Raw genomic sequence first — 57671 nt, 5'->3', positions numbered from 1 at the left:
GGTGATTCTCTTTGATGATAGACATATATTCTTCACGTTCTCTAGGGCTAAAAAAATCTCCAATAATATGAAAATACACTTTGTATTGGGGAGAATGAATGTAGTAATTAGCAAGCCCCTTCAACAAGCGGTCAAATCCGTGCCAATAGTGAATCTCGGCGACCCCGATTAAATGAATTTCTTGTGAAGTGTCGTTTGCTTCTTGTTTTACGGGGATGTCCTTGAAATCAATCCCATTAGAGATTTGGAGTGTTGGGATTCCGAATATCGTTTTGTAATTGGAAAAGGTGATAATTCGGTCTAAGTATTTAGCAAGTTGTTTCCTAAAACATTTGTCAATAAGTAGTTGTATTTTCCTTTTGGATAAAACGTATTCTTGATCGTACGGATACGTGGGAATTTCCATAACCACGTGGATTCCGGCTTTTTTTATTTTACGTACTAGCCTAATCGTAAATGGATTGGCATTGTGATCAGAGCGAATATATACCAGATCAATTTGGTTTTTTATAATGTAGCGGAAGACCGAATTGAATTCAAAACGTTTGTATAGTTTTCCTTTTATACCATCTCCGTAATCTGCCAAAATCTCTTGATCTAGCATACGGTATTTTATTCCTTGTTTTTCCGATAAATAACAAAGATGGGTCTCCACCCCGTTAGCTTCGAGTGCTCGTACTTGATAGTGGATCTTTTTGCTAATTCCATTGGTGGCGTGAAAGCCATGGAACGTGAGAAATAATGCTTTCATGCTTTGAATTTAAGTAGTTTCACCAAATTGTATTCTTTTGTGATATGAATATAGGTTAGATCTATCCCTATAAAGACAACTGATTTTATGATCAAATTGATAAATAACGAATATGGAGTTATGAAAGGGGTAATTAAAAATAGTGTTAGAAATACGATACTACCGAGTAAGATAGGGGAGAGAAATTGTTTCCCTAAATGAATGATAGAACGACGAAAGGTGATGTAATACATTTGGTAATAGCATTGAAGGAAACTGATTGAAAATGTGATCGTGATACACCAGGCTATGGCATCCAGTGTTTTGAAAATAAATAATCCGACGCATATACCTGCCACGTTGATGATTGATGAGAATAACCCACATAAAAATAGGCTCTTTGTGTCGTTGGATGCTTGGAAAATGGAGCCGGAGGTAGACATGATGATTTGTATCCCGACAGAAATAGATAATATTTGAAATATTGATACAGAGGGCATCCATTGTTCTCCGAATACGATCAAGGTGATTTCACGTGCCGAAAACCAAAGGAAAACAGATAATGGCAACCCGATGAAAGCTAGTAAACGGATGATTTTTTCATATGCACCTGCCAGATGATTTAAATCATGCTGATAGTCTGAAAAGATGGGGTGCATCACGGGAGTGATGATATGGGTGATATTTTGTAAAGGAAGCATCATCAGCCGATATGATTTTTCGTAATATCCCAAGGGTGACATTCCCATATATTTCCCGATAAGGAGCTTATCGAGATTTCGACTAAAATAGTTGATGATATTGAACATGAACTGATAAGCCGAGAATTTGAATATTTTCCGGATAGAAGGGATGCCCCAGGTCATTTCCAGTGTTTGAGGATATTTTTGATAAGATATGATAAATAATAGGATACTGGAAAGAATGGGATTTATAATTAAAGCATAAAGTCCTGCCCCACCAAGAGCTGCCAGAATAGCGATTATACCTCCGCTTACTTGCACACCAAGACTTCTCCATGCGAGAAATTTGAAAGCTTTCGCTTTATACAATAGGGCATTCGGGACAATGTTTGCTGATGCGAAGAAAAGATTTATAGCTAATAGCTGGGTGATCGTCTTCATGCTCGGTTCTTTGTAGAAAAAGGAAATCGGCCATGAGCAAAGGAAAAATAATAGTGTTAAGATACACCCGCTCCATACCGTGAATGAAAATAATTGGTTAAGATCTTTTTGTTGAAGTTCCTTGTTTTGTATGATAGCCGCTCCTATTCCGAGGTCGCTGAATATGCTGAAAAAAAAGGTGATAACCGTTACTACGGCCACGATACCGAATTTATCCGGGGATATTAATCTGGCAAGTACTCCTGTAATAATCAATGATATGAGAATACCCGAATATTTAGCAATGGCTGTATAAAAAACACCGGAGAGTAGCTCTTTTTTAATCGAACCCATAGAATTATCTTTTTAGTAGAGATTTGAAAAGTAACACGCAAATTGTTTTACAATTCACATATTTAGAGTAGTCCATTAGGGCGCATTTCGCAATGTAAAGACGTTGTTTTGCAGGTAGTTTGAACGCATTTCGTATGGCAGCGTTGAGCATTTTAGATAAGTGATTATGAATGATTTCTCTTACTGCAGCTTGTGAATTCGTGTAGTTTTTTAATTCATTTGCCACGGTAAAGTATCCTTGGATATTCTTCATTGAAAATGGACGGGTGGTGATAGAGTTTTTTCTTACTCGTCTTTTGAAAAAAGTTCGTTGAATATATTTTACTCGTGTAGCATTTAAATATAACAGAGCCGTGTATAATTCATCTTCATGGATAATGTGGGGATAAAACCGAATGGCTTTTTTTTGTAGGAAACTTAAACGGGTAAAACAGAGACAAACAGATGTTCGAAAGTTACCTGTGTCATCTTGTATTTTTAATAGTTCGATTCCAGTCCAAATTTTGTCCTCACCTTGTAGATTACGTTGATATTGATATTTTCTGAGAGTAGTATCCTCATCACAGAAGGCCTCTGCATCGAAAAAGACAAAATCTAACTGTTCGTCGAGGCATTTTTGATAACATATTTCTAACGTATCTTTTTCCAAAAGATCGTCACTATCCATAAAGTAAATAAATTCTCCCGATGCTTGCTCAAGTCCGATATTCCGGGCTACAGAGACACCCTGATTCTTGTGGGCGAATATTTTTATCCGATGATCTTGCTCGGCTAATTCCGAGAGAATGGATAGACTATTATCCGTTGAGCCATCATCAACGGTAATAATTTCTATATCGTGTAGCGTTTGTCCTAGTATAGATTGAATCGTTTGCCTTACATATAATTCTGTATTATACACGGGGATGATCACGCTTACTTTAACTGGTTTCATTGCATTTTGTTGTTTGTGTGGGTACTTCTCGAATTCCTTTGTGGAAGAGTGTTGTTCGATTGTAAATGCTCTTCCAATGTTTGAAGTTTCCTGTTTTTGTGTAATGATTCGAGTAATTTTATCTTTATAATGTGGCTTATGGCATCGCATGTTACTTTTAGTTCGTGATAAACACTGCGAGGTGGAAATAACTTTTCGACCATATTTCGATTCCATTTTTGCGTGAAAAAAGGAAGATAATAATCATCTTGAGGATTCACGATAATATTGATTTCTTCTTGCCATTCGTAGCGATTGATCATCAGATCCCCTTCCGTTAGTTTTAATATTTTATATGGTAATGATTGATAGGGTAAATAATTAAGAAATAATTCTCCGTAATTATTTATATAGTTTCCGGGCATGAGTTCTTTCTTGTATAAAACCAGTTTATCATTGATGTCAAGGATAACCCATTGGTGTGATTCTTTAGGAAATAGAAATTCTCCAATGAGACTGGGAGTTTCTATGTATCCGCGTTTACCTACTCTACAAATCTCTTGGATGAATAGTTGAGGGTTGTCTACATGCTCCAAAACTTGATTACAGATCACGTAGTCAAATTCTTTGTCTTTGAAGGGCAAGTGTTCTCCATCTGCATGTACGAAATGTTGATGAGGAAAGATTTTTATATCTCCGCATCGATGTGCATTATTGTCTATGTATTTATCAACAATCACATTAGAACGATAGAGGGGATTATGCCCGGAACCGATTTCTAATACCCAGTCATGTTTGCAGATGGATAGATCCCATCTGTCTTTGGGTGTACTCGTTCTCATAAGTTCATAGTTTTATTTCTTGTATTTTCCCATACTCTTTTCTGGAAATTGTATTGTTTAATAATCTTGGCCGGGTTACCCACGGCAACAGAATAATCCGGGATATTCTTAGTAACAACACTTCCGGCTCCGATCTGACATCTTTTACCGATGTGAACTCCTGCAACAATGACTGCATTGGCTCCGATATGAGATTCATCTTCGATGAAAACCTCTTTTTTTACTAATGGCTGTTCATTAGAGTCTCGCTCCCCATCTTCATACCCGTGGTTGAAACCGGAAATAAAAACATGTTGACCTAATCCGACTTTATTTCCCAGACGTACAGGACCTATAATGACAGAACCAATTCCGACACGGGCGTTATCCCCGATAATGACATGCCCAGCTCCATTGTTTATGGTTGTAAAGTCTTCGATAAGACTGTTTTTGCCTACAATAAACTGATTCCATGGAAATACATCAATGCGTGATCTTCTTCTTCGAATGATAGCTCTTTGCCCTTTTTGGTGTATAAAAGGGTTTATAAACCATTTGACCCAAAAGCGGGGACGAGGATTATTGGTAGGTGTAATGGACCACAGGATGAATTTTCTAATGTGGTCGTTTCCTTTTATCATTGTTTTAAGTCTATCAATCATTATTTGGATATTTATCAATTTAATCTTTCGAGAATTGATCTCAATTTTCACTCCTTACTTTGCTCTAAAATTCTAATGATTTGTTGTTCTGCATTTGTTTTTATTTTGAATTCAACCCGTCGGGAACGTTCTTTGTTTTCTGTTTGATTTGGATTATAGATTAGATGACTGGAAGATAAACCGTTGGCGGTAAGTTTACTTTTAGTCCAGTGGAGTAGTTGTTCATCTTTTATCTGCGAAAGGATATACTCTAAAACTTTGCGAGTCCTGTCCTGTGAAAGTTCCATGTTATTGAAATAAGCTTGATAGGGTGAGGATTCTCCGGCCCATTCGCTGGACGTGTGGCCTTCTATACGAATCTCTTCAATATCGTTCTTGTATTTGGGATCGGTTAGAATCTGTATGAATCGGGGAAAGAAACTATCCAGAATACTTTTGAAATGATCGTTTAACTCGGCACTTCCGACCTTAAATAAGATTTCGGGATTTTCAAAACGGATGGAAAGCGTTAAGGAATCCAATACGGCATTCCAGATTTGCAGATTCTTTGTAAATTCCTTTTTTAAATCGTTCGTGATTTCAACCTGTGTGGTTTCATAGGTTTGGGCAATGGAAGTTATTTTATTATTTTCGAGATTCACACTTCTCATATACACGATAGAAATGAAAAGAAAGATCATCATAAGTACAGACATCAAGTCTGAGATTGACATCCATTGGTTTTCTTCTTTCGATGATTTGAATATTCTCATAATACACAATTAGATGGTCATTCCACGTCATTTGTTTTTTTGTACAGCGTATCGTGGTCTTGTGATAATTTTTTGATAATCGTCATTAACGTCTTGGTAAACTTTTCCAGTTCGGTTAATTCCCTTTCATACTTTTCTTCCATACGGTTTAATTGAGAACTCATTTGTTGTTCCGAGCCTTTGATAAATTCACCGAATGAGGTCACTTGCTCCATGAAAACATGATTTTGTTTCATGTTTAGATTATTGGATTTTCCCAAAAAGGTTTCGATGTTCTGTATTGTTTCTTGTAATTTAGAAAGAGTGTCTTGAAGTTGTTCCTGTATTGTCTGGTTAAATTCTTGGGAATGTATGATATGCTGTAATTGTTGTTCCAGTATATCGTATATCTTTAAAATGGTTTGATTAATTTGTTCTGAAATCCTATTGTCTAAATTGGATATAACCGTTTGGAGAGAACTAGCAAGTGCTTCCGTGTTGAAATGTAATTCTCTGGCAACCATATTTTGTAGATTGTCGTTCAGGGATTGAAAATTATTCTTGAGTTGTTCGTTTGAAAATTTAACTTCCTGAACCAATGCCAGTGTGGCTGTCGGTTGTGTATTTTTCTCGATATTTTCAAGTACTAGGAGTAATTGTTTGTCTGTGATCTCTTCTTCCTGTTCCTCTTCTTTTCTAATCCCGTAAAAACCGGGTACAAGCTTGAGTATTAACGAGGCTAACATACCTGCGATAGAAGTTAAAAAGGCTGTTTTTAATCCTTCCAATAATTGCGGAATGGATGAGTCGATTTGCTCGACACTGAAAACCCACAGGCCGTACATGATACCTCCAAAAGTTCCTAGTAATCCGAGACTGACCACAGTTGAACTTAATAGTTGAGGATTAAACCATTTGCGTCCCAAGTATGGAAATAGAAATATGATCAACGAGCTGATAATAGATATATAATCATTCATAATCTTCTTTTTTAGTGTATAGATTCATATATTTTCAGTAATTGTTCTGCCGTGTGTTGCCAAGAGAATAGCTTACTTCTTTCCAAACCGTATGCAATTTGTTGATCCCGATAGGGAACGTCTGTTTCCAGTCGGAGTAATTCCTTGGCGATGGCATTAACGTCTAGCGGATTAACCAATATCGCCCCCTCTCCTGCGATTTCCGGAATGGCAGAGGTGTTGGAAGTAATAACCGGAGTGCCACACGCCATGGCTTCCAAAAGAGGAATTCCAAAACTTTCCCGTAGGGAAGTGTAGAGGAAAGTCCGGGCACCATTATATATGGCGGGTAAATCAGAATGGGTGATATAGCCCGGAGAATAGAGCATATTTTTAATATTTTCGATACCCTCTTGTTTTAATATTTGATGGATGACTTCTTCTTTCAAGTCTGCAATTAACAGGGGTAATGGGTGGGTAGAATGTTGTACATACACGCTATACGCCTTTAACGTGCGTGGTGTATTTTTTTTAGGATCGGTATTTCCCAGAAAAAATAAATATTCTTTGGCAGGGATATATTTTTTCGTGGTGTCATAAACCGACTCTAGCGGATGAAAACGTTTACTGAAACCATTGTGAATGGCGATAATTTGTTCTTCTGGTAGATGTAATGTTTCCCGAATCCGATGACATTCGAATTGGGATACGGTAATAATCTGTTTACACTTTTTCAGTATCCGGGGAACAACAAAACGACGATAGTACCATCCCATGTTTTGGTACATGGACTTATTATTGTGTACCCGTTTTTCTAAAAATATAATATCATGTAATGTGAGGATTAGTCGTGCCGGACAGAATAATGGAGCTGTGTTACTCGTGCAATGTACAATCTCCGGTTTTATCTTGCGAATGGCTAGTGGTAAGGCAACTTGTTCCCATAGCGGATAGGTCGGGCATTTTATTTCTATAATATGGAAGTTGGCTGATTCTTCCAGACAATGATCTTCTCCGGGGGCAACCAATATGTAATATTCATGAATATGATCTAGCTTTTGTAATTCCCGGATTGTTTCGAGAGCGACAAAATCCATCCCGTGTTTATTCGTGCGAAAAATGCGTTGTGCTTCAATGGCTATTTTCATAGGGTTCATTTTTATAAAGTTGAGGAACCATTCTTTTCCGTGTTCACGAACTTTTTGTTCATTCCCTTCATCCGGAATAAATTGACTACCATCATGATAAATAACAAGGGTAGTTTGTTGATTGATTTTTTGAACCGATCATCCACTAGTTTGTCCGGTATGGCGAGACACAACGTGACTCCCATGATAAGAAATAAAGCCCACCATTTCAAGGCAAGCGGCCAATCAATGATTTGCATGATACTTCCCATCACGATGATTCCTCCGAATAGGATAAGACGAGGTGGTAACATCCATTGGATCAGTTTATCACTGTAATCAATATTCCCGGACAAGATTGCTTGGGGAAGATCCTTGAAGACGCGTCCCCATTGAGCGAATTGTGTTGCCAACCAACGGCGGCGTTGGTTGTAAAATCCTTTTTCTCCTTGTGTCTTTTCATCGTATACGTACACTTCGTCCAGAAATTCAATAAATATTCTCTGTTTGAGTAATAAAACTTCTAATTCTTTATCTTCCCCTGTGGTGACGAGGTGTTTTACGTTGTCATGGAACCATTGATAGTTGAATATCATTCCCGAACCTATCAGGGCGGAGGATATGCCTAGTCTTACATGTCCACGTCGGAAAATGGAGTTGTTAACTTCTTCACTAAGACCATCAAGAACCGCAATGTCCGTGTTCCGATTCTTTGCCGTCCGGTGTGCTTGGATAGCCTGCACTCCGGCATCAAAGACTTTATTAATCTCTAATAAAAAATTTGTATCAACAATATTATCGGCATCCAGAATAACAACAGCATCAAATTCATCCCGTCCGAAGTGGTCCATGGCGAAATTCAGGGCTTTCGCTTTCGAACTATTTTCATAGTTTGCTTTAAGTAGCGTGATTGGGAGTTGGGCCAACCGTTCGTTCGTGGTTTCCTGCATGTGATCCGAGATGACAATTACTTTGTACAGCTCTTGTGGATAGTGTTGTTGTAGGAAAGACTCCACGACCGGAAGGATAACCCTATCCTCTTTATAAGCGGGGAACAGGATGGCGAATTTATGTTGTTTATTAGCTGTCGGGTAATATGATTTTCTTGTTCCTAGGGAGGCAAGTGAATAAATTAGTGGGTATGCAACGGCAATACTTGCAAGAATCCAACAAATATACTCGAATATGTATAATACTTCTTGAATATTCATATATTTTCTCTTTTATGTTTTAATAGAAAAAAATCCTTACTCCCGTCAAAAATGGCCTTTGCTTGCAATAATCTGCCGTGTAGTAGATACATCATTATATTTTTAGGATTGGCCATTAAAAGCTGATATAGTATAGATATATAGAGTGTCCTTCCTTGTCGATTGCGCCATGCGTATAACAAGCGATTCCGGGTGAGGTAATATGTTTTTAAAGGAGAATCTTTACCGGTACTGCGACTTTCTTTGTGGTATATGGTGCAACGAGGTTCGTACCATAACTGATATCCTTGTCTTGACATTTGTGTACACCAGTCTATTTCTTCGTAATAGAGGAAATAGATTTCCGGCATCCTCCCGACTTGTTCGACTACTTCTCGTTTTACCATCATGGCGGCTCCATGTAAATAACTCGTTTCTTGTGGTATGTCGAATTGTCCTTCATCCGTTTCGTTATACCCGATAGTCCGATTACGTAACGTGTATTTGCTTAAAGGAGTGAACCCTGCGAATTGTATATGCTGGGGTGGAAAAGCAAATTTGATTTTTGGACTTACGGCACCTATTACCGGGGAGCTATACAATCTTTCGTATAGATACTTTAGATCGTTGGCCGTGACCAATGTATCATTATTTAGTAAGAATATCCCTTTTCCTTTGGCAGTCTGAATCCCCAAATTATTTCCTCCCGAAAAACCTACATTTTGTTCACTGCGAATGACGTGAACTTCCGGATATTTTTTTTGAAGAAGTAACGCTTCATTCTGAATAGAACCATTATCGACAACAATAAACTCGTACGAGCAATCTTGTGGGTATTGTTGTAGAGATTCTATTAGTTGGCAGGTTTCTTCCAAACCGTTATAATTAATAGTAATAATGGATATATCAGGTTGTTGGTTCATTCTGTGTTAACTCTTTATCGTAATAGGGTGCAATGAATAGGAATACAAATAGAATACAAATGAGGATACCGTTCGGGTAAGTCGTGATGTCATTGGCATAGGCCGCAACAAATACACCTGCCAGACCGGCTATAATGGAAAATAGAATATTCTTCAATCGTTTGTCCTTGATGATGAACATGGCAATATAGGAGGCCCGTGTAAAAATGAGGACCAGCAAAGAAAGATAGAGAGATAATCCCACGATTCCAGTCTCCAGCCAATACATCGTAAGTAGGGAGTCCGGGGGCAATTCGGATAATTTACTATTTATAGCAAAACGTTCCATGCGTCCTCCGCTTAGTCCCAATCCGACCCCGAAAGGCTTATCCCTCATTAGAGGAATCATTTTTTCCTTGTTGATCCCTCTGACTTTAAAAGAGGCATCTTCTTTATTGAAAGCGGAACGCATCCTGCGGATAATGGAGTTACTATTGCCTATATTGGTTTGGGTGAGAAATAAGATAATGACTATTAATATTCCTCCGGCAATGAATAGATTCTTGAAACTTCGACATAGTACTGCGTATGCGCATAACCCGACTAAAGGAACAGCAATGGCGCTACGGGTTCCGGAGATTAATAATCCGTAGGTAGAGGTAAGGGCAGTAAGCCAAAATAGATATTTTATCCAACGTGTTTTAACGAAAAAGCCTGAAATCCCGAATACGACTAGGGAAAGTCCCATTGTGATTCCAAAGTTTGCCGCATCCGATAGGAAGGAAAAGTAACGAACTCCGTAATGGATAATATGGGTTCTTGCCCCGCCTTCTACAAACAACCAGTATAATTCGGCAGAGTCAAATCCATGACTTTTTTGCCAATATCCTTTTAAGGCTGCCAATATGGATAAGATAGCCCACAGGACTAATAGCCAATGAAAATGTTTGAATTGAGTAAAGAGGACGGGTATAATTATAGCACTTATCAACGGGAAAAGAGCATATCCGTTTATGGCGATAAACCATGCGTCAGCCACCGCTAACGGGTTGAAAAGTTCAAATAAACAATAAAAGAACCATATACCCCATAAAGCGGTTAGCGCATTAAAGCCACGTCTCCATTCATATACTTGGAAGATGTTTTTCAAAAGAAGAAGACATCCGATCCCTAAAGTTAAACCGAGCATAATCATTCCGAATTTCAATGGAATATATCGGTCAATTCCAGTGATGACGTAGTTTATGACAAAAAAGACGTAAAAGTAATACTGTTTCTGGCAAAATTTGGCTGTAACCATGGCTATTGCCGGTAAACAGGCAAAAAGGAGGGCCGGGATAATTCCTCCTTTTAGTGTTAATAGGTATATAGCACTCAGACCGATGAAAAATGCGATCGCTGTAATATAGGACGAGCCATTTTTAATCATTACGGTGTTTATCTTTAGAGATTTGTGTTGTCTTGTCGTTTGCAGTTAGTCCTAATTGTGAAAGTTGATACAATAATTTGCGTAAAAAAGAGTAAGGTGGCATTAAACCATTCACGTCTTCCGCCGCATCCCGTTTCGTGTAATTTAATACCAAAAACAGGGGTGCTTTATGACACATTTCTTTTGTCCGTTCAAATCGTTGTTGATCTGTATTTTTCCATGTACGTCTAGAATCTACAACTTGTAAATTTAGGCTGACATTTTGTAAGATATTGGCTGTTAATGCGGCTTCTTTTAACGAAGGATACTCTACGATAACGATTTTTTCCTTTAGGCTGTTCTTTTCCAAATCATCCGGGTCATTCATGTTCAAGGATTGAATAAAAGCTTGAGCATCTGTCTGTGGTTCATTTTGCCAGGATAATTGTGTTACGTCATATCCTCGTTCCATAAATTGTTGAGCCATTTGCTCCATGATATAGCTCTTTCCTTCTCCGGGTTCGTTACTGATTAAATTTATAATATTACTTTGATCAGGCTTAAAATAAGTCGTTGCGGAATTGCACAAGTTTTGTGCGGAAAGCGTGGCGTAAACTTTATTATATCTTCTGGCTGCAAGAGATAATTGCCGGGTAAAAGCTCCCAGAACCTTACATCCGGTTAATTGTTCGGCTTTGAAGAGATTGTGTAATGTATGATCCAGTATCTCAATAATCAAGAAGAAAAATATTGTGAATATTAATGTTGCTAAATAAGCTCCGATTGTTAGTAATTTGTGTTTACCAAGTGCGGAGGGAACTAAGGGGTAGTAGGGGGCGTTCATTAGTTTCAAACTGGCAGAATTCATTTGAATACTCTTCTGTTTTAATAAAGCTGTATTCAAGGCGTCAAGAATCGCTAAATATCTTCTTTCATTGATGTTTACCATACGTTCTTTACGTGTTAGGGTCGAACCGATAGGGGCAAAATGAATGTATTTTTGAGCCATATGAATCTTTCGTTTATTTAAAACGATTAATTCTGCCTGAGCCTTTTTATAGGCGAGAACTTGTTTCAACCACTCTTCGATCATGTTCTCGTTGGAAATTCCCTCTTTACTATATTTCAGATACCCTATTTTATGAACGGCTTCAGTTAAAGTCGTCTCGTTTTTGTCTAATTCACGCTGGAGAGAATCAATGGTTATTTTCGAAACAGCATCACTCGTGTAGTATTTTGCCATGGCCAGCTTTTCATTGATCTCGCTGATTTTGCTATTTAAAAGGATAAACGAATTATTGTTTTGAATAATTTCCGTGTATAATTGCATCCTTTTTTCGAGTTCCCGTTTTAAACTATCAGTTGAATTATAATTATTTAGTGTTTCCCAGTATTGTAATTCGTAATCCCGATTCAATGCTGCCACATGCTTTGTCTCTTCGTCATAATTGATCACTTGTTTTTCCACTCGATATTTGGTAAGGGAATCTTCTGAAATCTTGAGTTCTTTTCCAATGCTATCCAGTTCGTGGCGAAAATGTTTGATAACATTATTAGTTTCGCCGAAACGTAGCTCTTGATATTGTTTATTAAATTCATCAATCAAAATCAGTACTGTTTGATATGCGATACCGGGATCGTTTGTTGTATATGAAACTTCAAGCACATCACTATTACCAAGGCGTTTGACATATATTTTTTTCAAAGTTTCCCGATTTACATAAGGGAGGTTCCATTGATATATTCCGTAGACATAGTTTGTCGGATCGTTTGTTTCATAAGCAAGTAACTTTTCGTAGGTACGTTGCTCGTTGATCGAATCATTATCAGATTTTTTATCTATTAAATTATGAATAGGTATTCCATGATTGTAGAGATTTCTATAATTACTGGCTTTTGTATAGATATTGTCTTTATGGGGATCACCGTATACCATAATGCGAGCATATAGGCGTAATGAAACCTGTTTTAAGGTTTGGTCCGCAGTGATGATATTTAACAGGTTATCCATCATACTACCTTGAGTATAAGATGTCGTGGTAACCCCGCTTTCGGATAAAATATTGACACCCGTGATAATTCCGGTATATATGGAGCAAGTCGTCGTGTAATCGCGAGGGGTATTATTGGTTTTCCAGTAGACGAGAGAAGCAACAATAATCGGTGCTATGATCAACCAAAATCTAATGCGGTAGAAAAACTTGATAAAGTAGGTAATATATTTCATGGCTATTGGTTTCTAAAATGAATATTACTGATGAGTTCAAGCTTTAAGAACATGATGTTTAATTCATTTATGATTTTCTCATATTCAATTTTTGCCACTTTCTGTGAATGTTTTAAGTCACTTAGCGACCTGTCCTTGTTGTTTTTGTTATTGATATAGTCAAGCTCCGCTACCTGATATTCTGCGTTGTATAGGGTGATGGACTCTGTTGCTAACTTTAGTAATTTCAATTGGTATTGAATGTTGCAATACAACTCGATAATTTCGTTTTTGATTTCATCGAATTTGATCTGTTGCGTGTACTCTGCATTCTTGACAAGTTCTTTTTGTTTTTTCACGTTTACCCGATGACTGAAGAACCTGTTGAAAGGAATGATGATATTGGCTCCTACGGACCAGCTATTTTGAGTTGCCCCGGAATATACGGTTGTTAAGGGTGTATACTGGCTTTCTTGATCGGTATATGTTCCGAGAATTCCATATGTGTATCCAGCCCGTACGGAAAAGTATTGCAACCAATCTCGTTTGGTTGCTTTTAAGTCATTACGGGCAGCCTCGATAGATGCACCTATTGCTTTCAGCCGGGGATTTGTTTTAGCTCCTTCAAAAAGCGAGTCCAGTGGAGGTAATTGATAGTTAATATATTCATTGGTTGTTAATGTTTGCGGAACGAAACTTTCATAAGGAAGAATAGAATCCCTTTTCTGTTTCTCTTGAGCAAGGCAAACAAAATCAGCACATAATAAACAGGCTATAATAATATATTTAGCACCCATATTTTAAAATATTGTTAATCACACATTCTCTTTTTGCACAAACGCCGTGAATGTTTTGCAAATGATCTTTATATCGTTCCCGAACGAAAAGTTGCGGGCATATTTTATATCTAGTTGTTTTCTTTCTTCTGCGGAAAGGGCTCCTTGGTCACCTCTTTTTTCTACTTGCCATAAACCGGTAAGTCCGGCGGGTGCCATGAAACGCTCGATGTATTCGTCCGTGGTTAGTAATTCCGCCTCGTATAAGGGGAGGGGGCGGTTGCCGACGATGGACATATCTCCTTTCAGTATATTAACCAGTTGAGGAAGTTCATCAATGCTATATTTACGGATGATACGTCCGACTTTGGTAATTCGGGGATCGTTCTCGAATTTGACGAAAGCATTTTTCTGTTGTTTCCGTCTGTTCTTTAATAATTGTTTTTCTGTCGTGATGAAATCATCGGCCACGAGAAGAGTCTCGTTGGTTTGATTGGAGGTTGGGGAAGTTTCGGTATGAGCCTGTTGATCTTGTGTTTCTTCCCGGTATTGATTCAAGGCCTCGAATTCCTTTAGGCGTTTGTCCGCATCCACGTACATGGAACGGAATTTGAGGAAATCAAATATGTCGTAATTACTTCCGACTCGTTTGGATTTATATATAATAGGACCTTTACTTTCGATCCGGATGGCAAGTGCCGTTACAATCAGAAACGGGGAGAGGCAAATAATTGCCGTCCCGGAAAAGAGAATGTCAAATGTTCTTTTCCACCAAGGGAGCTTGAATCTCCGGGGATTATTTTGAACATGAACTGTCGTGTGCTGTTTTATTTTAGGCAGGAAAGCCAATGTCGTTTGTAAATCTTCCGGGGTTGTGTTGATATTGACGATTTCGCTAGTGCCAGCATGAAGATAGTCCACAATATCTTCTTTTGCAATCTTCTCTGAAAGCAGTAGTAGATACGTGTTCTTCAGATCGCCTTGAGCGATGGCATTCAACCATTGTAAATCCCTTTTTTTATTGTATGATTCGACGAAGATATAGGTAGGGGATATATCTTTCTTCGATTGTTCATTGATGCACAAAATCGTTTTAATCGGGTTATTGAAAGTAATAACTTGACAATTCAGACAATGTGATATTTTGTTTATCCAGTCCGTGTTTTCCCCGATATAGTACGTGTACATATCTTTACCGCAATAAATTACGTACTCTGATCTTCAGCTCCTGCGGGTTGAAAGGTTTTAGCACGAAGTCAGAGGCTCCTGCCTCCAGCAATTCAATTCGGTCGTTACTGCTCTCCAGGCTGGATAAAATAATAACGGGTATAAAATTGAACGTGGAGCTTGCTTTTAGCTGCTTGAGGAATGTTCTTCCGTCCATTTCCGGCATATTTACGTCCGATATAATAAGATCGGGAATGTTTCCTGCGTGCATCCATGCAAGAGCTTCAATCGGATTTCCTTCCGAATGTACATTATAATCCTTGGATAGTTGGATCGTGATGACTTTCGCTATTTCAGGCTTATCATCCACTATCAGAATGTTTTTACTCATATATCACCTTCTTTTAACAGTACAAAGATACAACATTGTTACAAAATAGCCTTATTTTTGTTTGTGTAAATGTGAGAAATGTTCATTTTTTTTGTACATTTCGTCGATTTTAATCGAAATATGGAATGGGTGTATATGAAAGCCTTACGAGAGAAGAACTCGTTAGAAAGTTGTTGGCGCAAGAAAATTTGTGTCATGAGCTGCAAGGAAAAGTCGGGAAATTGCAAGAAGAGATTTTCCAACAAGCAAAGAACGGGGAGTGCGAGGGGGAAAATGAAGGTGATGTATGTGAGAATGTGGTAGTGAAACGAACAGAAAAGTTCTTGGCGGATAACGTGGTCAGGTTATCGTTAATGTTAGAGGCCGGTAACGTTTTCCCCTGGTTTGCAGATATTGTCAGCGGGAAAATCGAAATCGGGGATGAATTATTCAAGGCGTACGGCGTTGATCGAAAGGAATTTCAGGATGACTTTTTTCGTATGACCACTTTTATTGCCAGTATTTATCCGGATGATCGGGGAATTTTTGAGGCTATTTATAATAGTCTTTTGGCGGGTGAGTCGTGTAAGATTGGCCTGGAACTCCGGTTAGATTTATTAAATACCGGGGAGTATAAATGGGTGGATTTAAAAGGGGTGGCTCAGGAATTTGACGAACGAGGAAAAGTTACGAAAATTCTGGGTTTTATTGCTGATATTCAAAAAAGAAGAGATGATGAACAGGCTTTAATCGAGGCCAAGCAACGGGCAGAAGAATCGGATCGTTTGAAATCGGCCTTTTTGGCCAATGTTAGTCACGAAATTCGGACTCCGTTGAACGCTATTGTCGGTTTTTCCGAGGTGATTGCTCACACGGAAAGTGAATGTGAACGGGAAGAATATTTGGATATTGTCAAGGCGAATAGTAATTTATTGCTGCATCTGATTAATGATATTCTTGATTTATCTCGCATCGAATCCGGTAAAATGGAATTTATAGATGAGAATATACAGATGGACGAGTTGTGCGAGGAGTTACGGCAAATGCATCAGATGCGGATAAAGAATGACGTGAAGGTAATTTTCGAGCGACCCGTGGCATCTCTGACGATTGTTTCCGATTCTCACCGTTTGAGACAACTCTATTCAAATTTGATTTCCAATGCTATAAAATATACAGAAAAAGGGTCAATCACTCTCGGGTACAAGTTGAAGGGAGATATGATGGAAGGATATGTGCGAGATACCGGGAGCGGGATTCCGGCAGAAAAATTGAATAATGTATTCGGGCGTTTTGAAAAGCTGGATTTGTTGAAACAGGGCTTCGGGTTAGGGTTGTCTATCTGTAAATCCATTCTGGACAAAATGGGTGGAGAAATCTGGGTAGAATCCGAGCTTGGTGTCGGGTCTTGTTTCTATTTTTCAATACCTTATAATGGTACGTTCCCGGTTGCAGGAGAACAGAATAAACCGTTAATATTGGTAGCGGAAGATATGGATTGTAACTACGAGTTGGTCAAGGCTATACTGGAAGAGCGCTATTCCGTGCTAAGAGCGAATGACGGGATTGACGTGGTGACAAAATACGAATCGAGTAAACCGGATTTAATTTTAATGGATGTCCGGATGCCGGGATTGGATGGCCTGTCTGCGGCTGGGATTATCCGGGAATTGAATCCAACCATTCCAATTATAGTTACCACGGCCTTTGCTTTTGAAACGGATCGTGAAATGGCTCTTGCTGCCGGATGTAACGAATATATGCCCAAACCGTTAGAGGCTGAAAAGTTGAAAACTATGATTGAAAGATGTCTCGAAAATAAATTATAGTTTGTACATTTGTAACAGCGTTTACGTGCGTTAATTAAAAAATGAAGTGTATGAAAATAAATCCTGCTGAATATAAAATATTAGTGGTGGATGATGTTCAGTCAAATGTGCTGTTGTTAAAAGCTTTGCTCGGGCGAGAGGGGTTTGGTATCGTGTATGCGATGAACGGGACGGAAGCTTTGGAAAAAGTGAAAAGTGAACATCCGGATTTGATTTTGTTGGATGTTATGATGCCCGATATGGACGGGTTTGAGGTGGCAGGACGTTTGAAGGTGGAGCCGGAACAAGCTGAAATTCCGATTATATTTTTGACCGCGTTGAATGACTCGGCAAGTGTTGTGAAGGGGTTCCAACTCGGGGCGAATGATTTTATATCGAAACCTTTTCGTCGGGAAGAGCTGTTGATCCGGGTGGAACATCAACTTTCTCTGGTGGATGCCAGACGAATTATTCTACGTCAGACCGAGGAATTAAGAAAGACAATAGCCGGTAGGGATAAACTTTATTCCGTGATTGCTCATGATCTGCGCTCCCCGATGGCCTCCATCAAGATGTTGTGTAACACGATTATGATGAGTATCGACCCGCAAACCGTTCCGGGGGACGTGTTCGAGATGTTGGAAATGACCAATAAAACGGCAGAGGAAGTATTTTCTTTATTAGATAATCTGTTAAAATGGACCAAGAGTCAGTTGGGTAAGTTATCCAATGTTCCGCAACCGATAGATATGGTCGGTTTGGTTGATGGGGTTATTGAGGTGTTTAAGCCAATAGCGGAGAGCAAGTCAATTTCCTTGGAATTGAATTCAGAAGTCGAGTTTATCAATGTTATCGTCGACATCGAGATGATAAAATCCGTCGTGCGTAATTTGATTTCGAATGCGATTAAATTTAGTCATAAAGATACCGTTGTTATGGTACACGTGAAGATTCAAGATGTTGCCGATGAGAACAAGACGGGAGAGGGGAATGGTAAAGAAGTACTTGTCACCGTGTCTGATAGAGGCTGTGGGATCAAAAAAGAAGATCAAGGAAAACTGTTAAATGAGGCCACGCATTTCACGACCTTTGGTACGAATAGCGAGGAAGGCTCCGGTTTGGGCCTATTATTGTGTAAAGATTTCGTAAGCAAAAATCACGGGCGACTGTGGTTTACCTCTGAAGAAGGTATAGGTTCAAATTTTAATTTTACAATTCCAATAAAGTGATTTTGTCTGGGACAAGATCAGTTGCAGGTTACAGGTTAGCAAGTTACGGTTGATATTGTATGAACTTGTAACCTATTAACTTGTAACTTGCAACTAACATAAAAGGCGGTCAATCGACCGCCTTTTATGTTTCTTATTCAAATTCCTTTAGAATTTTCTCTACTTCTCCGGGGGTAACCCGTCCGTAAACTTTTTCACCGATCAGTACAACCGGGGCAAGTCCGCAGGCGCCCACACACCGCAAGCTGGTTAGAGAGAACTTCCCGTCTGGGGTAGTCTCTCCGACATTTACTTTTAGGATACGTTTGAATTCATCCAGAACTTTCTCTGCACCCCGAACGTAGCAAGCGGTTCCCATGCACACGGAGATCGGGTGTTCCCCTTTCGGGGTCATTGAGAAGAAAGAATAGAAGGTCACCACCCCGTACACTTTGGATACGGGTATATCTAGTTGACGGGCGATCACTTCCTGCACCTCTCTGGGCAGGTAGCCGATCAAGCCTTGTGCTTTGTGCAAGATGTTAATTAACTCTCCCGGTTGGTTCCCGAATTCTTCACACAGTTTTACCAGTTGGTCAACTTTGCACTTCGCTAATGTTATTTGTGTCATAATGATAACTTCGAATATTATTGTTCAATAATCTCTTTTCCTCTGTTAAAGTAGCACGTATGCAGCAAATGATGGGCTCTTTCGCTCATGGGTTTGCCCAAGAACTCTTCGTACAACGAGATGATGTACGGGTTCTGGTGGGATTTCCGGAGCGATTTTTCGCTGTCTTCCGTGTAAAGAGCCCGTGTACGTGCTTTCAACAAAGAAGAATCTCCATGGTGCAAGGGCTGACCTCCACCACCGATACATCCACCGGGGCAGGCCATAATCTCGATAGCATGGTATTGGGATTTACCGGCTCTGATTTCGTTCATGAGCTTGCGGGCATTTCCTAAACCGTGTGCCACGGCTACTTTCAATTCGAATCCGTCGACATCAATCGTGGCTTCTTTCAGATTCTCGATACCTCTGACACCTTCAAAGTTCACGTTATCCAAGGTTTTACCCGTGTGGATTTCGTAAGCCGTACGTAAGGCGGCCTCCATCACGCCCCCGGTTGCCCCGAAGATTACGGCAGCACCCGTGGATTCTCCCAGCGGTGCGTCGAAGTCTTCGTCTTCCAGTTGCATGAAATTGATATTGGTCTGTTTGATCAACGCGGCCAACTCTCGGGTAGAGATGGAGTAATTTACATCCGGGTCCCCGTTTGTCTTGAACTCGTCTCTTTCACACTCGAATTTCTTGGCCAGACAAGGCATCACGGATACCACGATGAGGTTTTCACGTTTGATACCCATTTTTTCGGCCCAGTATGTTTTGGCGATAGACCCGAACATCTGTTGCGGTGAACGGGCGCTTGACGGCATATCCAGTAAATCCGGGAATTGTTTCTCGAAGAAATTCACCCAACCCGGGCAGCAAGAGGTGATGATTGGTAATTTCACCGATTTGTCGCCATTCAGGAATGCTCCCAGACGACCCAGTAATTCGGTGCCTTCCTCCATGATGGTCAAGTCGGCCGCGAAGTCTGTGTCGAATACCTTGGCAAAGCCCAGTTTACGTAAAGCGGCCACCATTTTCCCGGTAACAGAAGTTCCTGCTGGAAGGGCGAACTCTTCACCCAGGGCGGCACGAACGGCCGGGGCGGTTTGCACGATCACGGTCTTGTCCGGATCGGCTAAATCTTTGATCAGGCGGTTCGTGTGATCCAGTTCCGTCAAGGCTCCCACGGGACATACTGCAACGCACTGTCCGCAGAAAGTACATTCGGAATCTTGCAGTGACTGGTCGAACGCGGGCATCACGACGGAGCTGAATCCCCGGTTAACGGCACCCAGCGCACCCACGGTCTGCACTTCATTACACATCATTTCGCAACGACGGCAATAAATACATTTCGTGGCATCCCGGCGGATAGAAGGGGACAGGTCAACTCTGAATTCCGTTTTCTCTCCCTCGAAAGGAATTTCCCGGATACCCAATTTAATAGCTACGGATTGCAATTCGCAATTACCGGATTTGGCACACACCAGACAGTCTGACGGGTGGTCGGACAACATGAGTTCTAGCACGGTCCTGCGGGCGTTCAGTACCCGGATCGTGTTCGTGTGTACGTTCATGCCGTTCTCGCAGCGAGTGGCACACGAGGGAGCCAGGTTCTTTCTGCCTTCAACCTCAACCACGCAGAGACGGCAGGATGCCGGGGCGTTTTTGATGCACAAATCCTTCAGGTTCATGTAGCAAAGGGTAGGTATGTCGATACCCATGTCCCGGGCTGCTTCAAGGATCGTGGTTCCCTTGGGAACACTGATCTCTCGGTTATCTATTTTTAGTGTAATATTCTCGTTCATAATAAAAACTTCCTCAACTGCCGAAGCAATTCTAAATTTTAAATTCTAAATTTTAAATTATCTCGTGCTTACTGCTTTGAACTTACATTTCTCCATACAAGCTCCACACTTGATACATTTTGCCGTGTTGATGAAATGCGGTTCTTTACGTTCTCCGACGATAGCGTCTACCGGGCAGTTGCGGGCGCAGAGTCCGCATCCGATACAGAGTTCCGGATCAATGTGGTACATCAGTAATGCCTTACATTTTCCTGCCGGGCATTTCTTGTCCTTAATGTGTGCCAGGTACTCGTCGTAGAAGTTGTCTATCGTTGATAATATCGGGTTAGGGGAAGTTTGTCCTAAACCACAAAGAGCGGTATCCTTGATCACGCGACCCAGGTTTTTCAACATATCCAGGTCTTCCATGGTTCCCTTACCTTGGGTAATTTTTTCCAGAATGTCATGCAGGCGTTTGTTACCGATACGACAGGGGGTACATTTACCGCAGGATTCTTCCACCGTGAATTCGAGATAGAATTTAGCAACAGATACCATACAGTCGTCCTCGTCCATCACGATCATACCACCGGAACCCATCATGGAACCGGATGCCAGAAGGTTGTCGAAATCGATCGGTACATCCAAGTGTTTCTCGGTCAAGCAACCGCCGGAGGGACCTCCGGTTTGTACGGCTTTGAATTTTTTACCGTTTTTGATACCGCCACCGATCTCGTAAATCACTTCACGAAGGGTAGTTCCCATGGGAACCTCGATCAATCCCACGTTATTGATTTTTCCGGCAAGGGCGAATACCTTGGTTCCCTTGGAACGTTCCGTTCCGATTTTATTGAACCAGTTAGCTCCCTTCATGATGATCGCCGGGATATTAGCCAAAGTTTCTACGTTGTTCACGTTGGTCGGGCGGTTCAGGTAACCTGATTCAGCCGGGAAGGGTGGTTTCATCGTGGGTTCTCCACGGTGTCCTTCCATGGAGTGGATCAATGCTGTTTCCTCACCGCAAACGAAAGCTCCTGCCCCGTAGCGTAGTTCGATATTGAACGAGAAATCACTTCCGAAAATGTTTTCACCCAGTAAACCGAATTCTTCGGCTTGGTGGATGGCTGTTTTCAGGCGTTGAATGGCAAGCGGGTATTCGGCGCGGATGTAAACTAATCCTTTGGTAGCCCCGATGCTGTATCCGCAGATGGCCATGGCCTCAATCACTGAATGCGGGTCGCCTTCCATGATGGAGCGGTCCATGAATGCTCCCGGGTCTCCCTCGTCGGCATTACAAACCACGTATTTCTGGTCTGCCTGGTATTTGCTCGCGAATTCCCATTTCAATCCGGTAGGGAACCCACCACCTCCACGACCGCGAAGTCCGGATAATTTGATCTCGTTGATCACTTCTTCCGGTTTCATCTCGGTGATACATTTCGCTAGCGCGGAATATCCTTCGCGGGCGATGTATTCTTCAATATTTTCCGGGTCAATGAATCCGCAGTTACGCAAGGCGATCCGCAGTTGTTTCTTGTAGAAACCCATGTGTTTCGAGTCGCTTACCGCTTCTTTCTTTTCCGGATCCTTATATAATAATCTTTCGACTTTACGTCCTTTGATAACATGTTCATTTACAATCTCCTCGGCGTCATCCGGCTTAACCTGTACGTAGAAGGTATTGTCAGGCATGACTTTCACGATCGGTCCTTTTTCACAGAAACCGAAACAACCGGTTGCGATGACCTGAACTTCGTCTTCCAGGTTTTTCTCTTTTAAACATTCTTCCAGTCTGGTAATAATCTGGTGACTGGCAGATGCTCTACATCCCGTTCCACCACAAACGAGGATATGCATTTTATAACTCATAGATTCAAGGTTTTGATTAGTTGTTCTAGCTGTCCTTTTTTGTTTTAGATTGTTTCAAAATTTACCGGAATGATGTCGGCCACGAGCTCGTCATTCTTCAGGTATTTCTGAATGATTTCTTCGGCTCTTTCGGTCGTTACATGTCCGAACACGATCGGGTCTTTCCCCGGTTTTGTGATTTCCACGGTCGGTTCCGCGTAACAGTACCCCATGCATCCCGTTTGTGTAACCACGGCAGCAATCCCGTTTTTCTCCAGGTTTTCGATAAAGTAGTTCATGGTGTCCTTACTACCCGCGGCGATTCCGCAAGTTGCCATAGCCACTTTAATCTGGATCAGGCTTTCAACCTGTTCACTTTTCTCCCGAAGATCAATCTTCGTCTGCACGTTTTCTTTGATGCGTTTGAGGTCCGCGAGTGATTTGATTTTTTCCATATAAAATGATTAAGGTTATTTTGTTTTAACTTGTTTGTGTAATCTCTTTTATGTTTTCCCGGATCATTTGTCTTAATGCCATAACGATTTCCGGGTCATTTAGAGGTACTCCCTCCAGTATCTCTTTTACTTCATTCGTGTCGAACGTGTATTTCCCTTTTTCCGTGGAATGACGGTAAATAAAGTCGATCCCGGGATTTGCCGACACGAGAATCACGATGCTCCCGGCAATATCACCCATGGGTGGTCTGTCCCAGTGTGAAAGACCGAAATTTGCCTCGATTGTGGTACCTTTTCCCGGTTTTGATTTTATTTTCAAGGTTCCTCCTGTTGCCTCTGCATTCTGTTTGAATAAAGGGATGCCCAGCCCGACTTTACGCACGGTTCTACTCGTGAAAAAAGGATCGGTAACTTTTGCAACCGTGGTTTCGTCCATGCCACACCCGTTATCTCTGATCGTGATGACAAGAGAATCTTCCGTTATATTCTCTTGCAGGTCAATTTCAACACGAGAGGCTTGGGCTCGTATCGAGTTTTGGGCAATATCTAAGATATGGTCCGATAACGTTTGCATTCAATACCTGTATTAATTACTCTATTTTTTCTTGAATGAGAAGCACACATTCTTATAGTTTTTATCTTTTCCCTATGATTTAATTTCAATCGCATGAAAAATCGTTCCAAATATAATTAATTTATCAATAGGAACAAGAGATTTGTTATCAACTTGGTATTATATAGATTGTTTCTAATGTAGAAATTATTCTGTATTGCAATTCATTGATTTTTGTGATTCGTATATCGAAAAATAGCTCTATTTCGTGCGAATTTTGTTTTATTTTCAGGAAAGGTATTTCTTCAGAGTTTCTTTTAATAAACGAGAGTCGATCGGTTTCGTAAGGTAGTCTGTACAACCGGCTTTGCTTGCCTCTTGTTTGTCGCTGTCGAAGGCGAAAGCGCTCACGACGATGATGGGGATACCTGTATTTAATTTCCGGATTTCACGAGTGGCTTCCAATCCATCCATGTTTGGCATTTTAAGATCCATAAGGATGGCGTCCGGGCTGTACTGCCGGTATTTTTGAATGGCCTCCAAGCCGTCGAGGGCATGAATGATCTGGTAATCTCTTTTCAGGATAGTCATGACTAAAAGAAAATTACTTTCGTTGTCTTCGGCAACGAGTAATTTCTTGATGGGCAATGTGTTCTGACTATCCATAGGAGTTTGTTCTTCGTGTCAAAAAATGAACGTTTATTAACGTCACAAATATAGGCATTTTTTACTAAAGCAAACCAATATTGCTTATTTTTTAATATTCTATCGATCAGATAGAAAGCAAATCAAACATTAACATTCTCCATTTTATTGATGGTCAGCATTTCAATATAATGAAACGTTCGTTTTTTGCTATAAAAAATCTTGTGGAGTTATGTCCCGGTAAAATGGGTTTTCTGATAGAATTTCTGTTTGATAGAGTTATTATTCTGTGATCAAATTGTTATAAGATACTTATTCTAGTGTTAATAATTACTATGATACTACAATAATTTTATATTTTAATAGAGGGGGAATAGGGGAGGAATGGGAGCGGAATGGGAGCGGCTCGCAATATGATAGCAGAATGATGATGTTTTGATAACATTATTTTACATTAGTTAAAATCAATTTTTTATCGAATATCGTTAAAATCATGAATGTTAAAACACGGATTTAGGGATATTTTAAGGTCATAAATGGATTTTTGTTAGATAAGTTGTTTTGAGGAATTATTTTTTCTTCTAGTCTTCCAGTTCGATTTTCCCGCAAGGTGGGGAGAAGAGGGGAATTCTGGGTTTGTTTTTTAATAGATCTTTCACGTCGTCGAGTGATAGTTTGGGGGCGGGTTCCGGTCCGGCAACTCTTCCCACTCTTCCTTGGAGGTTGTATTCTTGATAGGAGGCAGGGAGTTTGTCGTTGATGAAATCATCGAGAAGACGTTGGTGTTCGATGCTGGAATGGAGGACTCTCTCTTGTATTTTGAATAGCATATCGTGTGAGATGAAAGTGCGGAACGTGTCGAGACCTTTCTCGCAAATGCCTAGGGCAATGCCGTCCGTGAGGCAACACGTGAATCTTTTTTCTGCGTCGGTTTGCGGGTAAAAATAACTACTGTTGTGATCTACATAATGCCGGATCACGTCCATACCGGGTGTGTAGAGATTATTGGGTACTAGGTGGCGTGTGCGGTAACGACTGAAAAAGTGTCCCGTGTACCTGCTGAAAACGAGTTCTTCGGTTCTCATGTTGTAAACGGGGAATATGATGCCGGCGCCTCTGTAAGTCTCGTAAGTGGAGTAATAGTAAACGTCCGGGTTCTCCCGTTCCTTTTTGTTGTTACACGCGATGATGATATGCCATTGGTTGTGCGTGAGGGGGGATTTCCACTCGATTTGAAATGATACGGGAAATTTCTTGGCGAACAGGATTTCCCGGCGATGCATGTTGATGAAGAAATCCCTCTTGTTCAGAATTGCGGTGGTATCGCGTCTTGCCTCTTTGACGATGGTTTCCGGTGACATGGTGTCTAAAAACATAATCCTGCAAATTTTAAATTAACGGGTGATGGCTGCCCGGATGGAATCGAATGACAAGTCCGGTAGCGAGAGGTTCGTGAAAACTTTACCGATGTCGTCAACGTAATGTGCGTCGGAAGAGCGGATAAATTTATATCCGGACAGGTACGCGTTTTGTTGAAGAAATTGTTCCAGTGTCGTGTGAGGACTGAGTTCAAGAGCCTCGCATTTCAAGTCTTTGGGGACGAATCCGAGTTGAGAGAGAATGCTGAAACGGGATTTGTCGATATGGGCCGGGATGAAGATGCCGTCCAGTGCGTGGACGGTACGTTCGATCGTGTTTATATCGACATCCAAGGCCGTGATCAGGAGTCGTTCTTCTTCGTATGTGATCTGTTCTTCGGCATCCACCACGACTTGGTAACCGAATTTGTCCGGGTTGTTTTTTATATCCGGGAGGTGGAGATCGAGGAAGTGCTGGAATGCGGTAAGGCGTTCCAAGGTGGGGAAGTATGCAAGGGCGTGAACTTCTTCCGCCGTGTTGACTTCCGTCCCACAAAGAACCCGTAGCCCTTGTTGTTCGCCCAGTTGCTGGATCACGGGGGCTTGCCGGGTGGAGTTATGGTCGGAAATCCCGATGAGGGACAGGCCTTTCTGTAATGCCATACCGATGATGTTTGCGGGACTCATGTCGAGATCCCCGCAAGGTGACAGCACGGTGTGTATGTGTAGATCGGCCCGGATTTCCATGAAATTCGTGATTACGGGTGAAGTAGTTTGTACAATTGTCCCGTGATTTCGAAAGTCTGTAACGGGCTGGAGAGAATGGGGATGTTTTCGTTATTGCTTTCTTCCAGCGTATCTTCTTCCGGGAGGTGTCCTTTGACCAGAATGATGGCCGCGATTTCTTTCAAGGAGGCGATAGCCATGACGTTTTTGTGTGTTTGCAGGGTAACCCATACATCTCCTTCTTGGGCATGTCCCATGACATCACTTAGCAAGTCGGACGTGTAGCCGCCTTTAACTTCTCGTTGTAAACCTTCTTGTCCGGAACATACCGTGAGGTTTAGCTGGGAAACAATGTCTTGTACTGTCATAATTTGTAGTTTGTGGTTTTCGTGAATATATTTTATCTTGTTTATTCTCCAAATCTTTTTAATCCCCAAGTTTTTTCTGAAAGTTCAAGGGATTCTTCCGGTGTCATCAAGGCCTCGTTGCACAGGAGTTTTTGCATAAACACGCATTGATTGAGTTTCGCCTTTCCCTGAACGACATCCCTTGCCAGCGTGTGGCAGGCCGGGGCGCCGCAGGCCCCGCAGTCGATTTGCGGGAGAACGTGCATGATGCGGTTTAATTTTTCCATCTTTTCCATGGCGACAAGCATGTTTTCGTCGAGTTGTTCGATGGAACGCGGTGGGATTTTCCCACTGAGTTTACCTTGTTTGAAAAGGTAGGATTCGTATTCTTGAATGTCATCGAAATCGGGTTGCTGTTGTTCGTGTTTGCTGGCTTGCATCCGTTTGCGCAGGCGTTCGATGGTTAGGAATCGGTTGTTCACGACAAGCGCACCGCCGGCGCAGGAGTGGTCACAGGCTCGTAGTTCAAGAAAATCGATGTCCGTGAGTTCATCATTTTCTATTTTTTCGAGTATGTCGATCACGTTGTGGATCTCGTCAATGGCCAGGCAGCGACCTTCAAATTTAGAGGCCTCGCCTTCCGACAAGTCCCAGGCGATGGATTCGGGGGAGAGGTACGTGCGTTCGGTTACCGTTCCCACGGGTTGATCCCGGTGTTGCGTGAGGCCCAGTTGTATTTTGTTATAAATGAAATTCAAGTTGATAACTCCGTCGATGTTGGATTGATCGTCGCCGACCGGGCTTTTTACTGCCGCGATTTTTGCGGCGCATGGAGTGACGTAGAATATACCGACTTCATCCGGCGAAATACCCTTATCGAGATATTTTTTACGGGCGAAGATGGCTGCCAGGTCCATGGCTTGTTTTAACGGGACGATATGGTCTATCAGCGAGGGAAAACGTACCTGTATCAAGCGGACGATTGCCGGGCAGAAGGACGAGATGAAGGGACGCTCGTAAGAGTTCTTTTCCATGTAACGTTGTATGGCTTTTGCTAGGATACCCGATGCCTGTGCCACCTCGATTACTTCCGTGAACCCCATCTGGTGGAGTTCTGCGAAGATTTGTTGTTCCGTGATTTCTTCCGAGAATTGTCCGAAAAGGACTGTCGGGAGAAGGATGATCCGGTGTTTGAAATTGAATATTTGGTTGAAATCGTCCTGCTCCACGTATATCGCATGTTGCGGGCACGACTTGAGGCATTTGCCGCAGTCGACGCAAGCATTTTTGTTTATCGTCGCCAAACCACCTTTAATGCGGATGGCCTGCGTGGGGCAGAGGCTCATGCAGTGCGTGCATCCGATGCAGGCTGTACTGGCAACTTTTAAGGCGTGGTAAAACGGTTCCATGATTAATTTTAGATTTTAAATTTTAGATCCTATCGATTAAGTGATTTAATGATTTTCGATTAAGTGATTTTAATCACCCAATCATCGAATCGGCAATCACGGAATCTTTTTCATTCTAAACTTCTTTTATCTTTCAGTTTTTGTCTTTTAACTTTTAACTTGTAGAGCCGAAGGCTCAACTTGTAACCTGTAACTTTTTTAACTGCCGCGTGCGGTTAAAAAAAAGTAGTCATCGTGACTTTTGTTCCCTCGTTTACTTTGGATTCGATGGTTAGTTTGTCGCAGTTTTTCTGCATATTCGGGAGACCCATTCCAGCTCCGAATCCCATTTCCCGGACTTCGGGGGAGGCGGTGGAATATCCTTCCTGCATGGCTAGGTCTATGTCCGGTATTCCGGGCCCCCGGTCGCTGATGACGACGGTGATGACGGTGGGATCGATAGACACTTGCATGGTTCCTTCGTAAGCGTGTGCAACCACGTTTACCTCTGCTTCGTAGAGGGCAACCACGATGCGTTTCAGTACGGCGGGGTTGACGTTGAGTTGTTTCAGTATCTTTTTTACCTCGCTTGAGGCAGTACCGGCACGTGAAAAGTTTCCTCCTTCGATGTTGTAGTTGAATTCCATAATGCTTGTTTTTAATAAATGGGCTCTAGCCCTGCTTCGTACAGAAGTCCGCAGACTTTGAACATGCTCTGCTTGCTTTGTAAGATAGCGATGTTACACTCTTTGGCTAATTCTACCATATCGGGGGAGGCTTGTTTTCCTCGAACAAATAGAATGAAACTGATGTCAGACATTTCTGCCGTGCGAATCACCTGTAAGTTGGCTAGTCCCGTGATGAGGATCATCTCGCTGGTGTCTAACCGGAGGACGTCGCTCATCAAGTCGGCAGCAAAAGCGTGACGGATGACCTTGTCGAGATGGCCGTTTTCGTGAATCACCCGGGCATTTGATAACGCAGCAATTTCCTTTAGAGTCATAAGTTTGTTTTTTGATTGCTCCTAAGGTAATCAAAAAAAATCGGATTCTCAAAGTTTGGGAATCCGAATATTTTGAATCTATCAAATGGTGAAGGCCACCGAGAAGAGCATATCGACAAACATGGAGTTGTTTTTTGTTTCGTATCCGGTTCTGAAACCGATGTTTACGGGGAACGGGAGACGGAAAAAATGGGTGTCGGCCGAAATTTCCACGCCATAGGAGTGATAGGTTTTGTTCCAATAGCGATTTTTCTCCCAGCCGGTATCAAAGAAGGGTTCTGCCGTGAACCGTTTCATGTAGACAAGTGGTCCGATGTGGGCATCCGGGTACCAGAACGGCAAGGCGTAAGATATTTTCAACGTTGATAGGTTGTACCCGTAGAGAGAGGCTCCCCGGGGAGAGTAAATCTGGTTCCCGTAGTAGTTGGTTGTTTTATCCGATTTCAGTTGATGACCGAAGTAGAGCGTCCAAGAGTGATGTTTCCAGAATCCGGGAAGATACAAACGTCCTTCTGCCCATTTCGTGTTGCCGTAGTCCAATCCGTCGAATGGCGTGTGGGCGTACCCGACTTCCAAGCGTTGTCCCCAGCGGGGATAGATGTCCCGTTGACTTGTCCGGGTTTGGTTATTGAGGACAAGCCCGTAGCGCATGATCTGGAGTTTTACATCATCCGGGTTGGTGAGTACGGAGTTATACGGGTTGTTGGAAGGCAGGCTGGTCCACCGGTTGTGGTCCAACAAGTAGGAACGCCTCTGTGTTATCGAGTGTATGGCTTGAATTTCATATTTCACGTAAGGGATGATATAACGGGAATAGTTTTTCCGGGAAATGTTGAACGGGAATTGTACCGTGGCCGTTCCTTTCGTGCGTTGTGATTTATAAATGGAACGAATCGTGTCGATTTCTTGGGTTTGAACGATTTTTATCGCGTAGTCTTGCATGAAATCGTCATTGCGTCCGCTCTTGAATTCCAGCTGCAGGGTGGGCCAGAATCCTTTGTAGGTAGCTTTTACCTGCCAGTTGCCGTGTTCGTAACCTTTTCCTCTCACGAATCCCGCGGTTAGGAACAGGGTGCTTAGCTTGTTTTGCGAGCTGACGGCTAACCCGAAATCGATGTCCACGTCTTCAGCGTCCGGGAAGATGGGGCCCCAGCTATGGAAGTTGAATAGGTGGGAGGTTTTATTGTATTTCCGACTGGCGTAGGTGGAGTCGGCGGTTAGCTTGAATTGCCAGTTTTCTTGTCGTGTCACGCTGTCGGCGATACGGAAGGTCTGGGTGTCTATGGCTTTGTTTTCTAATTGGCTTATGGCAATTTTACCCGGTTTATACCCGTCGGAAGTATAGAACGAGAATAAAAGTGAATCTTTGTGTGGGGAAACGATCGGGTAGCGCAGGCCGAATTTGGAGTTAAGTATGTTCGCCCCGAATTCTTGTAGCTGGGTTTGCCGGTAGAACGAGTTGTTGGCATCGAAAGCTCCCCGGTATATAATCTGGTCGTTCACGGTAACCGGATTGTCAATCTCGTAAGGGGTGAACGCGGTGATCGGGGTACGTTTGCCCGTGTGAATATCGATGGATTCAAGGTGTTTGCCTTTCGAAGATACCACCACGGTGACGATATTGTTTTTCCCGTCATAGGAGGGATGCACGAATAGTTCGTCTCCGGAGCCTTTTACCCGGAATATTTCTTTTTGGAACGTGCGGTCAAGGATCACGATGGAGGCGTTGTCTTCTTTGTCAACTTCCACGAATCCCCAGTTTCCCTCCACGGCAAAAGGGGCATACCTGTTTTGCCGGGTGGGGTAACGGTGATATTTCTTGTGACGTATATCGTAGCTGGCGAGTACCATTTTACCCCCGTGTTCCCAGCGGGGATGGTATTTGTACTCGGACCACACGAGCGTTTCGTCCTGATAGGCAAATTTATAATCATACATGATTCCCGTTCGGGTGATGATCTCGTCTTTGTCCGGGTGTAGGATGACCAAGGCTCCTTCTTGAGCCAATCCTTCCTTGTAGGCAATGATTTGTCCGGTTGGGGTGGCTGTCGGGTAATGGTAGTTCGTGTATATCTTGTTTGTGGTCGTGATGGTATCGAATGAGTGGGGTACTTGGTCGGACTCTTGTTTCCATATTTGTTGGAGTTCGCTGAAGTTATCCCGGTAGAGCGTGCGTTTGGCATCACAATGGGTGTTGGCTTGTTTCACGCTGTCAGGATTGACGAAAAGGGACTGGAAATGACGGGATGACCAGATGGAGTCTCGTTTTTCGTTCATCGTGAGTTTGAGGCTGCGGGCAAAAGGCGTGATTCCGTAAGGACGTTTTCCAACCCGGGAGAGGGCATCTTGCCAGATACCGGGACCGTAGTGAACACGGCTGTTTCCGACCATGTAATAGCCGAGGGCGTAGTGGTTGGGAACAAAATCTTTATAGGAACCGAGTACGGCCTTATAGTAGGTGTATATTCCTTTTTCCGTGATCTGGGCTTTCATTTCGTTAAGAAATTCGGGTGAACGTCCCCGCCCGCTTTTTCCGACGGAGGTTTCGAATACCGTGGCATCTCCTTCTAGGAACCACATGGGGACATATACCCCGATGACGGCCATCGTGATTTGTTCTCCGAAGATATAGTATAATGCTTTCGTGAAACCTTGGTTTACCTTGTCGTACTGTACAACGTGGCGGAATTCATGAATACACAAGTGTTCCAGCCAAGCGTCGCTGACATCCTGCGGGGGAGCCGTGTAGAGTTCACTCTTCTTGGGGGCCCAGCCCGCGTTCCCGTTTGACACGCCACCATTCGCCCGCACGATCATGGACATCCTTTTGGGTTTGATGCCGAGGGTATTGGCGTGGGCGTATAGTTTCTCGTAAATATTTGCCAGGTATTGCGCATTATCCTCGAAGAAATCAGGGTAGATGATCTGGAAGTTATCTGTTTTGATTTGTCGCCAGCGTGTACTGCATGGGTCTTGTCCGAGATCGACAAATTGGGCTTTACCGGGAGTGACAAGTGTGAATATAAGTAATATGCCTATTGTCAGGGAATTTAAGAAAAACGAGGTATGTTTGTGTCTCATGTGTAGTAGCTTGTGGTTTATTTTTTTATAAAATTATTCCGCTAAAATAATTATTTTTTCCCACAATCTCCATCAAGAACAATTATCTTTGTACACGATGAAAAAGAGATCGAATCTCTTTTTCATCGTGGTTACAAGTTACAGGTTGTAAATTGCAGGTTATGACCTGAATACGTCTGGGATTTTAACTTGTAACCTGTAACTTGTAACTTGAAACTGTTATGGATAGAATTGTTGAGTTGAGAAAGTTGTTGGAGCATTACAACTACCTGTACTATGTGAAGAATGAGCCGGAGATTACCGATCAGAAGTTTGACGAGTTAATGCATGAGCTGGAACGGTTGGAGGCAGAGCATCCGGAAATGTTTGATCCGAATTCACCGACGCAGCGGGTGGGGAACGACACGACGAATGAGTTCGTGCAGGTGGCGCATAAATATGGCATGATGTCATTGGCGAACACGTATAGCGAGCAGGAGATCCGGGATTTTGATGAGCGGGTGCGAAAAGGTATAGGGGGAGATGACGTGGAGTATGTTTGCGAGTTAAAGTATGACGGGACTTCTATCAGCTTGCGCTATGAAGATGGGAATTTGCAGGTGGCGGTGACGAGGGGTGATGGCGTGAAGGGGGATGACGTGACAACTAATGTTCGGACTATTCGAACGGTTCCATTGCATATGCAGGGGGAGGATTATCCCGCAGAATTCGAGATTCGGGGGGAAATTCTGATGCCTTTTGCCGTGTTTAATCGATTGAACGAGGAACGACTGGAGGCGGGAGAGGCTTTATTTGCCAACCCGCGGAACGCGGCGGCAGGTACGTTGAAGTTGCAGAATTCTTCCATTGTTGCCAAGCGGCAGTTGGATTGTTATTTATATTACGTGCCGGGAGAAATCACGTTGACCCCGACACATTACGGGAATTTGATGAAAGCGAGGGAATGGGGTTTTAATATTCCCCCGTATATCGGGTTATGTCACAATATAGACGAGATTCTTGATTTTATTCACAAATGGGATGTGGAACGGAAGAATCTCCCGGTGCCGATTGACGGGATTGTGATTAAGGTGAATAGTATCAGGCAGCAGTTGCAGTTGGGATACACGGCGAAATCTCCCCGGTGGGCGGTGGCCTACAAGTTCAAGGCGGAGCGAGTGGAGACCCGGTTACTTAGCGTGGATTACCAGGTGGGACGTACCGGTTCGATTACCCCGGTGGCCAACCTAGAACCCGTTCATATCGCGGGGACTACCGTGAAACGGGCCTCACTGCATAATGAAGATATTATCCGGGAGTTGGATTTGCACCTGCACGATATGGTGTACGTGGAGAAAGGGGGAGAGATTATCCCGAAGATCGTGGGGGTGGACGTGGAAAAGAGAGTGGCAGATGCCCCGGTAATCGAGTTTATCACGCATTGTCCGGAATGTGGTACCCCGTTGATTCGTCATGAAGGGGAGGCAAATCATTATTGCCCGAACGAGGATCACTGTCCCCCGCAGATAGCCGGGAAACTGGAACATTTCGTGAGCCGGAAGGCGATGGATATAGAGGGAATGGGGGGGGAGACCATTGATTTATTGCTGACGAAAGGGTTTATTCAGGATGTTGCGGATATTTATACTCTGCCGTCCCGTCGGGAAGAATTGATCGGGTTGGAAAAGATTCTTTACCCGGAGAGTTACGTGATGACCAGTATCCCGTTGGGGAAAGTGATTTATGCTTTCGAGATCGGGATGAAGAATATATCTGCCAAAAATGCGGATGTTTTGGCAGAACATTTCGGTAGCCTGACGAAATTGGCCGGGGCCTCGAAAGAGGAGTTGATGGCTGTCGGGAGCCTGCAATTCACCGGTGATCGGGAGAAGAATATCAATAAAATGCTGGAGTATTTCCGGATGCCGTTCAACGAGTCGCTGGAGCGTTTAAAGCAGGCCGGTGAGGTGGATATGCTACCGTTGGATGTGGTAATTTACGCGTTGGATATACCCGGAATTGATTTCCATAAGGCTGAATTACTGTCTGTTAAGTTCGATTATATTTATCGTCTTTACACGGCAACACTGGATGAGATTGCGGAGACTGACGAAATGTCACGTGAGGATGCCGAGCGAGTGTATCGTTTTTTACAGGGAAAAGAAAAGTTTATCCGTAAAATGAACACGTTGAGCGTGTATCGTTTACAAGAAAAATCGGTGGATAATCTTATTGCCGGAATAGAGAAATCGAAACAACGGAATTTGCCGGAATTCATTAATGCTCTGGGGATTCGCTATATCGGGGAGACGGCATCGAGGAATCTGGCCCGTCATTTTAAGGACATCCGGAAGTTGATGGACGCGACGTTTGAACAGTTGACGGAGGTCGAGGATATCGGGGATCAGATGGCTGGTAGCGTGATCCGTTATTTCGAAAGGACGGAGAACCGGGAGATGATGGAACGCTTTTTGCAATATGGTATTAGCGGGACAATACAGGAAGAAGAGGGAGAATCCGATCAGTTGGCCGGAACAACCTTCGTGATCACGGGAACTCTTTCGCTGCCACGCGAGCATTTTAAGGCAATTATCCTGAAAGCCGGGGGAAAAGTCAGTGATTCAGTGTCTAACAAGACGACTTATCTTTTGGCAGGAGAGAATGCCGGGAGTAAAATGCAAAAAGCACAGAAGTTAAATGTAACTATTTTGACCGAAAAAGAGTTTAACACATTAATGAGTTCATAAAGATTGGTATATTTTATACGTTGTAAATGCTTGTGGACTTATTTTGAATATTAAAGTATATAGTTTATCTTTACGATAAATAAAAAGTAACAAGTAAAGCCGTGGAAGGGCGGCATTGAAAATATGGGAAAAGAAGATACGAGACGACTAAAACAGATCATGACTTCGGCAGGAGAAGAAGCAAAACGACTGGGGAATTCCAAGATTTACCCGGAGCATTTGTTTTTGGGATTGCTGAAGTTGAGAAGTGGAAGGGCGATTGATATATTAATGTCTTTAGGGTTGGATTTTTACGAGGTGAAAGATAAGATAGAGCAACGCTTGGAGGGGAAACGTTATAAATCCGACAAGGTGGAAAGTCTTGACTTTACATTGGCGGCGAATAGCGTGTTGAAACGCGTGTCCGACGAGGCGTGGGATCTGGGTGATGACGAATTAGACTCGGAACACGTGATGCTGGCAATATTGAGGAATCAAGCTGGCTTTGTGACGAAGCTATTTAAAACGATGAATATTGATTACGACATCTTTAAAGAAGCCGTACTAAAAGAGAAGATGCGGATGCAATCCGAATTTAATGACGAGGGGGATGATCCGGAGGACGGAGACGATGAATCTTCTATGTATAATCCTTATCGTCAAGGAGGTCCTGTTTCTTCCAAATCTGATACTCCCGTGCTGGATAATTTCGGAAATGACATCACGAAAGCCGCGGAAGAGGGAGCTTTGGACCCGATCGTGGGACGTGACCGGGAGATCGAACGTCTGGCACAGATTCTGAGTCGCCGTAAGAAGAATAACCCGGTGTTGATCGGTGATCCGGGGGTTGGTAAATCGGCTATTGCCGAGGGACTTGCCTTGCGTATTGTTCAAAAAAAGGTGTCTCGGGTACTGTTTGACAAGCGGGTGATTTCGCTGGATATAGCCTCTATCGTGGCAGGTACGAAGTACCGGGGTCAATTCGAGGAACGAATGAAAGCGATTCTTGCCGAGCTGGCGAAGAACCGGAATATCATTTTGTTTATTGATGAGATTCACACGATTGTCGGGGCCGGAGGTTCCGGGGGTAATCTGGATGCGGCCAATATGTTGAAACCGGCGTTGGCTCGCGGAGAAATTCAATGTATCGGGGCTACGACGCTAGACGAGTATCGCCAGAATATAGAGAAGGACGGTGCTTTGGAACGTCGTTTCCAAAAGGTGCTGGTGGAACCGACCTCGTTTGACGAGACGGTAGAAATTTTGAATAATATTAAGTCCCGTTACGAGGATCATCATAACGTGCGTTACACGGATGAGGCTATCAAGGCCTGTGTGAAGTTAACAACCCGTTATATCTCCGATCGGGCTTTGCCGGATAAGGCGATTGATGCCTTGGATGAGGCGGGGTCGAGAGTACATATTTCCAATATAAATGTGCCGCCGATTATCGAACAGTTGGAGAAGGACGTGGAAGAGGTGAAGGAGAAGAAGAAGGAGGCCGTGAAACAACAGAATTTCGAGGTGGCAGCCGCTTTCCGGGATAAGGAACGGCAGTTGTTGAAACAATTGGAAGAAGAGAAAGTAAATTGGGAGCGGGATTTGCAGGAAAACCGGGTGACTGTGACCGAAGAGCATATTGCCGAGGTGGTGGCCATGATGACCGGGGTTCCAGTGAAACGTATTGCCAAGACCGAGGGGATGAAGTTGTTGCAGATGCACGATGAATTGAGCGAGAGTGTTGTCGGACAGAAGGAGGCGATCGAGAAAATCGTGAAAGCCATACACCGGAATCGTGCTGGACTGAAAGATCCGAATCGTCCGATCGGTTCATTTATTTTCTTGGGGCCGACGGGTGTCGGAAAGACACAGTTAGCCAAGGTGCTGGCCCGTTACTTGTTTGATACCGAGGATGCGTTGATCCGGATTGACATGAGTGAATACATGGAAAAATTCGCCGTGTCCCGATTGGTAGGGGCGCCTCCGGGGTACGTGGGATACGAGGAAGGCGGGCAGTTGACCGAGAAAGTACGTCGTAAACCGTATTCTGTCGTGTTGCTGGATGAAATCGAAAAGGCTCATCCGGACGTGTTCAATATTCTGTTGCAGTTGTTGGACGACGGACAGTTGACTGATAGTCTGGGGCGGAAAGTGGATTTCAAGAACACGATTGTGATTATGACCTCTAATATCGGTAGCCGTCAGTTGAAAGATTTCGGCCGGGGAATCGGTTTCGGTTCCCAGAACATGGAAGGAAATAGCGAGTATGCGAGAGGGGTTGTTCAGAAAGCGTTGAAAAATGCCTTCTCGCCGGAGTTCCTGAATCGTATTGACGATATTATCATGTTTAATCCTTTGACCAAAGAGGATATTTACAAGATTATCGATATCGAGTTGAAGAGCCTGTTCAAGCGGGTAAATGATCTCGGTTTGGTGATCACGATCTCGAAAGAGGCGAAAGACTTTATTATTGAGAAAGGATATGACCCGCAGTACGGGGCCCGCCCGCTGAAACGAGCTATCCAGAAATATCTGGAGGATGAATTGGCAGAGGTAATTATTAAAGGTATAGCAGAAGGAACGGAACTGGATGTCGGTTATGATAAAGAAAACGATAAATTGGTTATCACTGAGAAGGAAAATAAGTGAAGGTGAAATCGTTTCAATATAAAAAGACAGCCGACTGATTGCAGTCGGCTGTCTTTTTATATTGAAGTAGAAAGATTTATTTTTTGATTACTTTCTGTAAGGCGTGTATCATGGGTTCCACGCTGAGGTCATTTCCCGTGGCTTGGATCATCCACTCGTTCGGGGTAAGACGTCCCAGTCGGTAAATACGATCAACTTCTTGAGCGAAGTTCTTACCGTTGAGGTAATCTTCCAGTTGGAATTCGATGATCTGACCGAAGGCGTAAGCGGACAGGTATAGCGGGTAACTGATCATGTGGGAATAAACGGCTAAAACCGTTTCGTCTTTTTTGCCGAAGACGGGGGCATAGTATTTATTCCATATTTCTTTTGACAAGCTGATAGAGGCTTCTTTTAGCTGTTCTGCCGTCGCGTTCGGGTTTGCGTACAGCCATTCCCAGATGGAGATGTCGAGCATGGAGACTCCCATGATTTCGTACAGGCTCCAAAATTTGTCAAGAATGTCCATCTTGTCCTTTTCCGGGTCGTTGTTTTCAATGCCCAGTAATTGCAGATCCCGTTTTTGGAACACGAAAGCAAGTGCTTCCGTGAAAGCCGTGTTGGGAACTCCGGCCATCATGAAATTGTCTACATTGTACATGGAAATGGTTTGTTCCACGTTGTGGCCGAATTCGTGAACGGCGATATTGTACCCCTTATAATTCATTCCTTCCGCGGGAATACGGGTACGAAGATGGGACTGTTGTCCCTTCATGGCGGCACCCCATGCGTGTCCTGATCCTCGTGCGGCATCCACGGCTATTTTATCACAAATTTCATTTGCTCTTTCGGGGGTAAAACCCAAATGTGTGAGCAGGGAGGGGAGTCCTGCCTTGAAAGCCTCTGCATTCGGGTAAAGTTTTTGTATCTGGGCATCCAGTTTGGCCTCGTCCAGATTACTACGAGGTTTGAAACCATCGTACCAAATATCGTATGCTTCCAGTTTACGGCCTAGACGTTTGGAAATAATCTTGCCGACTTCTTTCAATTCCGGAGAAGTGAGGAATTGGGTGAAAAGAGCTTTTACATCTTCTACCGATACTTCCATTTCTCCCGAAAACTTTCGTTCAATGAAATTCTTGCCGGCATAAGGGTCGATGGCTTTCATGGCGTGGAAGTTATTCAACATACGTTGATAACGTTCTGTTGCCTCCGGGGTTCCCGTGGCAGTTTGTCCGTTTTGAGTGAGTGTGTTCGTGTAAGGATTCCAGTCGTAAGCTCCGGAATTGATGACTTGCACGGGGATCTCCTGCGAGATAATCCGTTTCATGACTTCATAAACGGTGCGTTGCTTATCCAAACCTTCTTTCCCTTTGTTGTAGTTGGCCTTGATTTCGTCTCTTAAATTCCAATGAGTAAGCAAAATTTTATCTTCGGGGAAAAGCTTTTGTCCTTTGGCGTTTAGCACGTGTCCCATGTAAATGTTGTAACTTGAAATATACACGTCCGCATCACTTTCCGCTTTCACTCCAGCTTGAATTAGTTCTGCCGGAACCCGTTGAGTAAACACGTCACCGAGGCGAGCATAGGCCCAAGCCATGCGGTCGTTACTTAGTTTTTCTTTGTCCTGTAAAGGTACTTCCGGGAAGTTAAGGGCAATGATAAAGCCGATTTTGTTGTTGTAAAAATCGTTAATCAAATGAGAGCCGGGACTGTAAGCACCGAACATGGGATCGATGTCATGAAGAGGACCGTTGTCCTGATGCAAGTTTAATTGAAGTTGGAGCGTGATTTCGTTAAAATGTCCCCATAAGGCCTCGAAGTAATGACTTACCTTTTGGAATACCTGTTGTTTTTGTTCCGGGTCTGTAATATAGTTTTTCACGCAAAATTCTTGGAATTCGGAGTTCGTGCCATCTTGTGATTGCCAAAGGTGAGCGACTTGGCGTACTCCGGTTTCGATGGCGGTTGTGTTAGTAACTCCTTTTGCTTGAATGTCGGTAATGGTGGCTTGAATTGTTTTCTCCGGGATTGCAGCTTTCGTCAAGAATCCCGAGAATAGGCATACCAATAATAACGAGTGTTTCATAACCGTTTTAGTTTATAAATTTGAGGGGCTGTAAAACTACAGCCCCTCGATTTGGTTTATTGATTTAGTAGTTGGAAATATACAATGTCTTCCCAGCCGTTTCCCCGGCGGAGCCAGTTTTTTCGGTATCCGGTCTGCACGAAACCGAGTTTCTCGAAAAGTTTGCGACTACCAATGTTTCCACTGGGTACGCTACTATAAATCTGGTTCAGTCCCAGTGTTTCGAAGCAATAGTCGATCATCAGACGGATAGCGGCTGTTGCGTATCCCTGTTTTTGGTTTTCTGTATTGTGGATCATAATCCCGATACCGGCACGCTGATGATATGGATCGAAATCATAGAGATCAACTAATCCAATCCGGGCATTTGTATCCACTCTTTCAATCATCAGGCGGAGTTGCTTGGTGGTATATATATCCAGATGACAAGTTTCGATGTATTTCTTTAACGTGAACAGGGAGAAGGGGGTAAGCGTGTCACTGACTTCCCATAAATCCATATCATTTTCCCATTGATACAGACATTCTAAGTCTTCAGGTTCTAAAGCTCTTAAGCGAATGATGTCATCGTTTATCATAGTTGCTGTTTTATAATTTTTTTCGAATAAGTAGTATTATTTGTCGCTTTCAAATATAACACTTTTTGGCATTAGTTGGTGTTAACATGGAGAAAAAAATAGGTTGGGAGATAAATCTTGCCACTTTTAAAACTATCTTTGTCGGGAAAGTAAACAGGTATCATCATAGAGCAATATTCATGTATAATTTACTGACCATCTTGGGGGCTACGGCCACGGGAAAGACCTCTTTAGCGGTACGTTTAGCTGCGGAATTGAAAGGAGAGATTATTTCAGCCGATTCGAGACAAATTTATCGTGGTATGGATCTCGGTACGGGGAAGGACTTGGACGAGTATGTCCACGAGGGTACGCTTGTACCTTATCATTTGATTGATATTGCCGATGCCGGGTTTCGTTTTAATCTGTTCATGTATCAGCAGGAGTTTTTAAAAGTGTGGCAGGATTGTGAACGTAGGGGTATTTTTCCCGTGTTGTGCGGGGGAAGTGGTTTATACGTGGAGTCCATTTTGAAAGCTTACCGGATGACTCCTGTTCCGGAAAATCCCGAATTACGGGAACGGTTGGCCTGTAAGTCGTTGGCGGAATTATCCGACATCTTGTCCTCCTATCGTTCCTTGCACAACACGACGGATACGGACACGGTAAAGCGGGCGATTCGGGCTATTGAGATTGCCGAGTATTATACTACACATGAACCCGTGAAAGGGGAGTTCCCGGAGATCCGATCTTTGATTGTCGGGGTCCTATTTGATCGTGAGACTCGGCGACAACGGATTACAGAACGTTTACACGCCCGCTTGCAGGCGGGAATGATTGATGAGGTGAAGGGGTTGCTTGACCGGGGAATAAAACCGGAAGACTTGATATATTACGGGTTAGAGTATAAATACCTTACCTTGTATCTTACCGGAGAGTTGACTTATGACGAGATGGTGGAGCAACTGAACATTGCCATTCACCAGTTTGCCAAGCGACAAATGACCTGGTTCCGTAAAATGGAACGGGACGGGTTCGAGATCAAATGGCTGGATGGAAATATGCCTTTAGATGAGAAGGTCGAACAGGTGAAAGAGTGGCTTTATTAATTTTAGATTTTAGATTGAATGATTCAAAGATTTAGTGATTGCCGATTAAATGATTCAGCGATTCTATAATCACCTAATCTGAAATCATTAAATCACGCGATAGATAATCTTGTTGCGGGCAAACTAATCATGACAATGGCAACTACAATCGTGTCCGTGATCGTGATGATGTTCTTCTTCATCCTCTTCTTCTTTGAGGAGCATTTCTTCTAAATGAGGGATAGTGCCTTCCAGTAAGAAGGCGTTGTCTTCATTACTTTCGGATTTTAAACGTTGTATGGCTATGTGAATCTTTTCTTCCGGGATGTTACCGTGTAGGTTTTCAATGACGGTGGAGGCTTCTAGTGCCGCGATGAAGTCTTCATGCAATAACATATCAACGAATACATCCAGATATTCCGAAAAATCAATAGCTGATTCCCAGCATATGCGTAATAAATTGGCTTTTCCGCTACCTTCGGGAGCGTTGATCAATTTATCCATCAAGACCGTTTTGAAGTCGGATTCTTTCACGTCCGAGAGTAAGGCCGTGAGGTTGGTAATGATGTTCGTGTCCTGACTTTGTAACAGGATGTCCAGTAATTCGGGGACGATGGAAATATCACCTTCTTGTTTGATTTGTTCGATGGCCCCTCTAACGATGTCCATGTCATTGCTGGACAACTGTTTCAATATATCTTGTTTGTTTTCCATGTGTTTCTAAATATTTGTATCCAATACTTTTTCGGGTATTGGATACAAATATAAGGATCATTTGCGGGATTTCTTCGCTCTGGGGTGGAAATTTGTGATTGTATCCCGGAGATATGAGTTATCCAGGTGCGTGTAAATTTCCGTTGTCAGAATAGATTCGTGTCCTAGCATGTCTTGAACCGTGCGGATGTCCGCACCGCCGTTTACCAAGTGAGAGGCAAATGAGTGACGGAAGGTGTGGGGGGATACCACTTTATTCAAGCCGGCACGGAGTGCTGTTTCCTTGATAATATTGAATATCATCACGCGGGAAAGAGATTTTCCCATCTTGTTTAAAAAGAGAATATCTTCGAATCCTCTCGCTTTTTTCATTCTGTCGCGATCTTTTTTCAAATAGCAACGGATCTCGTCTTTTGCTTTCGCTCCCAGTGGAACAATCCGTTCCTTGTTTCCTTTTCCCTCGATTTTGATGTATCCTGTTCGGAAGTTAATTTGTGATAACTTCAAGTTGACAAGTTCAGATACGCGCAAACCGCAAGAATATAATGTTTCGAGGATTGCTTTATTACGTTGTCCTTCTTGTTTGGTCAGATCCACAGCGTTAATCATGGCTTCAATTTCTTCTACGCTGAGGACGCTAGGAAGGGTACGTCCGATTTTTGGTGCATCAAGCGAGTTTGCCGGGTTAAGTCCGATGGCTCCATCGTATAACAAATACTTGAAGAAAGATTTGATACTGGATATACTTCTAGCTTGAGTACGGGGAGTAACCCCGGTGTCTTTCAAGGCGGAAATATACTCGTTTAATACGTCATAGGACACTTCTTTCGGATTCAATGTAGGTGTCCGTTGTTCACAATAGGCTCCCAGCTTTCTGATGTCATTCAAATAAGCTTCCACCGAGTTGGTTGATAGTGATTTTTCTAAAATCAAATAAGTCCGAAAACTATCTATCGCTTCGTTCCAAGTCATTTTTAGCTGTGTTACAAAATAAATAATACAAATTCTAATTCACCACTTTAAACCTATCTCAAGAGTATTCTGATAGATTTTCGCCAGATAAAGGTATAAGTTTTTTCTTTGAGTTGTAACAGTTTTGTCAAGTTTAACACTCATAATTTTTATTATTAGACCTTGTAATCGAAATTTAATACCTAAATCCGGCTTGAAATGTCCGGTCTCATCGTTTTTTTTGTTAATTTTGTATTCAGTAAAAACGGTGAATATGAAGATATTGATTTTAAACGGTCCCAATCTTAATCTTTTGGGAATCAGGGAAAAAAATATTTACGGGGAAACCTCTTTCGAGGAGTACTTGTCGGGGTTGAGAGATTTCTACACGATGGTCGAGATCGATTATTACCAGTCGAACGTGGAGGGGGAGCTTATCAATAAAATTCATGAAGTGGGATTCTCCTATGACGGGATTATTTTGAATGCTGGAGCCTACACGCATACTTCGATTGCTATCGCGGATGCTATTTCGGCGATTCCCTGTCCCGTGATCGAGGTTCATATTTCTAACACGGCAAAACGGGAAGCTTTCCGTCATGTTTCTTTCCTAACTCCTGTTTGCCGGGGGGTAATTACCGGTTTCGGGTTGAAATCCTACGAACTGGCGTTACAGGCTTTTATGTGAGCGGCTTCGCCGCGTTGCAGGTTGGCGAGTTACAGGTTGGGGAAATACGCGAAGAATAACTATTATTATTAATGATATGAAGAAGACTAAGATTGTGGCTACCATATCTGACAAAAGATGTGAGGTAGAGTTTTTAGAGAAGTTATATCGTGCCGGGATGAACGTGGTACGGTTGAATACAGCTCATCAGGATATGGAGCAGGCGTTGAAGGTGGTGGAGAATGTTCGGAAAGTTTCGGATAATATCGCCATCTTGATCGACACGAAAGGGCCGGAGGTGAGAACAATGCTTATGGATGAACCGATGCACGTGGACCGGGGAGAAACGATTTACTTAACGGGTGATCCGGAGTTGAAAATGGAAGGAAAATTAATTCACGTGTCCTACCCTTATTTTGCAGAGGATATAAAAGTAGGAGATAAGGTGCTGGTGGACGATGGGGATGTGAAGCTAGTCGTTGTGGAGAAAAAGGATCATTATTTGGAAATGATGGTGACAAACGAGGCTGTTATCAAGAATCGTAAGAGCGTGAACGTGCCGGGAGCTTCCTTGAAATTGAAATCTTTAAGTGATAAGGACCGGGCATTTATTGATTTTGCAATAGATAATAATCTGGATTTTATAGCTCACTCCTTCGTGCGTAATAAAGAGGATGTTATGGCGATACAGGCTATTCTGGATGCCCGGGGAAGTAAGATCAAGGTCATTGCCAAGATCGAGAATCAAGAGGGGGTGGATAATATTGACGAGATTCTGGATTACGCTTACGGGGTGATGGTTGCCCGCGGAGATTTAGGGATCGAGATCGAGGCGGAGAAAATCCCTAAAATTCAACGATATATTGTTAAAAAATGTATTGAGAGTAAGAAGCCCGTGATTATTGCCACGCAGATGTTACACACGATGATCGAGCATCCTAGGCCGACTCGTGCGGAAATTAGTGATATTGCGAATGCCGTTTACATGGGTACTGATGCGATCATGTTAAGCGGGGAAACGGCTTACGGAGCATATCCCGAAGAGGCGGTAACCGTGATGCGTGAAGTGGCAGAGGAGAACGAGGGAACTGTTCCGCCGGATGCGGGGAGAAGTCTGGTTCGTATAAATAACGAGATTACGGCAGCGTTGGCTCGTTCGGCAGTGAAAACTGCATTGATGTTACCGATTAAGGCGATTGTGGTTGATACGCTTTCCGGACGTACAGCCCGTTACCTGTCGGCTTTCCGGAGTGACTTGCCTGTTTACGCTCGGTGCTATAATGAACGGGTTATGCGAGAATTGGCTCTCTCGTTCGGGGTGTATCCCTATTATACTGAAAAACCGATGTCCCGGGATGAGTTTATGAATGATCTGCCGGAAATGTTGATGCAGAATGGCATTAAGGCTGATGACTACGTGGTGGTTGTCGGGGGAAGTTTCGGGCATGGTAAAGGAGCCTCGTTTATTGAGGTATGTAAGATTGGGGAAATCCGCTAGGTTAATTTTAAATTTTAGATTTTAAATTTGAGAATTCAATCTCAAATTTAAAATCTAAAACTTTATCAATGTTTGTCTTTCAAGATGTCCCGGATTTCAGTCAATAGTACTTCTTCTTTCGACGGGGCGGGAGGAGCTGCCGGAGCCGGGGTTTCTTCTTTTTTCGTTCTCAATTTATTCATGAATTTGATGGCGATAAAGATTGAGAATGCAATGATCAAAAAGTCGATCGTTGTTTGAATAAAGTTACCATAGTTGAGGGTGACGGCTTCGACCATTTTTCCCGTAGCCTCGTTCATGTGGGCTTTTTGTAACACGATGTGTAAATTGGAAAAATTCATACCACCGATAAGCATACCGATGGGAGGCATGATAATGTCACTAACTAATGAAGACACGATTTTCCCGAATGCCCCACCGATAATGATACCGACGGCCATATCGACTACATTTCCCTTCAGGGCAAAAGCTTTAAATTCATCTAAAAGTTTCATGTTCTGATTCGTTTTATAATTTAAGTGTTTGAACGTTTAAACATTTAAAATGTTCTAAATTTCTACGGTAAAATTACATTAATTCTCGTAACTTTGTAAGCGTTTAACTATTGTCAATGGAAAAGGAAAGTCGGGAAAAGCAAATATATAGGGTTACAATTGTCGGTTCAATTGCTAATTTCTTTTTGTTAGTGTTTAAGTTCGTGGCGGGAATATTGGGACAAAGTAGTGCTATGATTGCGGATGCCGTACATTCTTTGTCAGATTTCGTGACGGATATTATCGTGCTGGTTTTCGTGAAAGTTTCTGCTAAACCGAAGGATGCGGGACATGATTACGGGCATGGTAAATATGAGACACTAGCAACGGCAATTATCGGTATCGTTTTGTTAATGGTTGGAACAGGGATTTTCTGGAACGGGTTGAATCAGATACTTGCTTTTTATCGGGGAGAAGAATTGGGTAGTCCCGATTTTATAGCCTTGGTTGCGGCTCTTGTTTCGATCGTGGTGAAAGAAATCCTGTACCGTTATTCGGTTATCGTCGGGCGTAAGGTGCAAAGCCAAGCTGTCGTGGCGAATGCTTGGCATCATCGTTCGGATGCGTTCTCGTCCATTGGTACGGCTTTAGGTATTGCCGGGGCGATTTTTCTGGGAAAAGATTGGCGGGTGCTTGACCCGATTGCGGCCGTTGTCGTGAGTGTTTTCATCGTGAAAGTATCTATTCAACTCTTGATCCCTTGTTTAAATGATTTATTGGAGCGCTCTTTGCCGGAAGAGATCGAGAAAGAGATCATCACGATAATAAATGAAGACTTGCAAATAAAAGACCCTCATAATTTGAGAACTCGTCGGATCGGGAATGATTTTGCGATAGAGATACATATCCGTTTGCAGCCAGAGATGACCGTTCGGGAAGCTCATGTGGTTGCTACCGGGATCGAGAATCGTTTGAGGGCTAAATACGGATCGCGTACTCACGTGGCCGTGCATGTGGAACCTGTGAAAAATGAATAGATATAGATGAGAAGAACGGAGTGGTATTACACGATAGCGTGCGTGTTGTTGATATTGGTTGGGGCTTGTAAGGAAAACGAAAAGAGTAAAAAGCCTTTTGTTTATTTTAAAAATTACCAGAGAACTTTTAATGATTTAAATGACAGGCATCTGTCATCCGCCAAGCGATTGGGTATTACTCCATTGAAATCGTCGGAGGATTTGAGTAAGGCAGACCGGAATTTAAAAGAGATTAAATCCTGCAAATTGTTTCAAGTGGATAAATTAACACATTCGGAGCCTTATCTTGTACCGGAGGCCTGTGATTTATTGGCTGATATTGCCCGGAATTTTAAAGACTCCCTGTATCAGAAAGGCCTGCCTTCCCATAGTATTATCGTGACAAGTGTGTTACGAACGGGGTCCAGCGTGAAGAAATTGCGGAGGAGTAATGGAAATGCTAGTGCCAATTCCGCTCACGTGTACGGGACTACTTTTGACGTGGCATATACGCGTTTCAAAAAAGACGGGCGTAAAGACGCCCCGGAGGAAAAATTGAAAAGTGTGTTAGCCGACGTGTTGCAGGATTTGCGTTTGCAAAAGAAATGTTACGTTCGTTACGAGTTTAAGCAAGGTTGTTTTCATATTACAGCGAGATAACATAATCGTAAGATTGTTTATACTTTATTCTGTATCACGTTATTCTTTATTTTTTTATTTTTGCGACGATAAAGAAAAACGTGTATGAAGAAGAGTCTTATTGCTTTAGCTTTTGGTACGCTTGGTCTTGGAATAGCCGAGTTTGTGATGATGGGGATATTGCCTGATGTGGCTCGAGACTTAGGAATCAGTATCGCTACAGCCGGTCATTTGATTTCGGCCTATGCTTTGGGAGTTTGTGTCGGGGCTCCCATGTTGATCTTGGCACGCAGATATCAGTTAAAGTATATCTTGATGTTTTTGGTGGGAGTAATGATGCTGGGAAATGTTTGTGCGGCTTTATCTCCTAATTACTGGGTGATGCTTGTGGCCCGTTTCATTTCGGGATTACCGCACGGGGCTTATTTCGGGGTGGCATCTATTGTCGCCGAGAAGTTAGCGGATAAGGGGAGAGGGTCAGAGGCGGTATCTATCATGATTGCGGGAATGACGATCGCTAACTTGTTCGGGGTTCCGCTGGGGACGGCTTTAAGTGCCTCGATTTCCTGGCGTTTGACCTTCTTGCTCGTTGGATGTTGGGGCGTTATTATTCTTTATTATATGTGGCGTTGGGTGCCACGGGTAGAAAATTTGCCGGATACCGGTTTGAGGGGGCAGTTCCGTTTTTTGAAATCTCCGGCACCTTGGTTGATTCTGGGGGCAACGTTGTTGGGTAATGGGGGAACCTTTGCTTGGTATAGCTACGTGACTCCCTTACTAACGAATATTGCCGGATTCCCGGCTCGTATGATCACGTTCCTTATGGTGCTTGCCGGTTTTGGAATGGTGGTGGGAAATCTGGCTGGGGGACGTTTGTCCGATCGGTTTTCCCCGGGACGAGTGGCTGCCTTTGCACAAGGAATGATCTGTGTTGCATTGCTTTTTATTTTTTTCTTCGCTCATATATCTTGGTTGGCAGTGGGGTTGATGTGTTTGTGTACAGCCGGTCTGTTTGCAGTTTCGAGCCCACAGCAGGTGTTGCTAATTCGTTATTCAAAAGGAGGGGAGATGTTAGGTGCGGCTAGTGTACAGGTGGCATTTAACTTGGGAAATGCGATCGGTGCTTATGTTGGGGGATTACCTTTGCAAGCTGGAATGAGTTACTCTTACCCGGCACTAGTGGGTGCGCCTTTTGCATTTGTCGGGTGTCTTTTGTTGGTAACTTTTTTCCGAAAATATGAACGTCGTACGATTTGATCTGATATAGTCCGGTAATAGGCTCAATCTGGCTTGTACTACAATCTCTCCGGTGTCTCGTTGATGTCCGGATTGTATCTGAAGGTAAAGTTTGGGAAAAGTTAACCTTCCGCGTCGGTAACTTATCGGTAACTTATCGGTAAGTTATCGATAAGTTACGGGTGAGATACAGGTGAAACACATAAGAGACAGCGGAGTATGTATTATTAAAAAGAATCATTATCTTTGTCGGCCGAAAAAATGCATTCCACGAGTGTGGCGTGCTGGCAGGTTAGGTAATAATTAAAATGACAAAAATATAATGGGTTTACAATGTGGAATAGTCGGTTTGCCAAACGTGGGGAAATCGACGTTATTTAATTGTTTGAGTAATGCGAAGGCGCAATCGGCAAATTTCCCTTTTTGCACGATCGAACCGAACGTGGGAGTGATTACCGTGCCGGACGAGCGACTGAATAAATTGGTCGAGTTGGTACAGCCTCAAAATGTGGTACCTGCCGTGGTGGAGATCGTGGATATTGCTGGGTTAGTGAAAGGTGCGAGTAAAGGTGAAGGTTTAGGAAATAAATTTTTGTCTAATATCCGGGAAACGGATGCTATAATTCACGTGTTACGTTGTTTTGATGATAATAATATCGTACACGTGGATGGTAATGTCGATCCGATCCGGGACAAGGAGACGATTGATACAGAGTTGCAGTTGAAAGACTTGGAAACGGTGGAAAGCCGTTTGGCAAAAGAGGAGAAGAAGGCACAGACCGGAGGGGATGCAAAGGCGAAACGTCTGGTCGAGGTGTTGCATTTATATAAAGATGCGTTGGTGCAGGGAAAATCCGCTCGTTCCGTGCAATTAAACGATTTACAGCAGGAGGCCGCGAAAGAGTTGATGTTGCTGACGAATAAACCTATTTTGTACGTTTGTAACGTGGATGAGGCTTCTGTTGTGACGGGAAATAAATACGTGGATGCCGTGCGGGAAGCCGTGAAGGACGAGGGGGCAGAAGTATTGGTGATCGGTGCCGCTATCGAGGCGGATATTGCCGAGTTGGACACGTACGAGGAGAAACAATTGTTTTTGCAGGATTTGGGACTGGAGGAAGCCGGGGTGAATAAATTAATTCGTACGGCTTACAAGTTGTTGAATTTGCGTACTTATTTTACGGCAGGCCCGAAGGAGGTGAGGGCGTGGACTTTTAAGAACGGGATGAAAGCCCCGCAGACGGCTGGGATTATTCACACGGATTTCGAAAAAGGTTTTATTCGTGCGGAAGTGATTAAATACGAGGATTTTATAGCCTTGGGATCCGAGGCAAAATGCAAGGAAGCCGGGAAGATGTCGGTGGAAGGAAAAGAGTACGTGGTGCAGGATGGGGATATGATGAACTTCCGTTTTAACGTGTAATGAGGGCATAGTTTTATCCTGGATAAAGATGATATTAAAAAAACTTTTTGGATTTGATCCCAGCGTGATGAAGGTAAAGACAGAGATCATGGCTGGGGTCACTACTTTTTTAACGATGTCGTATATTCTTGCCGTGAATCCGGATATTCTTTCGGCGGCATCGATGGACCGGGGAGCCGTGTTCACGGCTACAGCTTTGGCAGCATCTTTTGCCACGCTGGTGATGGCTATTTTGGCGAAATTACCTTTTGCCCTGGCTCCGGGTATGGGGTTGAACGCTTTTTTTGCCTTTACGTTAGTGCAGGGCATGGGATATTCCTGGGAGAGTGCCTTGGCTGCCGTTTTTATCGAGGGGCTAGTGTTTATCCTGTTGACCGTGTTTAATATACGGGAGTTGATCGTGAATGCTATTCCCGAAACGTTGAGACATGCCATATCCGTTGGAATTGGTTTGTTTATTGCTTTTTTAGGATTACAAAAGGCCGGGTTGATCGTGGCTAATCCTGCAACATTTGTTTCTTTAGGCGAGTTTACTCCATCGACGTTGTTGGCCGTGGGAGGAATTATTATCGGGGGAGTGTTGGTTGCACGGAAAGTGAAGGGGGCTCTTTTCTACGCGATCGTGGCGGTCACGTTATTAAGTATTCCTTTGGGGATTACCCGGATACCGGAAGGCTTTTCTTTAGTATCGATGCCTCATTCTCTGGAGCCGGTCTTTTTCAAGCTGGATTTTCATTCTTTGTTGTCCCCGAATATGTTGATTGCGATTTTCTCGCTCGTGTTCATGGATATTTTTGATACTTTAGGAACATTAGTCGGTACGGCAAATAAAGTGGGAATGGTGAAACCTGATGGGAGTATCCCGAAGTTGAAACCTGCGATGATGGCGGATGCTGTGGGAACAACGGTCGGGGCTTTGCTCGGAACGTCAACCACCACGACTTACGCTGAGAGTACTGCCGGTATTGCCGAAGGTGGGCGTTCCGGTTTGACAGCTGCTGTTGTTAGCGGATTGTTCATTGTCGCTCTGTTCTTTGCCCCGTTCTTTTTGTTGGTTCCGGGCATCGCTACGGCAGGGGTATTGGTGATCGTGGGGAGTTTTATGTTTGATGCGGTGAAGAAAATTCGTTTTGATGATATGACCGAGGCTTTTCCTGCTTTCGTGACTATTATCATGATGCCGTTGACTTATTCGATTGCGGAGGGTATCGTGTTGGGGCTGTTGACTTACGTGTTGCTTAAATTGTTTGCGGGTAAATATCGAGAGTTAAATCTCACGATGTATATACTCTCGATATTGTGTATTTTGAAATACGTGTTTGTCTAGGTTATTCAATATCTTCCAGTTCCCGGTTTGCCACGTAGCCCCGCCATTTTTCAATGAGCTGTTGAATGTCCTGTGGTATTTCGGAATTGAAGTCCATCCATTTGCCTGTTCCCGGGTGTTCAAAACCAAGGGTTTTGGCATGTAATGCTTGTCGGGGACAGAGGGCGAAACAATTTTGCACGAATTGTTTATACTTCGTGAAAGTGGTCCCTTTCAGTATTTCATTACCACCATATTCCGGATCATTGAATAGCGGATGTCTGATTGATTTGAAATGAGCCCGGATTTGGTGGGTACGTCCGGTTTCCAGCACGCATTCCACGACATTCACGTAGCCCAAGCGTTCCAGCACGTGATAGTGAGTCACGGCGTGTTTGCCGTAGTCGCTACCTTCCGGGAATACACCCATGATTTTCCGGTTAGAGATACTCCTTCCGATGTTACCGATAATCGTTCCGTTGTCATTTTCCAAGTTCCCCCAGCATACGGCCACGTATTTCCGACTAGAGGTTTTATGAAAAAATTGGGAAGACAATTTGGTTTTAGCTTCTTCCGTTTTGGCAATGACCAGCAGGCCGGAAGTGTCCTTGTCTATCCGGTGAACCAACCCGGGGCGGGGATCGTTTTCTTTGAATAACGGATTCCCTTTCAAGTGCCATGCCAAAGCGTTCACGAGAGTCCCCGTGTAATGCCCGTAGGAAGGATGTACCACCATGCCCGGTTCTTTGTTAATGACTAGCAGGTAGTCGTCCTCGTACACGATGTTTAGAGGAATATCTTCCGGTATGACCCGTATTTCCCGTTTCGGGTGGGGGAGCATCAAGGTAACGATGTCTTTGGGTTTTACCCGGTAATTGGATTTTACCGGTTTATTATTGACCTGTACACATTGGGCCTCTGCAGCTTCTTGTATTTTTGTACGGGATACGTTGGGTAACCGATCGACCAGAAACCGATCAATGCGCAGTAAATTTTGGCCGGGATCAACTTCCAGACGGAAATGTTCATACATTTCTTGCTCTTGTTCCGGTTCGTCCTCGCCCAGTTCTTCTAAATCTTCTACTTCTTCTTCTATCATGGTTGTAGCTCCTCAATGGACAGGGAGTCCAGTGCCATTATTTTTTCTTTATCTTTCGTGAGGTAGAGCGTGATGTCTCCCCCCATCTTCATCGTCATGTTCTCTTCGAATTCAGGCTCTTGCTGGTATATAATTGCCGTGGATTGGTCCGCCTCGGTTTTGACCGTGTTGTCGGGTTGGATTTCACCCACGTTTAAGAATGCCCGCAATAGCATGGCTTTTGCCTCTGCCAGTGTCTTCCCCACTAACGATGGGATGGCTACTTGGTCATTGGACGTATTCCCGTTCCCGAGTACAATATCCACCGTTTCTCCTTTTTGTATCAAACTATTGGGTTCGATGATGTTGCCCTCGTATTTGAAATCAAGTACTAGGTTTTTGAAGTTGGAAGGAACGTATTCGATTCTTCCAACGTTGAGTCCCAAGTTCTTCAATCGTTGCAAGGATTGACGGAAGGCCACGTTGCGAAGGTTCGGGAAAATGATTTTTTCCGGGGCATTGGCGTTGATGGTCAGTTGAATGGCCCGGTTGTTCTTCACGTGAGCATTCGGTGACGGGAATTGTTCTACGATAGTTCCCGGTTTGGCATTATTGTCATAGATAGAATCGATGACAAGGATTTGCAAATTCTTCTCTTTGGCGAAAGGTTCCGCCTCGTCGGGAGTGAGTCCCCGGAGTTCGGGAACAGTAATATAGTAACCATGATTCGTGTATTTCTCCAATCGATTCAACACGATGTACCCGATCAGGAACAACACGATGCAGGCTACGGCTATGTTGATCAATAACACGATGATATGTCCTTTTTTAAAGAAACCCATAGAGTGTGTAACGTTTGTAAATTTATAAAACTTGCCGTGTTCATCACTACTGAACACGGGCAGTGCTGGTATTGAAATACCTTAACTTTGCAAAAATAGCAGAGATTTTTCAATTATCACTACTATTTTACTATTTTTGCTTTGAAAATAAGAAGTGATAAAGATGGTAAGATTCATTTTAGTATTCCTGTTGCTGGGTTTGACGGGTTATGTCGGGGCGCAGGAAATCAAGATAGAGAAATCGACAGAGAAAATCGTGTATCAGGGAAAGTCCTATTATCTCCATACGGTGAAAGCCAAGGAAACGCTTTTTTCCATATGTAAGGCTTACGGTGTCTCCGTGGATGAAGTGAAAGCATTAAATGATAAGAGTGACAATGCTCTTTCGATTGGGGACGTGTTGAGAATTCCTGTGGTCGAACCCTTTAAATCTATTGATGATAAGTTTTATTATCACCGGATGAAACCGAAAGAGACGCTATATTCTCTTTCCCGGAAGTTTAATATCAAGATGAAACGAATTCTGAAAGATAATCCGGAGTACGACGTGAGCCGACCGATCGCGGAAGGTGCTGTCGTGAAATTGGCATTGAGGCAGATTGATCGGACCGTGTTGGAGGCTGAATTACGTTGGGAAAAACGTCAGGCGAAAGAGGTTCAACAAGCTCGGCGTGAAGAGATGGAAAAACACGAGGAAAGTCATCCGAATACTTTCCCGCCTGCCCGCGATTCATTGGAAGGAATGGTGCAGCAGGTTGTGGGTGATACCGTGTTTATTATTCCTGAAGTTGCTCATGAGCAACGCCACGTGAAAGTTGCTCTTATGTTGCCTTTGTACGTGAAGGAAAACAAGTTGCCCTTATCTGAGGAGGAAATTCCGGTGGACACGCTGGGTGTGAATATACGGAACGAGCGTTGGCGTTTATCTTCTCGCACGGAACCTTTCCTGCAATTTTATCAGGGGGTATTGATGGCCGTGGATAGTTTGAAACGGCAGGGATACACGATCGATTTGCATGTTTATGACACGGAACGTGATCCCAATACCGTGCAACGTTTGGTAGGGGAATTGAATTTGTTATCTCCGGATTTGATTATTGGTCCCGTGTACGCGAACACGTATAAGGTGGTTGCCGAACAGCTAGGAAACCGGACGATTCCGATGATTTTCCCGCTTTCTTCACGGGGAGGAGATTTAGTCCGTTTCCCGAATTTCGTGCAGTTGAATACGTCTACGGTTTCTCTGGTAGAAGAGATGGCGGACTGGATTGTCGCGAACGGTACGCAGGCTCATCTGATAAATATCATTCCCGATGGGGGAGTTCGCACCGGGGAAGAGAGTCGTTTGACAGATCTGGTACGGAGTCGCTTACAGGCGAACGGGATGGAAGATATGACGAATTGTCAATGGCGACCTCAAATGCATTTGGATTCATTACGCAAGATTATGAGGCCGGGAATGGAAAATATGATCTTGTTTCCAACTATAAATGAAGCGGCGGCCAGTCGGACGTTGCCCGTGTTGTCTGCACTGGCAGATCAGTTCCGGATCACGGTAATTGGTTTCCCCGATTGGTTGAAATTTACTTCTATCGACGAGGAAGTGTTGTTTAAGTTGAACGTGAAGATGATGGCGAATAGTTACGTGGATTATCAAGGTGATGTGGCTAAAGAGTTTTCCGCGAAACACCGGGATTATTTTTATTCGGAGCCAAGTAATGTGGTGAACCGGGCGTTTGACATTGTTATGTGCTTTATCCCCTTGGTCGACATGGAACGTGGGAATACCTTGAACGTGTTGCGGGAAAAGGATATAAGCGGGGTATTTACCCGTTTCCGGTTTCATCCGGTGAATGGATTTGGTGGTTTGGAGAATCGGGGGCTGTTCTTGATTAACTATGGTCGGAATTTCGAGATTATCGTGAAACCGGTAGTCAAATAATTCAGATTTTTTCACGGTGATAGCATAAAAGAACGACAGTAACGATACGGTTTTATCCTGTGTAGCTTGAAATAAATTAATTTTAGGGGCTTGCGGGTAACCTTTGGCCGGGTATTGTCGTTGTCCTGCATAATTAGTTGTTATTACATCTTGAATAGAATGAAAATCGGGGAGTACGGCATTTTTTTTGATATGATTAATAGGAATTGGAATTTACTAAATTAACCTGTTATGGCAGAAACTACGACATACATTACTGTACAACAAAAATATAGATCTTTATTAAAGTCATGTAAGAACTTGATTTCAACCGAGGATATTCGTCTCGTGCGAAAAGCTTTCGACACGGCAATGAGCAGCGAGGCAAATTCACGAGCGGTTACCGAGAAAGATATTCATCGTTTGCTGGATACCGGATTAATTATCACGTCCGAGATCGGGTTGGGGAGGACTTCTATTATTTGTTTGATGTTGCATCGGGCAATAGAGTCCGGAACGTTGAAATTGGAACAGATAAAAACGGTATTTGGAGAGAAAGTAGCCCAGATATTAGCCGGTTTACGGGATATAAGCCATATCTACGCTACTCACCGGGTGGTGGATTCCGAAAATTTCCGGAAATTACTACTGAGTTTTGCTGAAGATGTACGGGTGCAGTTGATTTTTCTGGCGGAAAAATTGTATGATTTACGACATGCCGAGACTTTACTTCCGGAACAACAACGGGAGTTAGCCCGGGAAACCAGTTATATCTACATTCCTTTTGCCCATCGTTTAGGTTTGTATAATATCAAATCGGAGATGGAAGACCTCGCTTTGCGTTACGGGGAGCCTGAGGTGTACAAGGAGATTTCTTTGAAGCTGGAAGGAACACGGGAGGCCCGTGAAAAATATATCAACGAGTTTATTGCCCCTATCGTGGAAGAATTCAATAACCGGGGAATTAAATTCAAGGTGAAATGGCGTACCAAGACGATCGCTTCGATCTTGAACAAGATGCGGAAGAAACAGGTGGAGTTCGAGGAAATCTATGACATATTCGCGGTTCGTTTTATACTGGATAGCAGGGGGCCGGAAGAGAAGGCCGATTGTTGGAGGGCATATTCGATCGTGGCCGACAAGTACACGCCTAACCCGCAGCGATTGCGGGATTGGATTTCAGTGCCTAAATCCAATGGTTATGAATCATTGCAGACCACCGTTCTCGGACCTAATAACCGATGGGTGGAAGTGCAGATTCGTACGGAACGGATGGATGAGATTGCAGAAAAGGGATTCGCGGCTCACTGGAAGTACAAGGGGGGAACGGCGGATAAGGCTATAGAGGAGTGGCTGACTGAGTTACGAGAGATATTGGAGAGTTCGGAAGTCGGAGCCGTGGATATGCTGGACGATATTAAAATTAACCTGCAAGATAAGGAGGTACACGTGTTTACCCCGGCGGGAGATTTGAAGACTTTACCGGCGGGTGCGACGTTACTTGACTTTGCTTATGCTATCCACACGGCCGTGGGATCCCGTTGTGTAGGAGGAAAGGTAAACCAACGTAACGAGACCTTGCGCTATGTGTTGAAGAACGGGGATCAGGTATCCATCCTAACCTCGAATAATCAACAGCCGAATGCCGACTGGCTGAATATTGCCACGACTTCGAAAGCTCGTAACAAGATTCGTCAGTTTCTCACCGAAGATTCGCGGGCTCAGGCCACACTGGGTAAGGAAATGTTGGCTCGTCGGTTTAAGAATTGGAAGTTAGAGTTGACGGACGAGGTGATTCATCGTTTGCAACAACACTATAAGTATAAGTTTGCTATCGATCTTTACCAGGCGATTGCCGAGGAAAAGTTGGATATGGCGGAGATCAAGGAGTTCATTACTCGCCCGAAAGAGGAGGAACGTACGGTTGCTACCCCAAGAGAAGAGGTGCAGGTTACCCCGTCCCGCCCGATTAGTGAAGATGTGTTGTTGATCGACCGGAACGTGGATAACGTGGTGTACAAGTTCGCCCGTTGCTGTAACCCGGTATTCGGGGATGATATTCTGGGATTCGTTTCTATTGGTGAGGGAATTAAGATTCACCGGACCCAGTGTAAGAATGCTCTTGATTTGCAGCGTCGCTACCCGTACCGAATCGTGCAGGCGGCTTGGACGAATGCCGGGGCGACTTCCTACCAGACGGTGTTGAGTATTGTGGGGCGTGAAGATGCGGGAATGGTGACCAAGATTACCGAGGTGATAGCGAAGGACCCGAAGATCACGTTACGGGGATTGTCCATTAATTCGAGCGAGGGATTATTTGACGGGCAAATCACCGTGTTGGTTAGTGATACGGAACATTTGTCACAACTGATTTCCCGGTTGAAACGTATACAGGGGGTCATGCGGGTATATCGTCATGATTCTGTGAAAGAGTAGTTTTATGTTGATTTCTCGTATATTTGTTGTAATCAGGTAGGTTTTATTTGACTATCAACAGATTGGATAAAACTCGCACGAGAACGGGTGGAAAATATAAAGTCACTTGACCCACTATTATAAAAATCACCTGACCCACCTTTATAACCGAAACTGACCCACTTA

At 43.3% G+C, this 57671-nt stretch carries 49 protein-coding genes (1 of these 49 running past the window's edge); 14 read left to right on the top strand and 35 right to left on the bottom strand.

What is annotated here, in order from left to right; genetic code table 11:
* The 15 genes in view from I2I33_RS07495 to I2I33_RS07425 are tightly spaced (at most 47 nt apart) and all read right to left on the bottom strand, a layout consistent with a single transcriptional unit that may run on beyond the window.
* Positions 1 to 751: the 5' portion of a glycosyltransferase gene (locus I2I33_RS07495; RefSeq protein ID WP_087422389.1), read on the bottom strand. Its footprint begins 401 nt before the window's first position; only the first 751 of its 1152 coding nucleotides appear in the window; it begins with the start codon at positions 749 to 751; its stop codon lies beyond the left edge, outside the window.
* Positions 748 to 2187, bottom strand: coding sequence for a lipopolysaccharide biosynthesis protein (locus tag I2I33_RS07490; RefSeq protein WP_087422388.1), 1440 nt, complete (start codon positions 2185 to 2187; stop codon positions 748 to 750). Before I2I33_RS07490 ends, I2I33_RS07495 begins: the two co-directional genes overlap by 4 nt.
* A gap of 4 nt (positions 2188 to 2191) precedes the next feature.
* A complete protein-coding gene (locus I2I33_RS07485) occupies positions 2192 to 3121 on the bottom strand; it encodes a glycosyltransferase (protein WP_087422387.1) in 930 nt (309 codons plus the stop codon).
* The gene (locus I2I33_RS07480) at positions 3118 to 3942 is read right to left on the bottom strand and encodes a class I SAM-dependent methyltransferase (RefSeq protein ID WP_087422386.1); all 825 of its coding nucleotides are present in this window, start codon (positions 3940 to 3942) and stop codon (positions 3118 to 3120) included. Before I2I33_RS07480 ends, I2I33_RS07485 begins: the two co-directional genes overlap by 4 nt.
* On the bottom strand, positions 3939 to 4583 hold the full coding sequence (locus I2I33_RS07475; protein ID WP_087422385.1) for an acyltransferase: 645 nt from the start codon (positions 4581 to 4583) through the stop codon (positions 3939 to 3941). Before I2I33_RS07475 ends, I2I33_RS07480 begins: the two co-directional genes overlap by 4 nt.
* Positions 4584 to 4630: 47 nt before the next feature.
* A complete protein-coding gene (locus I2I33_RS07470) occupies positions 4631 to 5335 on the bottom strand; it encodes a flagellar motor protein MotB (protein WP_087422384.1) in 705 nt (234 codons plus the stop codon).
* A gap of 17 nt (positions 5336 to 5352) precedes the next feature.
* On the bottom strand, positions 5353 to 6294 hold the full coding sequence (locus I2I33_RS07465; protein ID WP_087422383.1) for a hypothetical protein: 942 nt from the start codon (positions 6292 to 6294) through the stop codon (positions 5353 to 5355).
* 11 nt (positions 6295 to 6305) lie between these two features.
* Positions 6306 to 7421, bottom strand: a complete 1116-nt coding sequence (locus I2I33_RS07460; protein WP_087422382.1) for a glycosyltransferase family 4 protein — start codon at positions 7419 to 7421, stop codon at positions 6306 to 6308.
* A gap of 11 nt (positions 7422 to 7432) precedes the next feature.
* Positions 7433 to 8611 carry a glycosyltransferase gene (locus I2I33_RS07455; protein ID WP_087422381.1) on the bottom strand — a complete coding sequence of 393 codons (1179 nt, stop codon included), beginning with the start codon at positions 8609 to 8611 and terminating at the stop codon, positions 7433 to 7435.
* Positions 8608 to 9513, bottom strand: a complete 906-nt coding sequence (locus I2I33_RS07450; protein ID WP_087422380.1) for a glycosyltransferase family 2 protein — start codon at positions 9511 to 9513, stop codon at positions 8608 to 8610. The genes I2I33_RS07455 and I2I33_RS07450 overlap by 4 nt, the downstream gene beginning before the upstream one ends.
* Positions 9497 to 10921 carry an O-antigen ligase family protein gene (locus I2I33_RS07445; RefSeq protein ID WP_087422379.1) on the bottom strand — a complete coding sequence of 475 codons (1425 nt, stop codon included), beginning with the start codon at positions 10919 to 10921 and terminating at the stop codon, positions 9497 to 9499. The genes I2I33_RS07450 and I2I33_RS07445 overlap by 17 nt, the downstream gene beginning before the upstream one ends.
* Positions 10914 to 13127, bottom strand: coding sequence for a hypothetical protein (locus tag I2I33_RS07440; RefSeq protein ID WP_087422378.1), 2214 nt, complete (start codon positions 13125 to 13127; stop codon positions 10914 to 10916). The genes I2I33_RS07445 and I2I33_RS07440 overlap by 8 nt, the downstream gene beginning before the upstream one ends.
* A 2-nt stretch (positions 13128 to 13129) precedes the next feature.
* The gene (locus tag I2I33_RS07435; protein ID WP_051465622.1) at positions 13130 to 13903 is read right to left on the bottom strand and encodes a TolC family protein; all 774 of its coding nucleotides are present in this window, start codon (positions 13901 to 13903) and stop codon (positions 13130 to 13132) included.
* Positions 13904 to 13921: 18 nt separating this feature from the next.
* Complete coding sequence (locus I2I33_RS07430) at positions 13922 to 15070, bottom strand: sugar transferase (RefSeq protein ID WP_087422377.1); 1149 nt, start codon at positions 15068 to 15070, stop codon at positions 13922 to 13924.
* 4 nt (positions 15071 to 15074) lie between these two features.
* Entirely contained in the window at positions 15075 to 15440 is a 366-nt protein-coding gene (locus I2I33_RS07425; protein WP_027199850.1) for a response regulator transcription factor, read from the bottom strand.
* Positions 15441 to 15565: 125 nt separating this feature from the next.
* On the opposite strand from I2I33_RS07425, the gene I2I33_RS07420 reads away from it, so the two are divergent.
* Together I2I33_RS07420 and I2I33_RS07415 are read left to right on the top strand one after the other, a co-directional pair.
* Positions 15566 to 17248 carry a PAS domain-containing hybrid sensor histidine kinase/response regulator gene (locus I2I33_RS07420; RefSeq protein ID WP_087422376.1) on the top strand — a complete coding sequence of 561 codons (1683 nt, stop codon included), beginning with the start codon at positions 15566 to 15568 and terminating at the stop codon, positions 17246 to 17248.
* 50 nt (positions 17249 to 17298) lie between these two features.
* Positions 17299 to 18456, top strand: a complete 1158-nt coding sequence (locus tag I2I33_RS07415; RefSeq protein ID WP_087422375.1) for a response regulator — start codon at positions 17299 to 17301, stop codon at positions 18454 to 18456.
* A gap of 133 nt (positions 18457 to 18589) precedes the next feature.
* Here the strand turns inward: I2I33_RS07415 and I2I33_RS07410 are convergent, their stop codons facing one another.
* The 13 genes from I2I33_RS07410 to I2I33_RS07350 all read right to left on the bottom strand — a co-directional run bounded on the left by I2I33_RS07410 (position 18590) and on the right by I2I33_RS07350 (position 32239).
* Complete coding sequence (locus I2I33_RS07410; protein ID WP_087422374.1) at positions 18590 to 19066, bottom strand: complex I 24 kDa subunit family protein; 477 nt, start codon at positions 19064 to 19066, stop codon at positions 18590 to 18592.
* Between the two features lie 17 nt (positions 19067 to 19083).
* Complete coding sequence (locus I2I33_RS07405) at positions 19084 to 20856, bottom strand: NADH-dependent [FeFe] hydrogenase, group A6 (RefSeq protein WP_229128229.1); 1773 nt, start codon at positions 20854 to 20856, stop codon at positions 19084 to 19086.
* Positions 20857 to 20913: 57 nt separating this feature from the next.
* Positions 20914 to 22704 (bottom strand): NADH-quinone oxidoreductase subunit NuoF, encoded by a 1791-nt coding sequence (locus I2I33_RS07400; protein WP_087422372.1) that lies wholly within the window; start codon positions 22702 to 22704, stop codon positions 20914 to 20916.
* Positions 22705 to 22748: 44 nt separating this feature from the next.
* A complete protein-coding gene (locus I2I33_RS07395; RefSeq protein WP_087422371.1) occupies positions 22749 to 23138 on the bottom strand; it encodes a (2Fe-2S) ferredoxin domain-containing protein in 390 nt (129 codons plus the stop codon).
* A 25-nt stretch (positions 23139 to 23163) separates the two neighbouring features.
* Positions 23164 to 23712, bottom strand: coding sequence for an ATP-binding protein (locus I2I33_RS07390; RefSeq protein ID WP_087422370.1), 549 nt, complete (start codon positions 23710 to 23712; stop codon positions 23164 to 23166).
* A gap of 267 nt (positions 23713 to 23979) precedes the next feature.
* On the bottom strand, positions 23980 to 24357 hold the full coding sequence (locus I2I33_RS07385; protein WP_087422369.1) for a response regulator: 378 nt from the start codon (positions 24355 to 24357) through the stop codon (positions 23980 to 23982).
* Between the two features lie 560 nt (positions 24358 to 24917).
* Positions 24918 to 25712 carry a hypothetical protein gene (locus I2I33_RS07380; protein ID WP_087422368.1) on the bottom strand — a complete coding sequence of 265 codons (795 nt, stop codon included), beginning with the start codon at positions 25710 to 25712 and terminating at the stop codon, positions 24918 to 24920.
* Between the two features lie 18 nt (positions 25713 to 25730).
* Entirely contained in the window at positions 25731 to 26441 is a 711-nt protein-coding gene (locus I2I33_RS07375) for a PHP domain-containing protein (protein ID WP_087422367.1), read from the bottom strand.
* Positions 26442 to 26452: 11 nt separating this feature from the next.
* Positions 26453 to 26788 (bottom strand): DRTGG domain-containing protein, encoded by a 336-nt coding sequence (locus I2I33_RS07370; RefSeq protein ID WP_027199840.1) that lies wholly within the window; start codon positions 26786 to 26788, stop codon positions 26453 to 26455.
* A gap of 41 nt (positions 26789 to 26829) precedes the next feature.
* Positions 26830 to 28176 carry a [Fe-Fe] hydrogenase large subunit C-terminal domain-containing protein gene (locus I2I33_RS07365; RefSeq protein ID WP_087422366.1) on the bottom strand — a complete coding sequence of 449 codons (1347 nt, stop codon included), beginning with the start codon at positions 28174 to 28176 and terminating at the stop codon, positions 26830 to 26832.
* A 215-nt stretch (positions 28177 to 28391) separates the two neighbouring features.
* Complete coding sequence (locus tag I2I33_RS07360; protein WP_027199839.1) at positions 28392 to 28802, bottom strand: ATP-binding protein; 411 nt, start codon at positions 28800 to 28802, stop codon at positions 28392 to 28394.
* 11 nt (positions 28803 to 28813) lie between these two features.
* On the bottom strand, positions 28814 to 29158 hold the full coding sequence (locus I2I33_RS07355) for a DRTGG domain-containing protein (RefSeq protein ID WP_027199838.1): 345 nt from the start codon (positions 29156 to 29158) through the stop codon (positions 28814 to 28816).
* Positions 29159 to 29239: 81 nt separating this feature from the next.
* Entirely contained in the window at positions 29240 to 32239 is a 3000-nt protein-coding gene (locus I2I33_RS07350) for a hypothetical protein (RefSeq protein ID WP_140402623.1), read from the bottom strand.
* Between the two features lie 221 nt (positions 32240 to 32460).
* Here I2I33_RS07350 and ligA point away from each other — a divergent pair, with 221 nt between their 5' ends.
* Both ligA and I2I33_RS07340 read left to right on the top strand, forming a co-directional pair.
* A complete protein-coding gene (ligA, locus tag I2I33_RS07345) occupies positions 32461 to 34965 on the top strand; it encodes an NAD-dependent DNA ligase LigA (RefSeq protein ID WP_087422365.1) in 2505 nt (834 codons plus the stop codon).
* A gap of 123 nt (positions 34966 to 35088) precedes the next feature.
* Complete coding sequence (locus tag I2I33_RS07340; RefSeq protein ID WP_087422364.1) at positions 35089 to 37593, top strand: ATP-dependent Clp protease ATP-binding subunit; 2505 nt, start codon at positions 35089 to 35091, stop codon at positions 37591 to 37593.
* Between the two features lie 76 nt (positions 37594 to 37669).
* Here I2I33_RS07340 and I2I33_RS07335 read toward each other — a convergent pair whose 3' ends face one another.
* On the bottom strand, positions 37670 to 39661 hold the full coding sequence (locus I2I33_RS07335; RefSeq protein ID WP_087422363.1) for a hypothetical protein: 1992 nt from the start codon (positions 39659 to 39661) through the stop codon (positions 37670 to 37672).
* Positions 39662 to 39717: 56 nt separating this feature from the next.
* Positions 39718 to 40239, bottom strand: coding sequence for a GNAT family N-acetyltransferase (locus I2I33_RS07330; RefSeq protein ID WP_087422362.1), 522 nt, complete (start codon positions 40237 to 40239; stop codon positions 39718 to 39720).
* A gap of 179 nt (positions 40240 to 40418) precedes the next feature.
* Here I2I33_RS07330 and miaA point away from each other — a divergent pair, with 179 nt between their 5' ends.
* Positions 40419 to 41327, top strand: a complete 909-nt coding sequence (gene miaA, locus I2I33_RS07325) for a tRNA (adenosine(37)-N6)-dimethylallyltransferase MiaA (RefSeq protein ID WP_195666784.1) — start codon at positions 40419 to 40421, stop codon at positions 41325 to 41327.
* 123 nt (positions 41328 to 41450) lie between these two features.
* On the opposite strand, the gene I2I33_RS07320 is transcribed toward miaA, so the two are convergent.
* Both I2I33_RS07320 and xerD read right to left on the bottom strand, forming a co-directional pair.
* Positions 41451 to 42020, bottom strand: a complete 570-nt coding sequence (locus I2I33_RS07320; RefSeq protein WP_087422361.1) for a hypothetical protein — start codon at positions 42018 to 42020, stop codon at positions 41451 to 41453.
* 57 nt (positions 42021 to 42077) lie between these two features.
* A complete protein-coding gene (xerD, locus tag I2I33_RS07315) occupies positions 42078 to 42992 on the bottom strand; it encodes a site-specific tyrosine recombinase XerD (RefSeq protein WP_087422360.1) in 915 nt (304 codons plus the stop codon).
* A 253-nt stretch (positions 42993 to 43245) separates the two neighbouring features.
* Between xerD and aroQ the strand changes: the two genes are divergently transcribed.
* Together aroQ and pyk are read left to right on the top strand one after the other, a co-directional pair.
* The gene (aroQ, locus tag I2I33_RS07310; RefSeq protein ID WP_087422359.1) at positions 43246 to 43659 is read left to right on the top strand and encodes a type II 3-dehydroquinate dehydratase; all 414 of its coding nucleotides are present in this window, start codon (positions 43246 to 43248) and stop codon (positions 43657 to 43659) included.
* A gap of 76 nt (positions 43660 to 43735) precedes the next feature.
* Positions 43736 to 45136 (top strand): pyruvate kinase, encoded by a 1401-nt coding sequence (gene pyk, locus I2I33_RS07305; protein ID WP_087422358.1) that lies wholly within the window; start codon positions 43736 to 43738, stop codon positions 45134 to 45136.
* Between the two features lie 65 nt (positions 45137 to 45201).
* Here pyk and mscL read toward each other — a convergent pair whose 3' ends face one another.
* Positions 45202 to 45630 (bottom strand): large-conductance mechanosensitive channel protein MscL, encoded by a 429-nt coding sequence (gene mscL, locus I2I33_RS07300; RefSeq protein WP_087422357.1) that lies wholly within the window; start codon positions 45628 to 45630, stop codon positions 45202 to 45204.
* 116 nt (positions 45631 to 45746) lie between these two features.
* On the opposite strand from mscL, the gene I2I33_RS07295 reads away from it, so the two are divergent.
* From I2I33_RS07295 to I2I33_RS07275, 5 genes are all read left to right on the top strand, one after another.
* Complete coding sequence (locus tag I2I33_RS07295) at positions 45747 to 46646, top strand: cation diffusion facilitator family transporter (protein WP_087422356.1); 900 nt, start codon at positions 45747 to 45749, stop codon at positions 46644 to 46646.
* A 6-nt stretch (positions 46647 to 46652) separates the two neighbouring features.
* Complete coding sequence (locus tag I2I33_RS07290) at positions 46653 to 47285, top strand: DUF5715 family protein (RefSeq protein ID WP_087422355.1); 633 nt, start codon at positions 46653 to 46655, stop codon at positions 47283 to 47285.
* A gap of 84 nt (positions 47286 to 47369) precedes the next feature.
* Complete coding sequence (araJ, locus tag I2I33_RS07285) at positions 47370 to 48521, top strand: MFS transporter AraJ (RefSeq protein WP_087422354.1); 1152 nt, start codon at positions 47370 to 47372, stop codon at positions 48519 to 48521.
* 301 nt (positions 48522 to 48822) lie between these two features.
* Entirely contained in the window at positions 48823 to 49923 is a 1101-nt protein-coding gene (ychF, locus tag I2I33_RS07280; RefSeq protein ID WP_087422353.1) for a redox-regulated ATPase YchF, read from the top strand.
* A gap of 28 nt (positions 49924 to 49951) precedes the next feature.
* Entirely contained in the window at positions 49952 to 51250 is a 1299-nt protein-coding gene (locus tag I2I33_RS07275) for an NCS2 family permease (RefSeq protein WP_087422352.1), read from the top strand.
* Between the two features lies 1 nt (position 51251).
* Here I2I33_RS07275 and I2I33_RS07270 read toward each other — a convergent pair whose 3' ends face one another.
* Together I2I33_RS07270 and I2I33_RS07265 are read right to left on the bottom strand one after the other, a co-directional pair.
* On the bottom strand, positions 51252 to 52328 hold the full coding sequence (locus I2I33_RS07270; RefSeq protein WP_027199822.1) for an RluA family pseudouridine synthase: 1077 nt from the start codon (positions 52326 to 52328) through the stop codon (positions 51252 to 51254).
* The gene (locus I2I33_RS07265) at positions 52325 to 53149 is read right to left on the bottom strand and encodes a PASTA domain-containing protein (protein WP_087422351.1); all 825 of its coding nucleotides are present in this window, start codon (positions 53147 to 53149) and stop codon (positions 52325 to 52327) included. The genes I2I33_RS07270 and I2I33_RS07265 overlap by 4 nt, the downstream gene beginning before the upstream one ends.
* Before the next feature lie 163 nt (positions 53150 to 53312).
* On the opposite strand from I2I33_RS07265, the gene I2I33_RS07260 reads away from it, so the two are divergent.
* Entirely contained in the window at positions 53313 to 55091 is a 1779-nt protein-coding gene (locus I2I33_RS07260) for a LysM peptidoglycan-binding domain-containing protein (protein ID WP_087422350.1), read from the top strand.
* A 231-nt stretch (positions 55092 to 55322) separates the two neighbouring features.
* A complete protein-coding gene (locus I2I33_RS07255) occupies positions 55323 to 57506 on the top strand; it encodes a RelA/SpoT family protein (protein WP_087422349.1) in 2184 nt (727 codons plus the stop codon).
* The last annotated feature ends 165 nt before the right edge of the window (positions 57507 to 57671 follow it).

The organism is Butyricimonas sp. BSD2780061689_150309_C8 (assembly GCF_015560935.1).
In the GTDB taxonomy this organism is placed as follows: domain Bacteria; phylum Bacteroidota; class Bacteroidia; order Bacteroidales; family Marinifilaceae; genus Butyricimonas; species Butyricimonas paravirosa.
Note: the sequence above shows the minus strand (reverse complement) of the source record. Positions and strands in the feature narration are given on the sequence as shown.

Excerpts from the sequence above, each read along its gene's own strand:
- I2I33_RS07450 (WP_087422380.1), bottom strand. The coding sequence starts at position 9,513 with ATGAACCAACAACCTGATATATCCATTATTACTATTAATTATAACGGT.
- I2I33_RS07415 (WP_087422375.1), top strand. The coding sequence starts at position 17,299 with ATGAAAATAAATCCTGCTGAATATAAAATATTAGTGGTGGATGATGTT.
- I2I33_RS07410 (WP_087422374.1), bottom strand. The coding sequence starts at position 19,066 with ATGACACAAATAACATTAGCGAAGTGCAAAGTTGACCAACTGGTAAAA.
- I2I33_RS07430 (WP_087422377.1), bottom strand. The coding sequence starts at position 15,070 with ATGTACACGTACTATATCGGGGAAAACACGGACTGGATAAACAAAATA.
- I2I33_RS07400 (WP_087422372.1), bottom strand. The coding sequence starts at position 22,704 with ATGAGTTATAAAATGCATATCCTCGTTTGTGGTGGAACGGGATGTAGA.
- I2I33_RS07275 (WP_087422352.1), top strand. The coding sequence starts at position 49,952 with ATGATATTAAAAAAACTTTTTGGATTTGATCCCAGCGTGATGAAGGTA.
- I2I33_RS07265 (WP_087422351.1), bottom strand. The coding sequence starts at position 53,149 with ATGGGTTTCTTTAAAAAAGGACATATCATCGTGTTATTGATCAACATA.
- I2I33_RS07480 (WP_087422386.1), bottom strand. The coding sequence starts at position 3,942 with ATGAGAACGAGTACACCCAAAGACAGATGGGATCTATCCATCTGCAAA.
- I2I33_RS07260 (WP_087422350.1), top strand. The coding sequence starts at position 53,313 with ATGGTAAGATTCATTTTAGTATTCCTGTTGCTGGGTTTGACGGGTTAT.
- miaA (WP_195666784.1), top strand. The coding sequence starts at position 40,419 with ATGTATAATTTACTGACCATCTTGGGGGCTACGGCCACGGGAAAGACC.
- ychF (WP_087422353.1), top strand. The coding sequence starts at position 48,823 with ATGGGTTTACAATGTGGAATAGTCGGTTTGCCAAACGTGGGGAAATCG.
- I2I33_RS07355 (WP_027199838.1), bottom strand. The coding sequence starts at position 29,158 with ATGACTCTAAAGGAAATTGCTGCGTTATCAAATGCCCGGGTGATTCAC.
- I2I33_RS07420 (WP_087422376.1), top strand. The coding sequence starts at position 15,566 with ATGGGTGTATATGAAAGCCTTACGAGAGAAGAACTCGTTAGAAAGTTG.
- I2I33_RS07360 (WP_027199839.1), bottom strand. The coding sequence starts at position 28,802 with ATGGAATTCAACTACAACATCGAAGGAGGAAACTTTTCACGTGCCGGT.
- I2I33_RS07470 (WP_087422384.1), bottom strand. The coding sequence starts at position 5,335 with ATGAGAATATTCAAATCATCGAAAGAAGAAAACCAATGGATGTCAATC.
- I2I33_RS07365 (WP_087422366.1), bottom strand. The coding sequence starts at position 28,176 with ATGGAACCGTTTTACCACGCCTTAAAAGTTGCCAGTACAGCCTGCATC.
- ligA (WP_087422365.1), top strand. The coding sequence starts at position 32,461 with ATGGATAGAATTGTTGAGTTGAGAAAGTTGTTGGAGCATTACAACTAC.
- I2I33_RS07405 (WP_229128229.1), bottom strand. The coding sequence starts at position 20,856 with ATGAACGAGAATATTACACTAAAAATAGATAACCGAGAGATCAGTGTT.
- I2I33_RS07490 (WP_087422388.1), bottom strand. The coding sequence starts at position 2,187 with ATGGGTTCGATTAAAAAAGAGCTACTCTCCGGTGTTTTTTATACAGCC.
- I2I33_RS07425 (WP_027199850.1), bottom strand. The coding sequence starts at position 15,440 with ATGAGTAAAAACATTCTGATAGTGGATGATAAGCCTGAAATAGCGAAA.
- I2I33_RS07340 (WP_087422364.1), top strand. The coding sequence starts at position 35,089 with ATGGGAAAAGAAGATACGAGACGACTAAAACAGATCATGACTTCGGCA.
- I2I33_RS07255 (WP_087422349.1), top strand. The coding sequence starts at position 55,323 with ATGGCAGAAACTACGACATACATTACTGTACAACAAAAATATAGATCT.
- xerD (WP_087422360.1), bottom strand. The coding sequence starts at position 42,992 with ATGACTTGGAACGAAGCGATAGATAGTTTTCGGACTTATTTGATTTTA.
- I2I33_RS07435 (WP_051465622.1), bottom strand. The coding sequence starts at position 13,903 with ATGGGTGCTAAATATATTATTATAGCCTGTTTATTATGTGCTGATTTT.
- I2I33_RS07335 (WP_087422363.1), bottom strand. The coding sequence starts at position 39,661 with ATGAAACACTCGTTATTATTGGTATGCCTATTCTCGGGATTCTTGACG.
- I2I33_RS07330 (WP_087422362.1), bottom strand. The coding sequence starts at position 40,239 with ATGATAAACGATGACATCATTCGCTTAAGAGCTTTAGAACCTGAAGAC.
- I2I33_RS07350 (WP_140402623.1), bottom strand. The coding sequence starts at position 32,239 with ATGAGACACAAACATACCTCGTTTTTCTTAAATTCCCTGACAATAGGC.
- araJ (WP_087422354.1), top strand. The coding sequence starts at position 47,370 with ATGAAGAAGAGTCTTATTGCTTTAGCTTTTGGTACGCTTGGTCTTGGA.
- I2I33_RS07385 (WP_087422369.1), bottom strand. The coding sequence starts at position 24,357 with ATGGATAGTCAGAACACATTGCCCATCAAGAAATTACTCGTTGCCGAA.
- I2I33_RS07445 (WP_087422379.1), bottom strand. The coding sequence starts at position 10,921 with ATGATTAAAAATGGCTCGTCCTATATTACAGCGATCGCATTTTTCATC.
- I2I33_RS07465 (WP_087422383.1), bottom strand. The coding sequence starts at position 6,294 with ATGAATGATTATATATCTATTATCAGCTCGTTGATCATATTTCTATTT.
- I2I33_RS07270 (WP_027199822.1), bottom strand. The coding sequence starts at position 52,328 with ATGATAGAAGAAGAAGTAGAAGATTTAGAAGAACTGGGCGAGGACGAA.
- I2I33_RS07485 (WP_087422387.1), bottom strand. The coding sequence starts at position 3,121 with ATGAAACCAGTTAAAGTAAGCGTGATCATCCCCGTGTATAATACAGAA.
- I2I33_RS07475 (WP_087422385.1), bottom strand. The coding sequence starts at position 4,583 with ATGATTGATAGACTTAAAACAATGATAAAAGGAAACGACCACATTAGA.
- mscL (WP_087422357.1), bottom strand. The coding sequence starts at position 45,630 with ATGAAACTTTTAGATGAATTTAAAGCTTTTGCCCTGAAGGGAAATGTA.
- pyk (WP_087422358.1), top strand. The coding sequence starts at position 43,736 with ATGAAGAAGACTAAGATTGTGGCTACCATATCTGACAAAAGATGTGAG.
- I2I33_RS07295 (WP_087422356.1), top strand. The coding sequence starts at position 45,747 with ATGGAAAAGGAAAGTCGGGAAAAGCAAATATATAGGGTTACAATTGTC.
- I2I33_RS07455 (WP_087422381.1), bottom strand. The coding sequence starts at position 8,611 with ATGAATATTCAAGAAGTATTATACATATTCGAGTATATTTGTTGGATT.
- I2I33_RS07390 (WP_087422370.1), bottom strand. The coding sequence starts at position 23,712 with ATGCAAACGTTATCGGACCATATCTTAGATATTGCCCAAAACTCGATA.
- I2I33_RS07395 (WP_087422371.1), bottom strand. The coding sequence starts at position 23,138 with ATGGAAAAAATCAAATCACTCGCGGACCTCAAACGCATCAAAGAAAAC.
- I2I33_RS07375 (WP_087422367.1), bottom strand. The coding sequence starts at position 26,441 with ATGGAAATCCGGGCCGATCTACACATACACACCGTGCTGTCACCTTGC.
- I2I33_RS07440 (WP_087422378.1), bottom strand. The coding sequence starts at position 13,127 with ATGAAATATATTACCTACTTTATCAAGTTTTTCTACCGCATTAGATTT.
- I2I33_RS07290 (WP_087422355.1), top strand. The coding sequence starts at position 46,653 with ATGAGAAGAACGGAGTGGTATTACACGATAGCGTGCGTGTTGTTGATA.
- I2I33_RS07380 (WP_087422368.1), bottom strand. The coding sequence starts at position 25,712 with ATGTTTTTAGACACCATGTCACCGGAAACCATCGTCAAAGAGGCAAGA.
- aroQ (WP_087422359.1), top strand. The coding sequence starts at position 43,246 with ATGAAGATATTGATTTTAAACGGTCCCAATCTTAATCTTTTGGGAATC.
- I2I33_RS07370 (WP_027199840.1), bottom strand. The coding sequence starts at position 26,788 with ATGACAGTACAAGACATTGTTTCCCAGCTAAACCTCACGGTATGTTCC.
- I2I33_RS07320 (WP_087422361.1), bottom strand. The coding sequence starts at position 42,020 with ATGGAAAACAAACAAGATATATTGAAACAGTTGTCCAGCAATGACATG.
- I2I33_RS07460 (WP_087422382.1), bottom strand. The coding sequence starts at position 7,421 with ATGAAAATAGCCATTGAAGCACAACGCATTTTTCGCACGAATAAACAC.